The sequence below is a fragment of the uncultured Psychrobacter sp. genome (genome assembly GCF_947500265.1).
GTDB lineage: Bacteria > Pseudomonadota > Gammaproteobacteria > Pseudomonadales > Moraxellaceae > Psychrobacter.
On record NZ_CANMRN010000003.1, the window covers coordinates 115,343 to 173,013 of the forward strand.

45 protein-coding genes (2 of these 45 running past the window's edge) are annotated in these 57,671 nt (G+C 43.0%); 20 read left to right on the forward strand and 25 right to left on the reverse strand.

Annotated features, from left to right (window positions below):
- Together Q0788_RS05410 and Q0788_RS05415 are read right to left on the reverse strand one after the other, a co-directional pair.
- On the reverse strand, positions 1 to 483 hold the 5' portion of the coding sequence (locus tag Q0788_RS05410; RefSeq protein ID WP_057758328.1) for an amino acid ABC transporter permease. It extends 264 nt beyond the left edge of the window; the window shows 483 of its 747 coding nt (coding positions 1–483); the start codon lies at positions 481 to 483; its stop codon lies beyond the left edge, outside the window.
- 97 nt (positions 484 to 580) lie between these two features.
- Entirely contained in the window at positions 581 to 1,555 is a 975-nt protein-coding gene (locus Q0788_RS05415) for a glutamate/aspartate ABC transporter substrate-binding protein (protein ID WP_180958124.1), read from the reverse strand.
- Between the two features lie 376 nt (positions 1,556 to 1,931).
- Here Q0788_RS05415 and Q0788_RS05420 point away from each other — a divergent pair, with 376 nt between their 5' ends.
- Positions 1,932 to 2,912, forward strand: a complete 981-nt coding sequence (locus Q0788_RS05420; RefSeq protein ID WP_201607953.1) for an Hsp33 family molecular chaperone HslO — start codon at positions 1,932 to 1,934, stop codon at positions 2,910 to 2,912.
- 103 nt (positions 2,913 to 3,015) lie between these two features.
- Positions 3,016 to 3,681 (forward strand): hypothetical protein, encoded by a 666-nt coding sequence (locus Q0788_RS05425; protein WP_298808562.1) that lies wholly within the window; start codon positions 3,016 to 3,018, stop codon positions 3,679 to 3,681.
- A 66-nt stretch (positions 3,682 to 3,747) separates the two neighbouring features.
- Here the strand turns inward: Q0788_RS05425 and Q0788_RS05430 are convergent, their stop codons facing one another.
- The 10 genes from Q0788_RS05430 to Q0788_RS05475 form a co-directional block, all read right to left on the reverse strand.
- Positions 3,748 to 5,241, reverse strand: a complete 1,494-nt coding sequence (locus tag Q0788_RS05430) for an alpha/beta fold hydrolase (protein ID WP_298808565.1) — start codon at positions 5,239 to 5,241, stop codon at positions 3,748 to 3,750.
- 236 nt (positions 5,242 to 5,477) lie between these two features.
- The gene (locus Q0788_RS05435; protein WP_298808568.1) at positions 5,478 to 7,694 is read right to left on the reverse strand and encodes a PhoX family phosphatase; all 2,217 of its coding nucleotides are present in this window, start codon (positions 7,692 to 7,694) and stop codon (positions 5,478 to 5,480) included.
- 297 nt (positions 7,695 to 7,991) lie between these two features.
- A complete protein-coding gene (locus tag Q0788_RS05440; protein ID WP_298808570.1) occupies positions 7,992 to 8,708 on the reverse strand; it encodes a fumarylacetoacetate hydrolase family protein in 717 nt (238 codons plus the stop codon).
- Positions 8,709 to 8,802: 94 nt separating this feature from the next.
- Positions 8,803 to 9,528, reverse strand: coding sequence for an ABC transporter permease (locus Q0788_RS05445; protein ID WP_101205569.1), 726 nt, complete (start codon positions 9,526 to 9,528; stop codon positions 8,803 to 8,805).
- Between the two features lie 12 nt (positions 9,529 to 9,540).
- The gene (locus tag Q0788_RS05450) at positions 9,541 to 10,275 is read right to left on the reverse strand and encodes an ABC transporter permease subunit (protein WP_057758316.1); all 735 of its coding nucleotides are present in this window, start codon (positions 10,273 to 10,275) and stop codon (positions 9,541 to 9,543) included.
- 460 nt (positions 10,276 to 10,735) lie between these two features.
- Positions 10,736 to 11,665 carry an ABC transporter substrate-binding protein gene (locus tag Q0788_RS05455; protein ID WP_298808573.1) on the reverse strand — a complete coding sequence of 310 codons (930 nt, stop codon included), beginning with the start codon at positions 11,663 to 11,665 and terminating at the stop codon, positions 10,736 to 10,738.
- Positions 11,666 to 11,737: 72 nt separating this feature from the next.
- Positions 11,738 to 12,634 carry a transporter substrate-binding domain-containing protein gene (locus Q0788_RS05460; RefSeq protein ID WP_201568414.1) on the reverse strand — a complete coding sequence of 299 codons (897 nt, stop codon included), beginning with the start codon at positions 12,632 to 12,634 and terminating at the stop codon, positions 11,738 to 11,740.
- Positions 12,635 to 12,786: 152 nt separating this feature from the next.
- Positions 12,787 to 13,587, reverse strand: coding sequence for a transporter substrate-binding domain-containing protein (locus Q0788_RS05465; protein ID WP_298808577.1), 801 nt, complete (start codon positions 13,585 to 13,587; stop codon positions 12,787 to 12,789).
- A 330-nt stretch (positions 13,588 to 13,917) separates the two neighbouring features.
- Positions 13,918 to 14,715, reverse strand: a complete 798-nt coding sequence (locus tag Q0788_RS05470; RefSeq protein ID WP_057758311.1) for an ABC transporter ATP-binding protein — start codon at positions 14,713 to 14,715, stop codon at positions 13,918 to 13,920.
- 342 nt (positions 14,716 to 15,057) lie between these two features.
- Positions 15,058 to 15,363 carry a hypothetical protein gene (locus Q0788_RS05475; protein ID WP_298808579.1) on the reverse strand — a complete coding sequence of 102 codons (306 nt, stop codon included), beginning with the start codon at positions 15,361 to 15,363 and terminating at the stop codon, positions 15,058 to 15,060.
- A 431-nt stretch (positions 15,364 to 15,794) separates the two neighbouring features.
- On the opposite strand from Q0788_RS05475, the gene Q0788_RS05480 reads away from it, so the two are divergent.
- The 4 genes from Q0788_RS05480 (at position 15,795) to gltS (ending at position 19,804) form a co-directional block, all read left to right on the forward strand.
- Positions 15,795 to 17,096 carry a glutamate-5-semialdehyde dehydrogenase gene (locus Q0788_RS05480; RefSeq protein ID WP_298808581.1) on the forward strand — a complete coding sequence of 434 codons (1,302 nt, stop codon included), beginning with the start codon at positions 15,795 to 15,797 and terminating at the stop codon, positions 17,094 to 17,096.
- Between the two features lie 121 nt (positions 17,097 to 17,217).
- Entirely contained in the window at positions 17,218 to 17,970 is a 753-nt protein-coding gene (locus Q0788_RS05485; RefSeq protein ID WP_298808584.1) for a ribonuclease domain-containing protein, read from the forward strand.
- Between the two features lies 1 nt (position 17,971).
- A complete protein-coding gene (locus tag Q0788_RS05490) occupies positions 17,972 to 18,391 on the forward strand; it encodes a barstar family protein (RefSeq protein ID WP_298808586.1) in 420 nt (139 codons plus the stop codon).
- Between the two features lie 138 nt (positions 18,392 to 18,529).
- A complete protein-coding gene (gene gltS / locus Q0788_RS05495; protein WP_238069241.1) occupies positions 18,530 to 19,804 on the forward strand; it encodes a sodium/glutamate symporter in 1,275 nt (424 codons plus the stop codon).
- Positions 19,805 to 19,939: 135 nt separating this feature from the next.
- Here gltS and Q0788_RS05500 read toward each other — a convergent pair whose 3' ends face one another.
- From Q0788_RS05500 to Q0788_RS05515, 4 genes are all read right to left on the reverse strand, one after another.
- A complete protein-coding gene (locus Q0788_RS05500; RefSeq protein WP_298808592.1) occupies positions 19,940 to 21,475 on the reverse strand; it encodes a sodium:alanine symporter family protein in 1,536 nt (511 codons plus the stop codon).
- 408 nt (positions 21,476 to 21,883) lie between these two features.
- Positions 21,884 to 23,140 (reverse strand): serine hydroxymethyltransferase, encoded by a 1,257-nt coding sequence (gene glyA / locus Q0788_RS05505; RefSeq protein WP_191114682.1) that lies wholly within the window; start codon positions 23,138 to 23,140, stop codon positions 21,884 to 21,886.
- 656 nt (positions 23,141 to 23,796) lie between these two features.
- The gene (locus tag Q0788_RS05510) at positions 23,797 to 24,297 is read right to left on the reverse strand and encodes a chorismate lyase (protein ID WP_298808596.1); all 501 of its coding nucleotides are present in this window, start codon (positions 24,295 to 24,297) and stop codon (positions 23,797 to 23,799) included.
- A 99-nt stretch (positions 24,298 to 24,396) separates the two neighbouring features.
- On the reverse strand, positions 24,397 to 25,770 hold the full coding sequence (locus Q0788_RS05515) for a GNAT family N-acetyltransferase (protein ID WP_298808598.1): 1,374 nt from the start codon (positions 25,768 to 25,770) through the stop codon (positions 24,397 to 24,399).
- Positions 25,771 to 26,377: 607 nt separating this feature from the next.
- On the opposite strand from Q0788_RS05515, the gene Q0788_RS05520 reads away from it, so the two are divergent.
- Positions 26,378 to 28,597, forward strand: coding sequence for an NADP-dependent isocitrate dehydrogenase (locus Q0788_RS05520; protein WP_191114679.1), 2,220 nt, complete (start codon positions 26,378 to 26,380; stop codon positions 28,595 to 28,597).
- Between the two features lie 235 nt (positions 28,598 to 28,832).
- Here the strand turns inward: Q0788_RS05520 and icd are convergent, their stop codons facing one another.
- Positions 28,833 to 30,092, reverse strand: a complete 1,260-nt coding sequence (gene icd, locus Q0788_RS05525; protein ID WP_298808601.1) for an NADP-dependent isocitrate dehydrogenase — start codon at positions 30,090 to 30,092, stop codon at positions 28,833 to 28,835.
- A 438-nt stretch (positions 30,093 to 30,530) separates the two neighbouring features.
- On the opposite strand from icd, the gene Q0788_RS05530 reads away from it, so the two are divergent.
- Together Q0788_RS05530 and Q0788_RS05535 are read left to right on the forward strand one after the other, a co-directional pair.
- The gene (locus Q0788_RS05530) at positions 30,531 to 31,145 is read left to right on the forward strand and encodes a pseudouridine synthase (RefSeq protein WP_298808603.1); all 615 of its coding nucleotides are present in this window, start codon (positions 30,531 to 30,533) and stop codon (positions 31,143 to 31,145) included.
- Positions 31,146 to 31,358: 213 nt separating this feature from the next.
- Positions 31,359 to 32,204, forward strand: a complete 846-nt coding sequence (locus Q0788_RS05535) for a DUF305 domain-containing protein (protein ID WP_298808605.1) — start codon at positions 31,359 to 31,361, stop codon at positions 32,202 to 32,204.
- 168 nt (positions 32,205 to 32,372) lie between these two features.
- On the opposite strand, the gene Q0788_RS05540 is transcribed toward Q0788_RS05535, so the two are convergent.
- On the reverse strand, positions 32,373 to 34,403 hold the full coding sequence (locus Q0788_RS05540; protein WP_298808608.1) for a M61 family metallopeptidase: 2,031 nt from the start codon (positions 34,401 to 34,403) through the stop codon (positions 32,373 to 32,375).
- A gap of 324 nt (positions 34,404 to 34,727) precedes the next feature.
- Here Q0788_RS05540 and Q0788_RS05545 point away from each other — a divergent pair, with 324 nt between their 5' ends.
- The gene (locus Q0788_RS05545; RefSeq protein WP_057758283.1) at positions 34,728 to 35,213 is read left to right on the forward strand and encodes a peptidylprolyl isomerase; all 486 of its coding nucleotides are present in this window, start codon (positions 34,728 to 34,730) and stop codon (positions 35,211 to 35,213) included.
- A 506-nt stretch (positions 35,214 to 35,719) separates the two neighbouring features.
- Here Q0788_RS05545 and Q0788_RS05550 read toward each other — a convergent pair.
- Positions 35,720 to 37,930 carry a carboxy terminal-processing peptidase gene (locus Q0788_RS05550; protein ID WP_298808611.1) on the reverse strand — a complete coding sequence of 737 codons (2,211 nt, stop codon included), beginning with the start codon at positions 37,928 to 37,930 and terminating at the stop codon, positions 35,720 to 35,722.
- 456 nt (positions 37,931 to 38,386) lie between these two features.
- On the opposite strand from Q0788_RS05550, the gene nagZ reads away from it, so the two are divergent.
- The gene (gene nagZ / locus Q0788_RS05555) at positions 38,387 to 39,463 is read left to right on the forward strand and encodes a beta-N-acetylhexosaminidase (protein ID WP_298808613.1); all 1,077 of its coding nucleotides are present in this window, start codon (positions 38,387 to 38,389) and stop codon (positions 39,461 to 39,463) included.
- Between the two features lie 101 nt (positions 39,464 to 39,564).
- Here nagZ and Q0788_RS05560 read toward each other — a convergent pair whose 3' ends face one another.
- Positions 39,565 to 41,160: an OmpA family protein gene (locus tag Q0788_RS05560; RefSeq protein WP_298808615.1), complete on the reverse strand. Its 1,596-nt coding sequence runs from the start codon at positions 41,158 to 41,160 to the stop codon at positions 39,565 to 39,567.
- Between the two features lie 301 nt (positions 41,161 to 41,461).
- Positions 41,462 to 43,105 (reverse strand): hypothetical protein, encoded by a 1,644-nt coding sequence (locus tag Q0788_RS05565; RefSeq protein ID WP_298808617.1) that lies wholly within the window; start codon positions 43,103 to 43,105, stop codon positions 41,462 to 41,464.
- Positions 43,106 to 43,519: 414 nt separating this feature from the next.
- Between Q0788_RS05565 and Q0788_RS05570 the strand changes: the two genes are divergently transcribed.
- The 6 genes from Q0788_RS05570 to Q0788_RS05595 all read left to right on the forward strand — a co-directional run bounded on the left by Q0788_RS05570 (position 43,520) and on the right by Q0788_RS05595 (position 48,746).
- The gene (locus Q0788_RS05570; RefSeq protein ID WP_298808621.1) at positions 43,520 to 44,128 is read left to right on the forward strand and encodes a rhomboid family intramembrane serine protease; all 609 of its coding nucleotides are present in this window, start codon (positions 43,520 to 43,522) and stop codon (positions 44,126 to 44,128) included.
- A gap of 103 nt (positions 44,129 to 44,231) precedes the next feature.
- Positions 44,232 to 45,188 carry a metallophosphoesterase gene (locus Q0788_RS05575; protein ID WP_298808623.1) on the forward strand — a complete coding sequence of 319 codons (957 nt, stop codon included), beginning with the start codon at positions 44,232 to 44,234 and terminating at the stop codon, positions 45,186 to 45,188.
- A 107-nt stretch (positions 45,189 to 45,295) separates the two neighbouring features.
- A complete protein-coding gene (gene purE / locus Q0788_RS05580) occupies positions 45,296 to 45,847 on the forward strand; it encodes a 5-(carboxyamino)imidazole ribonucleotide mutase (protein ID WP_082624535.1) in 552 nt (183 codons plus the stop codon).
- A gap of 197 nt (positions 45,848 to 46,044) precedes the next feature.
- A complete protein-coding gene (locus Q0788_RS05585; protein WP_298808625.1) occupies positions 46,045 to 47,421 on the forward strand; it encodes a 5-(carboxyamino)imidazole ribonucleotide synthase in 1,377 nt (458 codons plus the stop codon).
- A complete protein-coding gene (locus Q0788_RS05590) occupies positions 47,421 to 47,870 on the forward strand; it encodes a DUF188 domain-containing protein (RefSeq protein WP_102090782.1) in 450 nt (149 codons plus the stop codon). The genes Q0788_RS05585 and Q0788_RS05590 overlap by 1 nt, the downstream gene beginning before the upstream one ends.
- Before the next feature lie 234 nt (positions 47,871 to 48,104).
- Positions 48,105 to 48,746: an NAD(P)H-binding protein gene (locus Q0788_RS05595; RefSeq protein WP_298808626.1), complete on the forward strand. Its 642-nt coding sequence runs from the start codon at positions 48,105 to 48,107 to the stop codon at positions 48,744 to 48,746.
- Positions 48,747 to 48,904: 158 nt separating this feature from the next.
- On the opposite strand, the gene epmA is transcribed toward Q0788_RS05595, so the two are convergent.
- From epmA to Q0788_RS05610, 3 genes are all read right to left on the reverse strand, one after another.
- On the reverse strand, positions 48,905 to 49,933 hold the full coding sequence (epmA, locus tag Q0788_RS05600; RefSeq protein WP_298808628.1) for an EF-P lysine aminoacylase EpmA: 1,029 nt from the start codon (positions 49,931 to 49,933) through the stop codon (positions 48,905 to 48,907).
- A gap of 54 nt (positions 49,934 to 49,987) precedes the next feature.
- Positions 49,988 to 51,097 carry a 4-phosphoerythronate dehydrogenase gene (locus Q0788_RS05605; protein WP_298809026.1) on the reverse strand — a complete coding sequence of 370 codons (1,110 nt, stop codon included), beginning with the start codon at positions 51,095 to 51,097 and terminating at the stop codon, positions 49,988 to 49,990.
- Between the two features lie 108 nt (positions 51,098 to 51,205).
- Positions 51,206 to 52,333 (reverse strand): AI-2E family transporter, encoded by a 1,128-nt coding sequence (locus Q0788_RS05610; RefSeq protein WP_201548554.1) that lies wholly within the window; start codon positions 52,331 to 52,333, stop codon positions 51,206 to 51,208.
- Positions 52,334 to 53,208: 875 nt separating this feature from the next.
- Here Q0788_RS05610 and Q0788_RS05615 point away from each other — a divergent pair.
- Both Q0788_RS05615 and Q0788_RS05620 read left to right on the forward strand, forming a co-directional pair.
- Complete coding sequence (locus Q0788_RS05615) at positions 53,209 to 54,900, forward strand: NAD+ synthase (RefSeq protein ID WP_298808632.1); 1,692 nt, start codon at positions 53,209 to 53,211, stop codon at positions 54,898 to 54,900.
- A gap of 212 nt (positions 54,901 to 55,112) precedes the next feature.
- Entirely contained in the window at positions 55,113 to 56,387 is a 1,275-nt protein-coding gene (locus Q0788_RS05620; RefSeq protein ID WP_298808633.1) for a hemolysin family protein, read from the forward strand.
- A 46-nt stretch (positions 56,388 to 56,433) separates the two neighbouring features.
- Here the strand turns inward: Q0788_RS05620 and Q0788_RS05625 are convergent, their stop codons facing one another.
- Positions 56,434 to 57,150, reverse strand: a complete 717-nt coding sequence (locus tag Q0788_RS05625; RefSeq protein WP_298808634.1) for a YggS family pyridoxal phosphate-dependent enzyme — start codon at positions 57,148 to 57,150, stop codon at positions 56,434 to 56,436.
- A 355-nt stretch (positions 57,151 to 57,505) separates the two neighbouring features.
- Between Q0788_RS05625 and Q0788_RS05630 the strand changes: the two genes are divergently transcribed.
- Positions 57,506 to 57,671, forward strand: the 5' end (the start) of a protein-coding gene (locus tag Q0788_RS05630; RefSeq protein WP_057758253.1) for a type IV pilus twitching motility protein PilT. The gene runs 890 nt beyond the window's last position; only the first 166 of its 1,056 coding nucleotides appear in the window; the start codon lies at positions 57,506 to 57,508; its stop codon lies beyond the right edge, outside the window.

Genomic DNA, 57,671 nt, shown 5'->3' on the forward strand with positions numbered 1-57,671 from the left:
TAGCAGTACTTCTTTATAGACCTGTGGAATGCTAAACCCTAATGCATAGGCCGCGTTAATCTGTCCATCTGGTAATGACTCAATACCCGTTCGTACCTGTTCAACGATACGAGCAGCAGTAAATAAGCCAAGACCGATACTAGCTGACAACATGGCTGAAGTATTCGGAGATAAGTCCTTATACCACCATTCTTGTATCGTCGGCGTGAGCCAGCCAGGCGCGATATAAAACCAAAAGAACAGTTGAACAAGCAGTGGAATATTACGAAAAAATGTTACATAAGCCGTACCGATTGCACGAGCGGTCTTGTTAGGCAAGGTACGCATGATACCGAAGATAGTACCGACGACCATTGCAATGGCCCATGCAATACTGCCAATCAATAGCAGCCAGCCAAGACCAGTGATCATCCAATGGATATAGAGCTCGTTGCCAATACCAGTCTGCTCAAAGAGCACACCCCAGTTCCAGCTATAATTCATGGTTGTCTCTCCGAGCAACGATTGATAAGCCTATACGTCAAATAAAATTACTGGCTATCTGAACGTATAGGCAAGCTATGTTGAGGGACAATGAGCGTTACTGCGCTGCTGCTTCTTTAGGCTGAGCGCTGTCATGCGGATTGGCAATCAAGGCCTTTAAGTTGTCTGACATCTCAAAGTTTAGATTGACGTTCTTTGGTGGGATTGGGTTCAAGAACCACTTGTCATAAATGCTATTGATTTCGCCTGAGCTAAACACATTAGCAAGTGCTTCATCGACCACAGCTTTGAATTCAGGATCATCTTTGCGCATCATACAGCCATAGATTTCAAACGATTGCGGCGTACCGACGATGACCCATTCATCAGGATTTTTTGCTTTGGCTTTTTCGCCAGCAAGCAGCACATCATCCATCATAAAGGCATCAGCGCGACCATTTTCTAGCATTAGAAAGCCTTCGCCATGATCTTTTGCTGAGATGATATTGGTATCCATCTTATTATCATCGTTGTACTGACGGATATAACGCTCTGAAGTCGTGCCTGCTGTCGTTACCAGAGTTTTACCTTTTAGGTCTTCAAAATCTTGAATACCAGAGTCTTTTTTGGTCAACAGACGCGTACCGATTTCAAAGAAACCGTTTGAGAAAGCGACTTGCTTTTGACGTTCTTCGTTATTGGTGGTTGAACCGCACTCAAAATCTACCGTGCCGTTTTGTACCAATGGGATACGAGTCTGCGAAGTGATTAGGTTATAGCGAACGTTAAGGTCTGGCATGTTTAGCTTTTGCTTAACTGCTTCAACCACTTTCATTTCCAAGTCGTGAGCATAGCCAATCGGTTGGTTAGGATCATCAGCGATATAAGAAAAAGGAATAGAGGAATCACGGTGACCGACGACAATAGTGCCAGAGTCTTTGATTTTCTGTAGCGTACCGTTGGTGGTGGTTTCTGTCGTCGCTGCATCATCTGCTGGCGCATCAGTGCTGGTCTGGCTGCTATTATTACATCCCGCTAAACCTAATGCCATAACAGCAGCTAAAGTCAACGGTTTGGAAAATGAGTATGTCATGAAATACATCCTTTTATCGCAAGATTGAGTGAGTGCTTGGACGACATAGGTCTGATTGACCAGACTGCCCCGCATCCGTACGGTTGTTGCTGTTGTTTATCACAATGCAACTTAATGTTACTGTACAACAAATTTGCAGTAGAGGGTGAATTTTTTTTGAGAGAGTACATATATATGAATATATTTATATTCTAACTATAAACTGTTGGCTTATAGCGGCTATCTACTCAGAGTTTTGTACAAACAGCTGCTTGGGTGTTTAAGCTAATTATTAACCTTTACTGCTTACAATCGTCAAAACAGTCTACTAAGTGAGATTGATAAATCGGCAGTAATCCCCATAAAGCAAACAACTTCTCTATACTACAAATGACTTATGACTCAAGATATCCAAGTCCCAAATACGGACAGCCAAACTACTGGCAACCATGGCAGCAACGACATTCGCCAACGTTTCTTTGTTGAAGACTCGCCCGTGCGCGGTGATGTGGTACGCCTATCACGCAGCTACGCGAGTACGATTGCGCAAAAGCCCTACCCTGAAGCCATCAAACGCTTATTGGGTGAGATGCTCACCGCAGCGAGTTTGCTAATCAGTACGGTCAAAATCAATGGTCGCCTATCTATTCAGTTGCAGTCGTCAGACAGTGACAGCTTACTAAACTGGGCGATGGCAGAATGCGATCAAGACGGTATCATTCGTGCGCTTGCTAGTTGGAAAGGCGAAACGGATGAGCAAGTACAAGCGTGGGACAATATGATCCATGCCAAAGAAGCATTTGCTGAACTTGGTGCGATGGGACAAGGCGTATTGTTTATCAATATTCAGCCTGATGGCGGTGAGCCATACCAAGGTATCGTTGAGCGTAGCCATGACAATCTAGCAGACTGCTTAGCGCATTATCAAAAGCAATCAGCCCAGATTCCAACGTTGATTAACTTGGCATCTGACGGCCTGCAAGCTGGTGGTATCTTGGTACAAATGCTACCGCGTACTGCTGAAGAAACGTCTGAAGTTGAGCAAAACCAAGACGCTGGTATCGATGATGATTTATGGACGCGCTTGTCTGTATTGACACGCACGGTAAAAGCAGAAGAGCTAACCACACTGGATGCTAACGAAATACTCTATCGCTTGTATCACGAAGAAAACATCGTTGCCCCTGAGCCTGCCCCTCTATCATTTGGGTGTACTTGCTCACGCGAAAAGTGTGAAATGGCAATCGAGCAAATCGGCGAAGCAGAAGCATTAGATATCGTTGAAGAGCAAGGCGGGACGTTTGAGATGGATTGCGGATTCTGCGGTGAAGTCTATAAGTTCAATAAAGATGATGTAGCAGCAATATTTTCTGAGTAAGTTTTTTCTTACTTGCTATAAGTCAATATTTATAAAAAACCCTCAAGCGTCATGCTTGAGGGTTTTTGTTTTATACTGAGTTTTTAAATTACTGGTATTAGTTATGAGTAGCTTTTGGCAAGAGTTAATTATAAATTGGAGTGGCAATGCTGTTTTAGGTGGATTGATAATCTATCTTGGCAAGGTTTACCTCGAAAGAATTGGTCGCAATGAACAAGCAGCTATTGATGAGCGACTAAAAAAACTTGAACAAGATCATGAAAGTATCTTAACTAAAAGGGATCATTTTCACCAAATATCACAGCAAACATATCAGAAACTGTTTGAACATAAAATCGAGGTATACCATCATTTAAATAATCTAGTCTCAAGTTACCAATTGCAAGACTATACCGACTATAGCCAAGGTTTTGACAATAACTCTATAAAATATAAATCAATCAGCTCATTTATAGAGATAAGTGAGTACATTACTTCAAACTCTACTTATATTACCCCAAATCTTTACAGCAAGAACTCTGAGTGGTTTAACTTATATTTGGAAAGCAAAGCAAAAGTAAGTCAAAGAATATCTGTTTTGCATCAGACTAACAGTCATTCCCAGCAAAGAAATGTAATTGATTTACAAGAGAAGGAAATTGAACTACAGGAAAGCATATACGGAGAGTCTTACGAAAAATCATCTAATCTAATTGCAAAAATTATTATTATAATTGAACAAGATATAAAAGAAATTGGACGCTTTATTCATTCAGAATCTTTAAAGTAAACCTATGAGTCTTTATTATATCTAATCAATTCTACTGAAATTATTAGATATAATATCCACTACTCTCTACACCGCCACATCTAAACTTCTGGGATAAGAGTGTATGCGCGGACGTCCAGCATAGTCACTGCGACCATTATCTAGCAGCCATTCAACAACCTGTTCGCGCACTCGCCTACTATGAATTAAGTTCATATGGTTCACACCATAAAATACTGCTTTATGACCATCTGGCACAAACAAGGCATGCTCAGCGTCATCCTCACCTAAGGCTGAAGCAACCGATACCAAGCTATCCCCTAGCAGATCCGTCACCTTAGAATCATAATGCGTCTCAAGCAAAGCACTGGCGACAAAGTAAGTTTTAATACCACTTGGCAATCGTGCAGGATGGCGGAAATCTTGTGGTAGTACGCTACGTCCTTCTAGTGCTTTCCAATCTGCATCTCGAATACTGCCATGACGTAGATCGATAATACCGGCACTGCGCATATCCCCGAGCTTGGCCAGTGAGCCTGCAAAAGGCAGCTTGGCAATGATATCTTGTACATAATTACCAATACGCTCAAGCACTGCCCCATGATGCGGCGAACCTAGCGTGATGAGATTGCCAACGCGCTTGATCCAGTCTAGGCGATCTTGCTCGCCATAAAACAGTGCACTGCGAGAAACCAAGCCACCCATACTATGTCCAACCAGATCTATCTGACTGATATTTGGGTTGTCATCGACCAGCGCTTGTAGCAATTGAGAGAACTTACGGCCGCTACGAGAGATACGGCGACCTGTGTTGTAATCCAAATACAGCACCGTGGTATCAGGCTGGCTGACATGAATGGCCTCGCCTAAATCATTATCCACTTGGGCTTGCCAGCTCAAATGACTCATACATAGACCATGGCACAAAATAGCGATACGGCCTGATAGTACCTCACTTTGTGGTTTGCCGTCTTGAGTGTATAGCATCATCGGAATAGCGAGCGCATTTTGATTATTGACAAGATGGTCACCCATGACACCATTGAGTACATTGACCAGCTTTTTTAGTGAATCTGGTAGTGGCTGCACTGACTTTTGGAGAATCAGATTTTTGTATATGCGTAGTACAGACGCCAGATTATTACCGACCATTTGCATGACATGACGTATCGTGCCATAGATACGTCCAGTAAATCCGCGCGACCATTTATTTAAATGTTTGTCATTGAAGCGGCCTAGCGGACGCAAGATAACTTCACGGTGAATGGCTTCTACGATTTCTGTAATCTCAACCACACCCATGGTGGCAAGCTGAGCCAATCCTTCAAAAAAATCAGCCAAAGATACAGGTGTTTTGTTGATTTCATCACTGTCATCCGAATCTGCTAGTAGCTTGACCAGTTCATCCATATCGATGGCTTCGAGTTGGTCAATTTGTTCATATAGATGACTATGTAGCGGTACACTCGCATCTGGGACAAAATGCGCATCGAGCTCATGATGAGTACGAGTATAGCTGCTATCATTTTGAGCGTCGCTGTCACTAACACCGTCGTTATAAAACACCTTTGGACTGCTCATAATATTTGCACATTCAGCGAGAAAAGTAATGGCCTATATTATCCTGTAACTGCAGCAAATAGAAGTAAATGGTTTGACTTTAGAGCGGGATGACGACTAGCAGAGCCAGATTACTGATAGACGGTCTCTTTAGCCATCAAACCAATATGATAATAAAAAATCCCAAGCCTTAACTTGGGATTTTTATGGTTATGAGCATTTTAGTTGTTTCTATTATCCGCCTATAGCTTATCTATCTATGTCGTGCTATCAGCTGTATCAAATGATTCTGCCAGTATGACATCACCATCCTCGCGAGTAATCATCACAGTCGCTGAGCGAGGAATACTACCGCCAGCGACAGCGCCCCATGTATTGCCGGGATGCTGAATATTGATAAACAGCGTCTTAAAATCTGGCGCCATGGTGATACCTGTTACTTCGCATCCTTCAGGACCGACAAAGAATCGTTTAATATTGTCATTGCTAGCAGATGTGCCAACACGGGTCGACTGCCCTGCCGATGTGGTCGTCATCGATCCATCACTGACCTTACCCGGTAGTGCCGCGAGCAACATACAGCTACTGGTATCAGTATAAGCGCCGTCATCTGTCTGAATCCATAAGACACCGCGCGGGTCAAAATATAGCCCATCAGGTGAAGAAAAGTCATTATTATCATTTAATTGAGAAAGGTTTTCTGCTGATAAGTCACTTGGCGCACCAAACAGATAAATATCCCATTCAAAGCTCGTTGCGGCATGGTCACCGCCTGCTTCTGCCCAGCGAATAATGTGACCATTGTCATTACCAAGTGCTTTTCCGCTTGACTGATAGCTACGCGGATTGGAAGCTGAGACAGGCTGATCGTCACGTACGCCGCGATATTTGTTATTGGTCAATGTCACATAGACATCGCCCGTCATAGGACTGACCGATACCCATTCAGGTCGATCCATCTTAGTAGCACCAGCAGCATCGGCAGCTGCACGGGCAAAGACCAATACTTCATCTTGTCCATTGAATGGCAATACACTATTGAAAGCATCCAGTCCATTTTGACCATGGACGAGAGCTTTCCACTCACCGCTACCATCTTCGTTAAATACCGCCACGTATAGCGTGCCGTCATTCAGATATTTGTCACCTGATTTGAGTCCGCCGCCGATGTCCGAGTTTGACCACATCGCTTTGGAGACAAACTTATAAATGTACTCACCTCGGGCGTCATCACCCATGTAGAACACCACTGGCTTGCCTTGCTCAACAGGAGCATACGCGCAGTTTTCATGAGCGAACCGGCCCAGTGCGGTACGTTTTTGCGGTATAGAATTTTGGTCAAATGGATCAATTTCAGTAATATAACCAAAAGTGTTAAAGCCATAGCGATAATCTTCAGCAGCACTAGCACCGACTGCGGTCATATCCCAACGTGAGAACTCATCTGCTATTTTGGCATCCTTTGCCTCTGGGGTATGCCATAAATACTCCCAACCTGGGAAGTCCTCCACCGCACCGTAGCGCTCGCGAGCGTAGTTATCACCAGCGCTTAATTGACTGGCATCTTGTCCACGGGCAAACACACCTAAGAAGTTCTCTTCGGTCGTCAGATAAGTACCCCAAGGTGACAGACCTGCGCCGCAGTTATTATTGATACCGCGAGTCTGATAGCCTGTCGGGTCAAACTTGGTCTTGACCAGAGCAGAGCCTGCCACAGGGCCAGCCAATTGTGCTGTTGTACTACTGGTGATACGGCGATTGTATTTAGAGTCAGGTACCATCTCATAACCCATACCATCTGCACGGCGAGTTAGCTCAACCACCGAGACGCCATGACAGTTGACTTCACGGCGGACGTCGCTCGCGAGACGACGGTTCTGAAAGATAGGCGCAGCATCGTTATCTTGAGTGACGTAATAGCCAAACGGGCTAAGCTCACTGCTATTAACGTATTCATGGTTCATGACTAGCAAGCTATTTTCTGACGCTTTGGCATCGTAAGCGTTACCGTTTTTGCCAAAGAACCACATCCCATCATGGTTGTCACCCATCCGCCATTCAAATGACTCTGCTGATTGCTCGCGATTGTCCTTCCAATCCTCGATACCAGAGTTCAGCGGTGTACCAAGCGGTAATATCATCTCTGCCTTGTAGCCTGCTGCTACGGTCATCGTATCCGCTGTTGAGTGCGCGACTGCCTCAAACTTTAGGGTATCAGGACGCTTCAAATCACCTTGTGCAGGGATAGCGGCATTATCGTCATCACCAACAATACTGCTATCGTCGTCTTCACTACAACCGACCAAAGGTAATGCGCCAAAAAACGCAGCAGCCGTCAACCCTGTGCCACCTTTTAGGATACTACGGCGGTTCAATCGACGATTGATAATCGTCTGAAAGTCAGTATTATTAGTAGGATTTGAGTCTTCAACCACTTCATGGGCAAGCGTTCGCTCATTGTTCAATAATGTCATTATCAGTCACCTTGCTATTAGGCTAGATTGGCAGAGAGTTGATCGCGGCTTTATCATTACGACCACAAAAATACGAATTCCGCTTAAGTCTACTCAACCTTTATGACAGCACGCTGAACAATAGGTGACAAACTGATGACAATCGACTGTACTGATGGTTATTTAAAAATAGAATAATTAGATAGTTAGCATTGTTTGGCAGTTAGCAAATTTAAAAAATAAATATAAAGGCTTAAAAGCAAAAACCCCAAGCAATTGCTCGGGGTTTTTAATATGCGTCTGTTATGGCAGAAAAGCTTACTGTACTTGTGATACCCACTCATGAGCACCCAGTTTTAGCTTAAGCTGATCGCCTGCTTGCAACACACCAACGCCGCTTGGCGTGCCAGTCATAATCACATCACCTGCTTGTAAGCTAAAGGCGTGGCTAATATTGACCAGCAATTCATAGACAGGAAAGAGCATTAAGGCACTATCGCCATCTTGCATTAATTTATCATTGATAGATAGCTGATACTGTACATTCTGCAGATTGCCAAACGCTTGTGGGTCGAGCCAATCAGCAAGCACGCAAGCTCCGTCAAAACACTTAGCACGCTCCCACGGATGACCTTTTTCTTTTAGCTTGCTTTGCAAATCACGCAAGGTCAAATCCAGTCCCAATGTCACGCCACCAATCGCTTGCTGAGCTTGCTCAATTGTCGCCATAGATAAGTCAGCTGATAGCTGAATACATAGCTCGGCCTCGTAGTGAGTCTCGCCAAATAGCTCTGGACTTGGGCGAACCACATCACCACGGATAGAGACCACTGAAGACGCAGGCTTCATAAACAGTATTGGCGTGGTTGGTACTTCATTGCCCAACTCTGCAGCATGTGCCGCATAGTTGCGACCAACACAGACAACTTTACCAATAGAAGCACGCAATCTTTCATTATGATTGATAGCGCCCTGCTCAGCATTGACACCAGCTGCAATGGCGTTCGCTAATGACTCGTGTGGCGATTGGCTCATACTAAACTCTCCCTGTAAATGATGGCTATTCTATCAGCAGTTCATACTCTATTGTCTACAGTGACTTTGACGATTTTTAGTTGCTAACTGCTAACTATGGAATCGTATTGGTCACCACATCTGGTGGTACATAACTGGCGTGGCGGTTCATACGTTTTTCAAACATTCTAAAGCTAAACAAGATAACCCATGACAGCAATAAATAGACGATACCAGCGGCAAAGAATAGCTCCATCAAGGTATAGGTACGCGCACTAATCGTACGAGCAACACCTGTGATATCCATCAATGCAATAGTTGAAGCGAGCGCACTGCCCTTTAGCATAAAGATAACTTCGTTACTGTACGCTGGAATCACAATACCAAATGCGCGCGGTAGCGTAACCCGTGTTAGCTTTTGCCATTTTGACATGCCAAGCGCATCAGCAGCTTCAAGCTCTCCAATCGGAATCGTCTGAATCGCACCGCGTATAATCTCTGCCAGATAGGCACTGGTATTCAGGGTAAAGGCAATAATGGCACACCAATATGCTTGGCTAAGTACCGGCTCCCATAAGAACGACTCGCGCACGGCCTCGAACTGACCCAAACCGTAATAAATTAGGAATATCTGTACCAGCAGCGGCGTACCACGGAAAAAGAAGATATACAGAAACGGTAGTATCTGTACCACCCAATTCTTAGACAGTCGCAATAACGCCAAAACCAAACCAAACAGCAATCCAATCACACCTGAAAACAAGACCAGCTGTACGGTCAATACCGCGCCGCCTAGTAAATCAGGGATATGGTCAAAAATGACCTGCCAATTCCAATCCATAGTATCTCTCCTCTACCCTATGGTCGATTGACTGTGAGTGGATTGACGGCTTATCTTTTTGGCATAGCGTGCCGCAGGATTAGCGCGCCACTCAAGCCACATCATAAAGCCCGTAATCAACATGGTCAGACCCAAATAAATAATCGCTGCTGCCATATAAAAGGTAAACGGCTGCTGTGTAGACTGTGCCGCACGCGATGACTGATACATGATGTCCTTGAGACCCACGACCGATACCAATGCGGTATCTTTGAGCAGTACCAGAAACAAATTTCCCAAACCTGGTAAAGCAATCTGCCACACTTGCGGCAAGGTGATGCGATAAAAAGTCTGAAAAGGACGCATACCAATTGCTTGCGCAGCCTCTCGCTGCCCTACTGGAATCTCTTGAATGGACATGCGAAAAATCTCAGTCGCATACGCACCAAAGGCAATAGACAGTGCCATGACACCACCCCAAAAAGCGCTAATCTCGACATAGTCGTTATAGCCAAACTTTTTGAGGATGCTCATCAATAAGATAGAGCCGCCATAGTAAATAAAGAGCACCAATAGCAGCTCAGGAATACCGCGCATCGTCGCAGTATAAACAGTCGCAAGTTTACGCAGCAACCAGATATTGGACATCTTTGCGGTTGCGCCGAGCAAGCCTAGAGCCAGACCAATGATCAAACTGGTCACAGCTAGCTGTATGGTGACGGTAGCGCCGCTCAATAAAAGCGCGCCAAATCCTTGTAAGTCAAACACGATTATCCACTCAGTCTCTTTATATTAGCAATTTGCAAAATATGAGTTAAAAGAATCAGCATCAATAGCTGAACGCGGCGAAACACCGTATTTTATACCAAATCAATAGGGATGGTCGGCATCAAAAAATGACGTCAGAAGAATACGATTAACGCTGCGATAATTGACACAGTAGAAATGAGCGCTGATTTTATCATATTCACTCGCCGTGATGTTAATACTGACGCGTAAAAGCTGCGCCTAAACCGTACTTAAACAGACACTTGCCTCTATAAATATACAATCAGCCGACTAAATTTGAGAAAAATTGGTAGGCGGCTATTATGTATATTTGTTGATATAACGACGAATAAAAAAGGACATCACCATGATGGCGATATCCTTTTATTGATTAAAACAATATTTTTTGACTGCTATCTTTGACTACTGTTAGCTATTAACTAGCGTTTTCTGTCGCTGGTTAATAGCTAATGTTTGTATCCGCATCTGTACCCGTATCTGCGTCTTCATCAACTTTGCTCGTTGCAGACGCTGGCACCGCAAAGTACTTTTGATTGATTTTATCGTAAGTACCGTTTGCTTTTATATTAGCAAGAGACTGATTGATCTTTGCTTGTAGCGGATCATCTGGGCGTACTGCTATCGCAAAGTTATCATTGATATCAATTTCATCACCTTTTAGCGCATATTTGCTACCAGCATTTGAGCTTAACCATTCTATGGCAGGCAGCTTATCAGAAATCATCGCATCGACACGGTTTGAACCGAGATCCAAAAACGCATTGCTCAACGTATCATAAAGCTTCATATCGGCTTTTGGATACGTGTCTTCTAGCCACTGCGATGAAATGGTTGAACGCTGTGCAGCAATAGAATGCGAGTCGATATCACTGTTGTTACTAGGGTCAAAGCTGCTGTCTTTTTTGGCCAAAAAAACCAAGGCATTGCTAAAGTACGGATCGGTAAAGCTCACCTGCTGCGAACGCTCTGGAGTAACGGACATCGCGGCCACGATTGCATCGTATTTACCTGCTTTTAGACCAGGGATAATACCGTCCCAGTCCTGCGCCACAATCTCACAAGTAACCTGCATATCCACACAGAGTGCATTTGCTATCTCAACATCAAAACCACCCAGTGTCCCATCGGCATTGGTATAGTTAAAAGGTGCATAGGCCCCTTCTGTACCGATGCGTAATACATCACCTGTAGAGGCTGCCGTTGCTTCGGTAGCCTCTGGATTGGTATCAGCTGTACTCTCCTGGCTATTGCTACAGCCAGCAACAGTAAAGGCCGTCGCTAGTGCAAACAATGACATAGACAGACGACTGGCTACAGTAATGTTAAATTTGCCAGTCGTGGCACAGATTGGGGCACAATGGTTGCTCATGATCATCCTTGGTTTTTTCTTGAGTAAACAACACGTCTTCAAACAACAGCAGTCAAACTGCTAGATATCATATTAGTTAGCTGGTGCTTCTTCTTCAGCGACCACTACTTCTTCGACACTATCAGTTGTTGCCACCGCTTTTTGAGCTGCAGCCGTTGAGCTAGTACCAAAATAGCTACCCGTGATTTGATCATAGGTGCCGTTGTCTTTTAGCTCAGCCAATGCTGCATTGAACTTAGCAACTAACGGATCGCCTTTACGGAAGGCAATACCCATTGCATCATCATTGGTGCTGATTTCTTCACCTTTAACTTCGTAGCCTTTGCCTGCGTCTGTTTTTAACCAGTCGATACCCGTTACTTTGTCAGACATCATACCGCGCACGCGACCTGAGGTTAGATCTAGATAAGCATTGTCCTGCGTATCATATAATTTGATATCAGCATCTGCATGCTCGTCTTGTAGGTATTGCGAGGCAACAGTTGAGCGCTGTGACGCAATTGGCAGACCTGTTAGCGACTCAACGCTTAAGTCATCACCTTTTTTACCGATCAAGATGATACCGCTATGGAAGTAAGGGTCACTGAAATCAACCACTTCTTTACGCTCAGGCGTGATAGACATACCTGCGATAGCTGCATCAAATTTCTGTGCGTTAAGCCCTGGAATCAAACCATCCCAATCTTGAGAGATGACTTCACACTCAGCTTTCATTTGTGCACATAATGCGTCAACCAGCTCAATCTCATAACCAATTAGTTTGCCATCTGCATCGGTATAACTGAAAGGCTTATAGCTTGATTCTGTCGCAATTTTGATATTTAAAGGCGCTTCAGTAGCGGTATCAGCTTCAGCATTTTCTGCTGGTGCTGAGCTATTGTTACAACCTGCCAACATTAGCATTGCTGCGCTAAGCGGTGCTAGCCACAATGCTTTTTTGCTCATTGATGATGTCATTGAAATTGTCATAAGTTTTATTCCTTAATATATTTACCAGCTGTATCGTCCATCACTGCTTGCTGATTTATGCTTATAAACACCGTTTATTTGAAACATGCCCAGTTTTAAACATTACTTGCATAAAACGTTACTTGTTCTAAGCACAAATCTTCAGTGAGTCATTATTGACCAAAGTTCATCTGCTCAAGACGTGCAAGCTCACCGTTACCACGGATTTCGCTCAATGCTTTGTCAAAGTCAGCTTTGAGTGAGTCACCTTTACGTACAGCAATGGCAATATTGTCATCGTTATCAATTTCATCACCAACGATACCGAAGCCCGCTGCGTTTTCTGCTAACCATGATTTGGCAGAAACTTTTTCAGCCAAGACCGCATCGCTACGACCAGATTTTAGATCTAGATAGGCATTGTCATAGTTGTCATACAACTGAACTGTGTTGCCTTCTTTGCCTTCGTAATTATCCTGTAGATAAGCACCTGGCGTAGTAGAACGTTGACCACCAAGCGTTGCGTCTTTAATCGCCATAGGATCAAAACCACCATCCGTATTGGTTAGCCATACCATTGTATTGGCAAAGTACGGCTCGCTGAAATCAACTTTTTCTTGACGCTCAGCGGTGATAGACATACCTGCGATCACAGCATCATATTTCTGTGCCAATAGACCTGGGATAATACCGTCCCAATCTTGTGCAACGATTTCACACTTGGCTTGCATTTGATCACACAAAGCGTTGGCAACATCGATATCAAAACCTGCCAAGCTGCCATCAGCGTTGGTGTAGTTGAATGGAGGGTAAGCACCTTCGGTGGCGATACGAATGGTTTTACCAGTGGTTTCTGCTGCAGGGGCGTCAGCGTTGGTATCGGTAGTTTCATCGGCAGGTTGGCTACAAGCGCTCAACATCAATGCAGCAGTAACGGTCATTGATGACCACAATAGGCGAGAATTCGACATCATACGTTCCTTAAATTCTGATGGGTTTTACATAAGTTTTTGACAGGATTTTCTGACTTAGGGTTCTGATATTTTGTTCTCTGACGTCCCTGCCAGACAAGCAATATAGATAGCAGAATAACAGACAGCCACGAGACGTGACGGCCTATAAACCTTTTGATAATACCTGAGTAAAATATCAAAAACAAACGTTTTGCATACTCATAGTTATCATTGGGCAATAAACAGTCAACAATGGTTACGTTACAGTGATTTTACATTTGGTAGGGTAAATGGTGGCAAGCGTGTTGCCACCATTTGTATTGGACATGATACTAGGCAAAAAACTAATAACTAAGTAGGACGGTGCGATGCCATAAAGTCTTTGACACGCTCAGAGGTAGGGTTATCAAAGACTTGCTCAGGTGTGCCAATTTCTTCAACCACACCTTGATGCAAAAAGACGACTTTGCTTGATACTTCACGGGCAAAGCGCATTTCGTGAGTAACGATAAGCATCGTACGTCCTTCTTCTGCTAGCTCGCGCATTACCGCAAGCACTTCGTTGACCAGTTCAGGATCTAGCGCAGAGGTTGGTTCGTCAAATAATAGAACTTGTGGCTGCATAGCAAGCGCACGAGCAATAGCGACACGCTGACGCTGACCACCAGATAAGTTGGCAGGATAAGCGTCTTTTTTGTCGAGCAGGCCGACTTTATCGAGCAGCTTTTCCGCATCGCTAATCGCTTGGTCTTTTTTAATCTTTAAGACCTGTGTTGGCCCTTCGATGATATTTTGCAGAATTGTCTTGTGTGGCCACAGATTAAAGTTCTGAAAGACAAACCCCACGCGAGCACGCAAGCTTTCTAGCTGCTTCACGTCTGCTGCTTGTAGCTCACCTGATTTGGCAGGTTTTAGCATCAGCTCTTCATTACCGATCAAGATACGACCATGATTTGGGTTTTCTAGAAGATTAATACAACGCAGCAACGTCGACTTACCTGAGCCAGATGAGCCCAAAATAGAGATAACATCGCCATCATAGGCAGTCAGGGATACCCCTTTTAATACCTCTAATGAGCCGTAGCTTTTATGGATGTCTTGTAAGTCTAGGGCGATAGGCCGAGTCGGGTTTTTTGCAGTATCAAGCATGGTTCAGCAGACTTCCAATAAATATGAGTGAAAACACGAATAAAATAAGAGCTATATATAGTACAAGCATCTAGATGCATTATCGTAATATGCCTGATGAGGCAAAGAGAAAAATGCCATATTGTCTCTTATTACGCAGTAAAAAGGCAAATATTGTATTTAACCAACGGGTTAATCAGCTTCTAACAAACCGCGAATACAAAAAAGCCCAGACTGCATTTATCGCTCTGGGCTTTATTTTATCACTTTAGAATACGAGACGTTGTGTTATCTGATAACTGCCTATTTATAGTATGTGCTTAGTACATCTAATATGTAGCTAGTGCATTCTATAATATGCGATTAGTACGTCGATACATGCTCTGAGTCTTCAGTCCCGTCCATCATATCTGCATCTTCTGCTGTTGCTACTGCCACATCATCGTTATTGGTAACGTCCATACCTTCATCATCAGCACTAGCAACGGCCACATCATCATTGTCGCTCGCTGTTGCACTTTCTTCTACAGAGGTTTGAGCGTCTACGGTAGTATCAGCTTCAGTTTCCATCGGTGTGTCGTCTTTTTTGCTACAAGCGCCTAATGCCAAAGCACTTGCTACCAAACCAACCGTTAACCAATTTTTATAAGTCGTATTTTTCGTAGCCATGTTCGTTCTCCATCACTCATCATAATAAGATTAAGTACTATCTACTGATAGCCTTGCTGTTTTAATGCTTACTATACTGAGGATATCTCGCGGCTACCTTAGTATTTACAGCGCAATTCTGTTAAAAACACGTAAAGATATAGTGTAGTACTGATAACGCGATTATCTTAAATAAATACCGCTTAGCATGAACAACATTACTTTGAACAAGCCCTTACAAGAGCGTTGCAAAGCGGATTCTGTTCACAAAATCATCTTTACTATCGTTCCAATCTGCTCTATGTTAAATAGCATAATGACCTATCGCTATCTAAGTAGGCATTCAAAACTTCTTTTTTTGCGACATTTTTCGCCTTTTTAGGTATTTTTACCTATATAAAATTGGGCGCTTTTAGTTATAAAAAACCTGTATCACATAAGGAAAATAATTTATGAGTCAATCGAATACTACGGATATTACGACCTATATGCAGTCTGTCGGTAAGCAAGCACGAGCCGCTTCTCGCGCGCTGGCTGCTGCCAACACTGGCGATAAAAACTCAGCACTCTTGGCCATTCATGATGAGCTGGTCAATGCCAAACAAGACATCTTGGCAGCCAATAAAATCGATATGGACAACGGTCAAAAAAACAATCTTGATAGTGCCCTCCTCGATCGCTTGGAATTAAACGAAGCACGATTTAACGGTATGCTACAAGGTCTTAAAGACGTCGCTGGCCTTCCTGACCCAATTGGTGAAGTCACTGACATGACTTATCAGCCATCGGGTATTCATTTGGGCAAAATGCGGGTGCCACTTGGTGTAGTCGGTATGATTTATGAGTCGCGTCCTAACGTAACATTGGAGGCTGCCTCACTAGCACTCAAGTCAGGCAACGCCATTATTTTGCGCGGTGGTTCTGAAGCCTTTGAGTCTAACCAAGCCATTGCCAAATGTATCATTAAAGGTCTTAGCCATACTGATCTATCAGAACATAGCGTGCAAGTGCTACAGACGACCGATCGTGCAGCCGTTGGTGAGCTGATTACCATGACTGAATATGTCGATGTCATCGTGCCACGTGGTGGTAAAGGTCTGATTGCGCGTATCAGCAACGATGCAAAAGTACCTGTAATTAAGCATTTAGACGGTAACTGCCATACCTTTATCGATAGTGATGCGGACGCTGAGATTGCGATTAAAGTCAGCGTTAATGCCAAAACACATCGCTACGGCACTTGTAATACGATGGAAACGCTACTGGTCGATGAAACAGTCGCAGATGAGCTATTGCCTAAAATAGCAGAGGCCATCGTCGCTGCTGATGACGCAATGCAACTACGCCTTGATGACAAATCACAAGCTATCCTAAATGACAATGCTAAACTTCAAGGTCATCTATCAGCTGCCACTTCCGAGGATTGGGATACTGAATATTTAGCTCCTATCCTAGCGGTAAAAGTGGTGTCAGGTATTGATGAGGCAATTGAGCATATCAATACGCACGGCAGTCATCATACTGATGTCATCATCACTGACAACTACACCAAATCGCAACGCTTCATCCGTGAAGTGGACTCGGCCAGCGTAATGATTAATGCTTCTAGCCGTTTTGCTGATGGTTTTGAATACGGTCTCGGTGCTGAGATTGGTATCTCAACGGACAAAATCCATGCACGTGGCCCTGTCGGTCTCGAAGGTCTGACTTCACAGAAATGGATCGTCTATGGTCATGGCGAAACCCGTGCTTAATCATACCAGTATCGACTATCAAAACGAATAATCAGAAACGTCAGCAATTATGCTGGCGTTTCTTCGTTTAAATCATAAGTATTTTAGTTAAGGCATTTAAATTATAGGGAGCGGTACGACTATGCAAAGTGGCAAGATTAAGCACTGGAACGAAGATAAAGGCTACGGCTTTATCGATGTAGATAATCAAAGTGAAGATGTGTTCTTTCATATAAGCAAAGCAAGACTGGCGAATCCTATAACGGTTGGACAAAGTGTCTACTTTAACAGTGCCCGTAACGACAAAAACCAATTGAGAGCCACTGAAGTGACCTCGTCTTCGTTGAGCCTTGACCAAGATACTGCATCAGATGTTCCAAGCTATACCCCTACTAATGCTAATAGAAATAGCAATCAACGCACTCGTAACTCAAATCGTAGCAGTCACAATAGCAGACCCAATAAAAGAAGCTTAGGCTCTACGCTATTTAGCCTTATCGCTATAATCGCCGTCGCTTTCTATTTCTTTGGCGATTTAAATTCGACATTGTTTGCTGATAGCATCGAGTCGACAACGGTATCGCAAGAAGTCATTGATAATACGAGCCAAACTACTACTGCTGGTATAACGGGTGATGCACAGGTCGACAATACGATTGCGCTCATTCAGCAAGGAGGCCCGTTTCCGTATCCAAATAAAGATGGTACGACGTTTTATAACCGTGAAGGCAGACTACCCGCCCAGTCACAAGGCTACTACCGCGAATATACCGTCCCCACCCCTGGTGTCTCTCATCGCGGCGCACGGCGTATCGTCACAGGTGGTAATCCGCCTACCGTCTATTACTTGACTGTCGACCATTATGATAGCTTCCAAAGACTACAGGTGCCTTAATATGAAAAAAGCTGATATGAATCGAGAAAGTATAAACCAAGCCATTCATTACGTTAATCAAAGCCATGTTAATCAAGGTCACATTAACCAAAACGGTACAGCACTGGGTACTAGCATTCCTGCGCAGGCTGTTACTATAGCCGTAGGTGACACGCTCGAAAAAACTGAGCTATTGACGAGTTTAGCTAAGGCCTGTGACTTCCCTAGTTATTTTTCACACAACTGGGACAGTGCATGGGATTGTCTAACAGACAGTGAGGCAATTCATTTAAGGCTTGATTTGACAGACGTTAAAAGCATAAACACTGAGGACTTCAATGTCTTTAAAAGCATCATTGAGGATGCCTTTAGAGAATTTGGCAAACCACAATTGTGGATCATCGTGCCATCTGAGGATGAAGCTTATGCGTTAGAAACTTAGTCGTTGAAAGCCTATATGTTGCAAGCTTGACCGCCGATAGTCACCGATAATTATTCGTCATCATAGAAACCTGAATTCGAGATAAAGCCATATTTATCCCGAATTCAGGTTAATTTATTTTATAGAAAGGATTAACCTATGGAGATTACCTTAAACGGTTATTACACCCTGATATTGGCCACCTTAGTGCTGCTGCTTGGGCGGTTTTTGGTGAGACGAGTCAAGTTTTTAGAGGACTTTAATATTCCAGAACCGGTTGCTGGTGGTCTGGTCGCGGCGATTGTTGTCTATGCTCTCAATATGGTTTGGGGATATAGTTTTAACTTTCATCAAGGACTACAGACCGCCACCATGTTGATGTTCTTTGCGTCCATCGGTCTGAGCGCTGATTTTAGTCGATTAAAAGCAGGCGGCACACCATTACTGATTTTTACTATCGTTGTTTCAGTGTTTATTGTATTGCAGGACATCGTTGGTGTGGCCATGGCAAGTGCGTTAGGACTTGATCCTTTGCTCGGTCTAGTGACAGGGTCTATCGCTCTAACGGGTGGTCATGGTACAGCAGGCGCTTGGGGTATTACGTTAGAACAAGACTACGGCGTGGTCGGTGCGACGACACTGGGTATCGCGGTTGCTACGTATGGTTTGGTCGCGGGTGGTATCGTTGGTGGTCCTGTTGCCCGTCGCTTGATTAACCGACTTGGACTAAAACCAACGCCAGCCAACCCTGATCCTAGCGATATCGAAAAAGTTGCTGGTGCGCAGTCATTATATAGCACCAAACACGATGAAGAGTCTGCAGGTAGTAATAAAGATATCTTTGAAAGACCTGATAGCATGCGCTTTATCACCGCTTCTTCTACTATCGAAACCTTGGCACTATTCGCAGGTGCTTTGGCTTTTGCCGATGTGATGGCCATCGTTGCTGAAGGTACATGGTTTGAGCTGCCTACTTTCGTATGGGCACTGGCAGGCGGCGTCATCATTCGCAATGTGCTGACGATGGTCTTCAATTTTGATATGTTTGACCGCTCAATTGATGTACTTGGTAATGCGTCTTTAAGCCTATTTCTAGCGATGGCATTATTGTCTTTAAAACTTTGGCAGTTGACCGATTTGGCAGGCCCTGTACTAATTATATTGGTTGTACAGACCATCATTATGATTATCTACGTGTACCTCATTACCTTTAAAATTATGGGTAAAGACTACGACGCAGCTGTATTATCAGCGGGGCATTGTGGTTTTGGTATGGGTGCGACACCGACTGCAATTGCAAATATGCAGGCAGTCACTGACCGCTATCTGCCTTCACCTAAAGCATTCCTAATCGTGCCAATGGTTGGTGCGTTCTTTGTTGATATCGTTAATGCCACGATACTACAGATTTTTACGAAGTTACCGTTTATGTAGGCCGATGCTGTTACAGATTAAAACTTAATAGCCATCTAGCAAATAACAAATACTAGCCATCGAAAAGCCCGCCAGGACTCATCTTGGCGGGCTTTTTTAATTATCAAGTTATAACAGAGTGTTCAATAAAACCTATTATTTATACTTTTTAATTTCACCATTTTTCACACGAGCTATGAAAGAATTAACCTCTCTTTTCACAATTGGCATCAAGAAGTACAGACCGATGATGTTAAAGATAGCCATAGCGAACAGAGCCGCATCTGAGAAGTCGATAACGAAGCTAAACTGTACGATGGTACCGATAACAACGAAGATTAAGAAGATAAGTTTGTATATCATCTCGCCGCCTTTACCTTCACCGAAAAGGTAAGTCCAAGCTTTTAGACCATAATATGACCATGAAATCATCGTTGAGAAAGCAAACAATAATACCGCGACAGCTAGGAAATACTGGAAGATAGGCGCCGTTTCCATAAAGGCCGCACGGGTTAAATCCACACCAGTAAGCGCTTGGGTTTGCAAGTTTGCGGCAGTGTTCACCCCAGAGATAGTAATAACAAGCGCCGTCATCGTACAGATAACAACCGTATCAATGAAAGGCTCTAATAGCGCTACTAGACCTTCAGTAGCAGGCTCTTTGGTTTTTACTGCTGAGTGAGCAATAGCGGCTGAACCAACACCCGCTTCGTTAGAGAAAGTTGCACGTTTCAAACCTTGAATCAACGCGCCAATAAAGCCACCAGCCACGCCAGCACCAGTGAAGGCACCCGAGAAAATCTCACCAAATGCAGTGCCGATATGATTAAAGTTAGCAATCAGTACGATTACCGCCATAGTAATGTATAACAAGGCCATAAAAGGTACGACTTTTTCGGTAACGGTTGCGATGCGCGGCATACCACCAATGATGACCATACCAACTAAAAATGCTAAGCCAATACCAAAGAATACACTGTAATCCGTTGGAATACTAAAAGTAGAGCTCATCACTGCAAAGGCTTGGTTACCTTGGAACATGTTACCAGCACCAAAGGTCGCCAATATACACATAAGTGCAAAACCAACAGCCAGAAACTTACCTAATCCGCCCATACCACGTTCAGCCATACCGCGGCTTAGGTAGTACATAGGGCCACCTGATACGACGCCAGATGGTAGTACCGTACGGTATTTGACACCTAGCGTACATTCTACAAACTTAGTCGCCATACCGAATAGGCCGACCATAATCATCCAAAAAGTAGCACCAGGTCCGCCAATAGCAAGTGCTGCACCAACGCCTGCGATATTACCAAGACCAACGGTACCTGATAAAGCAGTAGCTAAGGCTTGAAAATGACTGACCTCGCCTTCTTCCTTGTTGGCGGGATTAGGATCGGTATATTTGCCTCTGACAATATCTAGAGACAAGCCTATTTGGCGAAACTGAATAAATCCAAAGTAAAAGGTAAATACGAGTGCGGCAACTAATAACCAGCCCACAATGAGTGGGAAGCTGACGTCCCCAAGAGGTACTGAAAAGAAAATAAGGTCGACGAACCAGCCGAATATATTGGCCATAAAGCCATCGAGACCTGCTCCAAATGCTGCTAAACCTGATTGTTCTGCTGCTTGCGCAAGAGTCGTGCTGAGTAATAGCATCGTTGCGACTAAAGATTGTTTTTTCATGTAAATCCCTCTATTGAAAATAATATTTATATAATTATTCAATCAATTACAGCGATACTAATACAAAGTGTAACTATTTATTATAATTTGTATTAGTATTATTACTAAATGTTCAATACTGACTATATACTAATATTTTTGTATAAACAAAGAGATTTACACATTTTTCTTAATTAAACATCAACTTAGCTCCTTAAAATTAATAGCAAAACTCAATCAAGCTCACTACACTTATCGAAAAATGTTGGTAGTAATTTTCAGGTTAAATAACGGACTTAAATATAATTAAAAGAGCTCAATGGCAATATCAATATAGGTTTGCGTTAAATGTTCTAATATTTATGAAGAGCAATAACAAAAAAACCGCTAAGCAAAAGCTTAGCGGTTTTTTTATTACCATTCTAAAGTTTACTGATTTTTAGCATAGACTGGTAATTCTGCACAAATCGCTTCTACTTTAGCGCGTACTTCAGTAGCAACCGCTTCATCACCGCGGCTGTCTAGTACGTCACAGATCCAACCTGCCAACTCGCCCGCTTGTGCTTCGTTGAAACCGCGAGTAGTAATAGCTGGTGTACCGATACGGATACCAGAAGTCACGAATGGTGATTTTGGATCGTTTGGTACAGCGTTTTTGTTGACAGTGATGTGTGCTTCACCAAGCCATTTATCCGCTTCTTTACCCGTCATTTCTTGCTTAACGAGGCTGATCAGCATTAGATGGTTTTCAGTACCACCAGAGATAACTTCATAGCCGCGCTCTTGAACCACTTTTGCCATTGCTTGCGCATTTTTCACTACTTGCTGCTGATACGTTTTGAAGCTATCTTCTAACGCTTCTTTAAAGCAAACCGCTTTTGCAGCGATAACATGCATCAACGGGCCACCTTGGTTGCCTGGGAATACAGCTGAGTTTAGCTTTTTAGCCAGTACTTCATCACGTGCCAAAATCATACCTGAGCGTGGGCCACGTAGGGTTTTGTGCGTCGTCGTCGTGACCACATCAGCGAAAGGTACTGGGTTTGGATAAACACCGCCAGCAACCAAGCCTGCAACGTGTGCCATATCGACCAATAGATACGCGCCTACTTCGTCCGCGATGTCACGGAAACGCTGCCAATCTACTACTTGTGAGTATGCTGAGAAACCCGCAATGATCATTTTTGGCTTATGCTCACGCGCTAGACTCTCTACTTGATCATAATCAATAAGGCCAGTGCCATCTACCAATCCGTATTGTACGGCATTGTAGTTCAAACCTGAGAAGTTGATGTGTGCGCCATGCGTCAAGTGACCACCAGCGTCTAAGCTCATGCCTAGTACAGTGTCATTTGCTTCTAGCAATGCTAAAAATACGGCTGAGTTTGCTTGGCTACCAGAATGTGGCTGAACGTTCACATACTCTGCACCGAACAACTCTTTAGCGCGGTCAATAGCCAATTGCTCAACCACATCCACATGCTCACAACCACCATAATAACGCTTGCCAGGATAGCCTTCTGCGTATTTGTTGGTAAGGTCAGTACCTTGTGCTTCCATCACTGCTTGTGAGCAGTAGTTTTCAGAGGCGATAAGCTCGATGTGGTTTTCTTGACGAACGCTTTCTGCGGCCATCGCTTCAGCAAGTACTGGATCAAAATCTTTGATAGAAATATCTTTAAACATAGTGATGTCCTAAGTAGTGACTGTCATTAAAAAACGTCATTGAAAAGAAGCTTATAGCCTGCCCACAATAAAACAACTACTGCGTCAACGTCGCTGAAGTACGCTTGATACCTCTGCACGCTGTTTTTCTGCAGTCTGTTTTATGGTACGACCATTATTGTGAATGGAGTCTATTAGCAAAGATTGAAATAAGAATAAATACAGGCGACTGACCTGTTATTAACTTGACTGATTCGTCAATAAAATCGATGTACATTTGCATCGATATCATCGCGAAAGATTAAGTGTAACATGAAAATTTGTGCTGTGAGCGCAAAAAAACCTCACCTTAAGATGAGGGAATTAAATGACTATATAACACAGATAAATAGCCAATAAAATAAAGGATTTACCCGTTGAATGTTTTCGCCAATATGCCTTTTTATGCTGATTTAGGCCTAAAATATTTTTAAGCGTGGCTAGATATAGTCAATTTAATATAATTTCGATACAAGGAAACCGAGTGCAAGTTACACATTAGTATGCTTAGCGAGGATGACGATGTAGCGGATTTATATAGACTTGACTATATAGTCGATTCAATTTAAAAGTAGTACAAAGCAGCCGAGTGTAGATGTATATTAAATAACTCAAGCAAGGTTAACCTAGTAATATTTTTATAGGTCGCTAGTTAAAAACGCAGGTAAGAACGTTTCACTGATCATTATCTTACGACCATACCAGTCATAACGCGTTTGTCGTTGCCAACCGTCACTGGTATGACTGATAAAACGCTCATTTGGCAAGGTACGTCGACGCTTAAATAACACGTAGCCAATAGGTGTGTTCTTCAAATGCTGCAGACGACGCGACTGACATTTTAAACTGTTTAAAGGAAAGGTGCTCTGTGCTTGCACCCATGGCATGTCATCATTGCCATATAGCTGCACTTCCCGTACCCATGCCAGCATTGGACGATTTAGCATCATGCCTCGTACACCTAGCTGCTTTTTTTGACCTAAAGTCAGCGAACGATAGCCCTCAAAGCTGCGTTTTACGCGCAGCGGCTGCCCTGCCTTCTCTTCTAATATCGCAGTGAGAGAACCTTCAGCATTGAGCCAAGGTAAGAGTTCAGTAGGAGGTAGGCCGCTGATAGAACTAGAAGAATTGCTGGTCATAGTTTATGGCTAGTATTTTTTATAGGGTGTTTGATAGTTAAAAGGTGCTTGCAAATAGAGGCAGAGTGAGTCACAGCTGATTGCCGTTATAAATTACTGCTATGAGGCACTACCGTCAAATGCAGGCATATTGTCTGCATTAAAAGGCAGAGCTTCAAAGGCCTGCTGACGATACTGCGCCATGTGCATTCGATCTCTGACACAAAAATCGCCAATCGCCGGTACAAAACGCGGATCATATATACGATGGATAGAATGTGTCGTCGTTGGGATAAAACCACGTACCAGCTTATGCTCGCCTTGCGTACCCGGATCAAAAGACATCAGCCCTTGCTCAATAGCAAACTCGATACCTTGGTAATAGCATAGCTCGAAATGTAGGCTGTCATATTCACCGAGCGCACCCCAGTAACGACCATATAAGGTAGCATTATTATCGCCATCAGCCTTGTCACCATCAACATTGTCGCTATCAGGTCTGTCATATAAGAACAAACTACTCGCGATAATCTCACCACTGACATCAAGTGCCTGCGCAAGCATTATATGCTCAGGCATGCTCGCTGCCAACGCCATAAAAAAGTCTAAGGTTAAATAAGGTTGTTGTCCGCGTACTGCATAGGTCATCACATAACAATGATAAAAGGCCTTCCAGTCAGCGTCGCTAATAGCATCACCGCACTTTCGCTGGCAGCTAATGCCTTGCTCGGCAACTTTACGGCGCTCAGCCCGAATGGTTTTGCGCTTTTTGGCTTTTAAGGTCATCAAAAACGCATCAAAATCTGCAAATGGCTTGTGGTCATTAAGTAAGTCTTTGTTTTGCCATAAGAACTGGCAACCTTGACGCTCAAATATCGGTAGCTCAATAACAGCTGACTCTACGCCGCTTTCTTGAGCCACTATAGCATGCTCTACATCAATTTCAGTTGGCATAGATGTAGTGGCAATAGAGGCCAGCTCAGGTGTCACAAATAGTCCATGCCAGCTTGAGGCGCCCACTTGTTGAGCGATATCATCGATACCTGCGATGGCCGTTCTGAGGATATCTTCATTCAAGGTTTCACCTTTTGCCAACCAAACTCTCTGACCAGTAATCGGTGTATATGGTGCGCTAGTGACCAATCGCGGATAATAATCAACACCATAGCGCGCATAAGCTTCAGCCCATGCATGATCAAATACAAACTCACCGCGATGATGACCTTTTATAAATACTGGCATGACGGCCACAGGCTGCAATGTATTTTCTGCTGCGCTATCTACTAAGGTATTGATGCTATCTTCACTATCGGCATAGTCTGTGACACGATGTACCAAAATAAATATCGGTAGCCACCCTGCCTGCTCACCAATTGCTCCGGTGTCTGCCAGTGCTTGCCAAAAAGCAAATGACATAAAAGGGGTATCTGGCGTCTGCCACTCTGTTTGGCTCTGCCAGCTGGTATCATTAATCAGCGCATACTCTAAACTCATATTCACCGTCACTATTATAATCGCGATATATTTATCGATAACCAATCTATTGATGACCTAGACTAGCAAATTTTTACGTCATTGCTGTCACAATTTGCAAAAACTTATCCGCACCTAATAAAAAACCACCAACGATAACGCGGGTGGTTTGTACGACTGCGCTCATGGGCAGTAAGATCAATATAAAACGTCATGAAAAAACAGTAGTTGTATGGAAAAGATGATATCGAAGCCGATGACTGGTAGAATAAGGTTGTTATTAGCTTAGTATAATTCGAAACCATAGGATACGAGCTAAAACAGTATACTTAGTTCATGGTATACGATTGACATCCTATCGGATTTATAGTGGATTGATTATAATGTAGCGTCAGTGATTCACTTTTAGGCAATTTTGCACCGACCGTTAACGTGTTGCCTTTAAATGATTTTTTCATGAATACTATTAAAAGAAAATGTCTGACCTGTCTTAAAAATTTCTAAGAAGCTACATATGAAGTACTTGTTCTAACCATATCATGGATTATTGCATAGTATCATTGACGCATATTCAACACTATATTTGAGCTTTATTATTAACTACAGCCTAAAGGAAGATCTAACTAAAATGTCAAAAATTATTTATACCAAAACTGACGAAGCCCCAGCGCTGGCGACTCTGTCGTTCTTACCTATTGTCGAAGCATTCACTAAAACGGCAGGCGTTGAAGTTGAAACTAGCGACATCTCTGTTGCAGCGCGTATATTGGCCGAATTCCCTGAATACTTGACCGAAGAGCAACGTGTTCCTGACAACTTAGCTGAGCTAGGTCGTCTGACTCAAGATCCAAATACCAACATCATCAAACTGCCAAACATCAGTGCTTCTGTACAGCAGTTAAAAGCTGCTATCAAAGAGCTACAGAGCAAAGGCTATGCCATCCCTAACTTCCCAGAAGACCCACAAACTGACGAAGAAAAAGAGCTGCGCAAGCGCTATGGCAAAAGCTTAGGCAGTTCAGTGAACCCAGTACTGCGTGAAGGTAACTCAGATCGCCGCGCTCCTAAAGCAGTTAAAAACTATGCACGCAAGCATCCACACTCTATGGGTGAGTGGAAGCAATGGTCAAGCACGCACGTATCACACATGCATGGCGGCGACTTCTACGATGGCGAGCAATCTATGACATTAGATAAAGCTCGTACAGTACGTATGGAGTTGTTACTTGATGACGGTACTCAAAAAGTATTAAAGCCTAAAATTGCTTTGCTTGATAAAGAAGTCATCGATCTGATGGTCATGAGCAAAAAGGCATTATTAGAGTTTTATGAGCGTGAAATGGAAGATTGCCGCGAAGCTGGTATCTTGTTCTCATTGCACGTAAAAGCAACCATGATGAAGGTCTCGCATCCTATCGTCTTTGGGCATGCGGTTAGAATCTACTACAAAGAAGCCTTTGAAAAACATGGTGCATTCTTTGACGAGCTAGGTATCAACGTCAACAACGGTATGGCAGATCTATATGACAAGATCTCAACGCTACCAGCTTCAAAGCGTGAAGAGATTGAGCGTGATTTACATGCGTGTCAAGAGCATCGCCCACGTCTGGCGATGGTTGACTCTTCAAAAGGTATCACCAACTTCCATTCACCAAGTGATGTAATCGTTGATGCTTCTATGCCAGCGATGATTCGTTCAGGTGGTAAAATGTGGGGTGCTGATGGCAAAATGTATGACTGTAAAGCCGTCATGCCAGAGTCTACCTTTGCGCGTATTTACCAAGAAATGATTAACTTCTGCAAATGGCATGGTAACTTTGATCCAAAAACAATGGGCACCGTTCCTAACGTTGGCCTAATGGCTCAAAAAGCTGAAGAATATGGCTCGCACGACAAGACTTTTGAGTCTAGCGATGCTGGTATTGCACGTATCGTCGACATTGATACTGATGAAGTATTACTTGAAAAACGTGTTGAGAAAGGTGATATCTGGCGCATGTGTCAGGTTAAAGATGAGCCTATTCAAGACTGGGTAAAACTTGCTGTACGCCGTGCTCGTGAATCAGATACGCCTGTTATCTTCTGGTTAGACCCATACCGTCCACATGAGAACGAGCTAATCAAAAAAGTTAGAACCTATCTAAAAGATCATGATACTACTGGCTTACATATCGAGATTATGTCTCAGGTTCGTGCGATGCGTTATACGCTAGAGCGCGTTGCTCGTGGTCTAGATACTATCTCTGCGACCGGTAACATCCTACGCGATTACCTAACTGACTTGTTCCCTATCCTAGAGCTAGGTACCAGTGCCAAGATGCTATCAGTTGTACCACTAATGAAAGGCGGCGGTTTGTTTGAAACTGGCGCTGGTGGTTCTGCACCGAAGCACGTTGAGCAGCTGACAGAAGAGAACCATCTACGTTGGGATTCACTTGGTGAGTTCTTGGCCTTGACGGTATCTTTGGAGCATCTAGCAAACAACGACAACAATGCTAAAGCTCAAATCTTGGCAGACACGCTAGATACAGCAACAGAAAAACTGCTACTAAACGATAAGTCGCCATCACGTAAAACTGGCGAGCTCGACAACCGTGGTAGCCACTTCTATCTAGCAATGTACTGGGCAGAAGAGCTTGCAGCGCAAGATAAAGATAGCGAGCTAAAAGCGCAATTTACACCATTCGCGCAAAAGCTAAAAGAGAACGAAGAGGCCATCGTTAAAGAGCTTAACCAAGCTCAAGGCAAGCCAGTAGATATCAAAGGCTACTACTATGCTGATGAAGAATTGGCTAAGAAAGCAATGCGTCCAAGCGCTTTGTTTAACGAGACTTTGGCATCGCTATAATTTTAAGCGATTGCTCTTGGACCATTAAGCCTAATCGCTTTTGGTTTTTATACCCAGAAGCGATTAAGCGGGTTTAAGTCTTAGTAAAAGAACACCTCAACCGTCTTCGAACGTTGGGGTGTTTTTTTGTGTTTTCTAAAAGCTTTATAAAAAGTGAAATGAAAAAAGCAACCTATATAATCAGGCAGCTTTTTGTACATAACAATAAAATAGAATGCTTAGAGTTTAAGTAGTCTTAGGCTTCCATATGCTTAATGATTGCCTTACCAAACTCCGAAGTACTCAGTAAGGTAGCATCTGGCATCAGACGCTCAAAATCATATGTGACTGTTTTATTGGCAATCGCACCTTGGATACCACTGATAACAAGATCAGCTGCTTCCGTCCAGCCCATATCACGAAGCATCATCTCAGCAGACAATATCAATGAGCCTGGATTTACTTTATTCTGACCAGCGTACTTGGGCGCAGTACCGTGCGTCGCTTCATAAACAGCGATCGCGCCGCCTTTATTTGCACCAGGTGCGATACCAATACCGCCTACTTCAGCGGCCAATGCATCAGAGATATAGTCACCGTTTAGATTAAGCGTTGCTACTACAGAGTAATCTGCAGGACGCATCAAAATCTGCTGCAAGAAGGCATCAGCGATGACGTCTTTAATAATAATATTGTTACCTGTTTTTGGATTTTTCATGGTCATCCATGGACCGCCATCTAATAACTCTGCACCAAAACGCTCTGCTGCCAGCTCATAACCCCAATCCTTAAACGCGCCTTCAGTAAACTTCATGATATTGCCTTTATGCACTAGCGTCACATTTGGTAAATCATTATCGATGGCATGCTGAATCGCTTTACGTACTAGACGTTGTGAGCCCTCTTTTGAGACAGGCTTGATACCGATGCCGCAGTCTTCAGGGAAGCGAATACTGGTCACCCCCATCTCATCTCTTAAAAAATTGATAACTTTTTTGGCATCATCACTACCCGCTTTCCACTCGATACCCGTGTAGATGTCTTCTGTATTTTCACGGAAGATAACCATATTCGTCAGCTCTGGATGCTGTACTGGGCTTGGTACGCCCTCAAACCAGCGCACGGGGCGCTGACAGACATACAGGTCGAGGTTTTGGCGTACCGCGACGTTTAATGAGCTAAAGCCACCACCCACTGGCGTGGTCAATGGACCCTTGATACTAATGACATAGTCTTTTAGAATCTCTAGCGTCTCGCTTGGCAAATAGTCGCCGTCATATACTTTCGCTGCTTTTTCACCAAGATAAGTCTCCATCCAAATGATAGACTTCTTGCCGTGATACGCTTTATCAACTGCAGCATTGACTACTTTTATCATGACAGGCGTGATATCTACGCCGATCCCATCACCTTCCACAAACGGAATAATCGGATGATTGGGAACATTTAATGTGAGATCTGCGTTTACGGTCACTTTTTCGCCGTCTCTTGGCACGATAACCTTATCATATGACATCGATGATACTCCTTGGTTGTATGTTGGACGTCGCAAGCGAACTAGACACTTTGTTATGCCAACCGTTTTATTATAGTTATAACGCTCTGGGTGTTTATCGGTTAAGCAAAACTTTGATGAGTACGACACTTGCGGCATTGATTTGAACAATATGAAAGATAGCTTTAAGCTAAAAAAATGAACATAAAGACCCAAATAATGATTGTCGCTTGCAGATAGTAGATATCTCTCTATTAGAAATATAAATACCACTATTGGAATACGGATTTAGGATAACAGTAAATCTATACAAGCGCTGTCCTACTTTTGTAGCAGGTCACGTAGCATACAGCACGTTAAATATATCGCCCTTAGTCTTGTCGCTTAATACTAGCTCTACATCACAAAACATACGCTACAATGATTCATTGTCCATCAAAAACTAGGAAACACCTTTTTATGTCTACTTCTAGTCTCATCTTATTCAATAAGCCTTACGGCGTGCAAAGTCAGTTTAGAGATGACAGTAATAACGACCACACCACCCTATCGCAATACTTTACCGATAAGGCCTTGCGAGTTGCTGGTAGGCTAGATGCCACTTCGGAGGGCTTGCTGATTTTGACCGATAATGGTCGCGTTAATAAAGCAATTACTCATCCACCAAAAGCCAATGCAGGGCGCAAGCAAGGTAAAACTTACTTAGTACAAGTAGAAGGAACCCCTACTGCTGAGCAACTCAATAAGCTTAAACGTGGCGTGGTTTTAAAAGATGGTAAAACGCTACCTGCTGAGGTCAAACACGTCAGTGAAGATGAGCTACCGATGGTACTTTGGCAGCGCAATCCGCCAATACGTGAGCGTAAAAGCGTACCGGACTCATGGTTGATGCTGACAATATATGAAGGTAAAAATCGCCAAGTCAGGCGCATGACTGCTCACGTCGGTTTGCCTTGTCTACGTTTGATACGTTGGTCAGTGGCAGGATTTGAGCTAGGTGAGCTAGCTGTTGGGGAGTTTGTACGTGTTCATCTAACTAACGAACACTGTCGTCAGCTAGGTATTTCTAGCTAGTTTAGATGGTTTTAAGCTTAGATACTATTGATTAATTCACACTGTTTGGCTGTTTAGCCCCTAATATAAAGCTCTGACACTAATATATTACGACCTGTTAAACGTAGTGTCTCGAATGGGTAAGGTTTATCTGCTAACATTCAGCACGTAATTGATTATGTATAATAAGTATTATCCATTTATCGTTTGGTTTTTTCACAATAGGGATATGTCATGATTGCTTCTCGTCGTTTTCTTTCGTTGGTCACTAGCCTTTCTGCAGCGCTTGTATTGAGCGCCTGTCAGCCAACGACTGAGGACAACCAATCAAATCCTACAGAAGAAACCTCACCGCCAGTGACTGGTATGCCACATACTGAGCATGACGGTATGGCAGATGATACTCTAACAAATGACAGCGATAACAGCATCAGTGATGAGTCTCAAATGAGTGACATGCTCAGAGACTATACGAGATCAATGACTAGAATGCATGACGAGATGATGATTGGTATGGGGTACAACGATCCTGATACCGCTTTTGCTAAAGGCATGTTGGGACATCATCGCGGCGCGGTAGAGATGGCAAAAATAGAACTCAAATATGGCACTGACGAAGCGATGCGCCAACTTGCTCAAGACGTCATCACGGCACAGCAAGCTGAAATCGATGTCTTAAACAAGTGGCTGGCTAGCCATCCTGATGCTGCCAAACCTAAGCCAAATACTGTGGGGATGCAGCAAGCATATGCTAAGAGCATGGAAAATATGCATGGCGAAATGACTTTGGGTGTGGCTGATCCTGTACCTGATATGGCATTTGCACGCGGCATGCTACCGCATCATATTGCCGCTGTTGATATGGCAAAAGTTCAGCTCGAATATGGGACAGATGAAGAGATGCGTCAGTTGGCGCAAGACATCATTGATAACCAGCAAACTGAAATTGATATGATGAAAAACTGGATTGCTGCGCTTGAGGCTGCAAGTAGCAACGAAGTCGATAGCTCTGTAGATGAAAACATAACGCCTGAAACTACCGATAATAAGAACCTAGACAGTAAAGTTAAAGAGCAGTAATGGTATATTTCGCCAACCTCTGACCTATCGAGCATTTAAGTTGCTTGGATATATCTACAATATTAAAAGTGATTTAAAAAAACCCTCTTCTAAGCAGTATTGCTCGGAAGAGGGTTTTTTATATGGAAGGGTTTTTCATATGGAAAGGTATTTGATGTAGCATTGAGGCTAGCGCTTCATAACATTAAGCCATGTCTCCCAACCTGCCTCACCTTTTAATTGCTCATTATCATCCTCTAGAGTCTTATCTCCTTTAGCTAAGCGTAGGCTTACTTTATGAGGAGGGACTGCTCCAGTCATGCTAGTTGTCTCATCTCGCGGCTTCACTTTAGTTGTCGTTTCGGGTTGAACCTGAACACACATCAGCTCATCACGACGGAATAAATAGCACTCAACAGGATGCGCTGTATTAACCAAAGTGGTAAGTTGTTTCGTATCCGCTTTGATGCCGTCAATCGCGATAATAACGTCATGTGCTGAAATACCAGCTTTAGCCGCAATACTATCTCGCATCACACGATTGACCTTTAGCCCAGCTGGCGTTTCGTTACATCGCATACCCCAAGGCACATGCTTGTCAGCGGTTTCTTTAGTATTCACCTGTATTTTGACACCGTTTGCAATTAGCAACGCTTCAATTGGCAGCTCTTCTACCCCGTTGACATAACGGCGTTCAAAATCTTCCCATTCTGCTAGCGGCATAAACTGCTCAATAACAGAGCCCATGTCAGCACTACTGATACCAATCCGCTTACTGTCGTTCTGCTTGGCTTGAGTATAAAAAGCTTTGACCACATCAAATAAACGATAAAGACCATCACTATTTTTGAGTAAGATTAGATCCAGACATAAAGCTACCAACGCGCCTTTATTATAGTAACTGATACCCGCATTGCCTGTATTTTCATCGGTACGATACAGCTTAATCCAAGCATCAAAACTTGATTCTGCCACGCTTTGATTACCGCGCCCTGGGGTCTGATAGTAGCGATTGATTTGCTCGGCTAGCAGTCGCAGATAATTGGCTTTATCAATCACACCTGACGCTTGCAACATGAAGTCATCGATATAAGACGTAAACCCTTCGAACACCCAAAGTAATGGCGTAAATGCCTCACGGCGCAAATCGACATCGATCATGACATCAGGACGTACCGTCTTCACCCACCATGAGTGAAAATACTCATGACTGCATAAGCCTAAAAACCGCTGATAATCTGTACTTGGTAACTTTGGCTCATTGGTGCTGGGTAAGTCATTGCGCGGGGTGATAAGGCTAGTAGAGTTGATATGCTCAAGCCCACCATAGTCTTGACCGCTTGCAAAGGTCATAAACGTATAATCGTCAAATGGCGCATCGCCTAACCAATCTACGTAGGTCTGACAAATCTGAGTAATATCTTGCTGCAATCGACCTAGATTGGCATTCTGCTTACCCGACAGGTAAAAGCTATGATGTAGCGTCTGGTGCTCATTATCATGCATAATAAAATCAAACTTTTCTTGTTCTGCGATTTCGAATGGATAATCAATCAGCTCGTGATAATTCGCTGCCTGTAACTTATAAATGTGCTGACTGTTCGCTTGCTGAAGGCCTTTTTGCTGCTGACCAACTTGCAGGTGCGTAGCGTCCAAACCACAGGCTAACAGTACTTTGCTACTTTCTTTGTCTGCAAAAAATGTCTCAGGAACGATTAAGCTAACGTGGACAGGCGCTTGCTCTTGCCCTTCGATGGCAAGCGCAAGCGAGGTGAAATTACCGTACAGTCGTTGCTGATCGACATAGGCTGTACGCACGGACAAGTCATAGCAATAGACTTCGTACTCGACTATGACCGTCTGCCCTGCTTGCGCCGCTGGCAGCTGCCATGTATTTTTGTCAATTTTTTGCGCGCGATAAGTTTCTGGTTGCTTGTTACTATCCGCTGTTTGAGCCTCTACTATTTGATAATGTACCGCAGTGATGTTTCGAGCAAACTCGCGCATCAGATAACTGCCTGGTATCCACGCTGGTAACCAAAGCTGCGGAGCGTCGGATACTGCTGTAAAGCTCAGGGATACATCGACCAAATGCTCGTAGAAACGGGCGAAATCAAGTTGATAGCTTATATCAGCTATCGTTTTAGCCTTAGTATCATCATGATTGGTCGAAACATTACTCGTTGGTTGTTTAGTAGTGGTATTGGCAAATGCAGTCATCGTATCTCTCGTCCTTATTTTTATAATTATGCTAGAAGTCCTACTCTAAAAAAGCAACTCCTAAACCATGAATAGCCAATAGCTATGCATTAACTATAGAAAATAGCAGTTATTATTGTAAATTGTGGCATTAATTGGCATTTTTTATGTTTTTTGCCTTGAAAGTTATGTGGGCCATCTCAATTAAAGATGCTAACTGCTAAAGTTACTTTAATAAACTGATGATAATTGACTAATGACGTGGCCTTTTGGCTTGCAGATTGGCTTTTTTAGGTTTATTGCAACCGTATTTAATTTTTTACATAGATATATTTAGGATATTTTATGACTACTATCGCAAAAGACACTGCCGTCAAATTCAATTACACACTAAAAGACGACGAAGGCAATATCCTTGACCAGTCACCAGAAGGTCAGCCACTTGCTTATCTACATGGTCACAGCAACATTATCCCAGGCCTAGAAGCACAATTAGAAGGTAAGTCTGCTGGCGAAAAAGTTAATGCAGTCGTTGAACCTGCTGATGGCTACGGCGAATACCAAGAGCAAGCAGTACAGCACGTACCACGTGACAACTTCCAAGGCGTTGATGACATTCAGCCTGGTATGCAGTTCCAGTCAGAAGCTGGCGGCCAAGTAATGTTGGTTACTGTGACTGCTGTAAACGATCAAGAAGTGACTGTTGATGCAAACCATCCATTGGCTGGCAAGCGTTTGACATTTGATGTTGAAATCCAAGAAGTACGTGCAGCAACTGAAGACGAACTAAACCATGGCCATGTACATGGTGCAGGTGGCGTTGAGCACTAATCTCTTCTAGAGTGTAGTGACAATAGTTAGATAATAAGTTATTAAATTTATCATCTAATCTAAAAGGCCAGTAGCCGATAAGGTTACTGGCCTTTTTTTATGCTTATCTCATGGTAAGTTTTGAATTAATATAAATGTCCTAAACTTGAATACTATCTACTTAAAAAACCTGACATAAAAATTATTAATATCCAGACGTAACAAAGCCGCATAACGACAAGCGTCATGCGGCTTTTATTACCAACCATCCATGTTAGCGTTACGTGATACCTAATCCCGGGGTATCTCATAACTGACAGGCATCCAGCCTTATCATCCTTAATCAGCAAACTACTTATCCCTAGTGCGACCTTTAAGATACCAATCCCTAGTATCAATGAACCGTTTCGTTCAATCGTGCCGTACAGTTATAGTCGCAGATTGACCCTTCGTTGGTAAGAGGTCTAAACGTCAATCTATGTAAGCATATGCTTACATAGATTACGTAACGCTATAATAACTTCACATTATAGCTTCTCTTCAGGGCTAAGCATTGTCTTAGGTTCAGCGCTGAGCATGAGGTAAGCTGCCTCATTGATAAACGCTTCATCCTCTGGTAATTCTGGACGTTCAGTTGCTTTCATACGGCTACGTTCTTCAAACTTTGCGTCCATCGCTGCCTGATAAGTGTTCCAGTTAGAGTACGGACGCTCGCCAGTTGCGATAAGGCGCTTGTTTTCCGCTTCTAGTGAGCGCTTCTCAATCAGTTGCATTTTAGCTCGGCGGCTATTGATATCTAATCGAACAGGTTTCTTTTCATCATCCATGTTACGAATATCATTTAGTGTCGACAGATAAGTAAATTGCGGGTCTTTCTGTTGGCGAATCTTAGACTGCTGATTGAGCGTCGCCAATGTATCACTGGTAAACTTCCCTTCAGGCTTATACGGTGCTGTTCTGATCGTATCCCAAGGCAAGGCCTTTTTCTGAGCACGTTCGCCAAAAGTGGCATCATCATAGATATTGACTAGCTCAACGTCTGGTACGACCCCTTTATTTTGCGTACTACCGCCAGTAACACGATAAAACTTACGCTGAGTTAAGGTAGCAGAGCCTAAAGCTAAGCTATCGAGCTGAATTTGCGCCGAGCCTTTACCAGTTGTCGTACTACCAACCACTAATCCGCGACCATAGTCTTGAATAGCAGCGGCAAAGATTTCACTGGCTGATGCCGATGCTAAGTTGGTAATGACTGCCATTTTGCCATCATACAGCTGCTCGCCGCCATCATTGTCGCGATACACTTGAATATTGCCACGATTATCACGAATCTGTACTAGTGGTCCGCTCTTGATAAAGAAACCTAACATCTTGGCAACTTCATCCAACGAGCCGCCAGGGTTGTTGCGCAAATCAACCACTAGGCCATCGATATTTTGTTTATTCAACTCTTTCAGTGCTTTTTCAGTATCGATACTAACGCTACGGTAGTCTTCACCATTGCGACGTGCACGATAGTTTAAATAAAAGCTTGGTATCTCAAGTACGCCAATACGCTTTGGTGTCTTATCAATATTAGGACGCTGCACTTCTACCACTCGCTGAGTGACGCCTGACTCTTCTTGCTGAATAATGTCTCGTACTACCGTGACTGTACGGGCGCTAGCATCAGGTGTGTTAGGTTGACGTAGTTTCAGTGTGACCGATGTACCGCGCTTTCCGCGAATCAAGCTAACAATTTCACGCGTTGACCAGCCAACCACGTCCGTCATGGTTTCGCCATCTTTTGCGATACCAACGATCAAATCATTGGGCTTAATCTGACCCGACTTGGCGGCTGGACCACCATCGACCAAAGTCACAATACGAGTATAATCCGGATTTTTGCGATCTGGACGAATAGAGACACCTATGCCTTCCAACTGAAGACTAGACTGGATTTGCAATTCAGTCGCTTGAATCGGTGCATAGTAATTACTGTGCGGATCATAAGTGAGCATCGCCGTATTTAAGATGGTTTCCATGATTTCATCATCTTTGAGACGCTTAAACTGCTCTTGTTGACGTGACAAACGATTTTGCAAAATCTCATTTGGCGTACGCTCATCGTTACGTACCAAGTCTTGTCCGCGAGTAATATCTGGGTTGCTTAAAAATACTTTCTCTTTGGCTTTTTCGTCTTCTTGACCCAGCGTAATGCTCATCAACTGAAACTTTAACTGACGTTCCCAGTAATCACGCTGCTCTTTTTTGGTTTTAAAATGACCGAGTTTTTCGCGATCAAGAATGATTGTGTCGTTACCTGTCAAATCAATATCTGTCTTAAGCATCTTGGTGGCCATCGCAAAGTACTCGTTTGAGCGTTTGCGGTAACGATCAAACACCTCTACCCCTGCAGATAGATCACCTTGTTTTAGGCGAGCACCAAAGTCTTCAGCGTGTTTTTTCTTAAGCTCGTCGACATCAGATTGCAAAAACAACGTATGATTTGGGTCAAGGCTATCGATATACATTGATAGGATTTCGCTACCGGTCTTGCTATCTAAAGGCTGATTAAGATAATGACTCCGATCCAGCAAGGCGGCTACTTGACGGGTGGTGACCTTTTGCTCAGGGGTCTGAACGAAACTTCCCGTATTGGTCTCGGCAACTGCAGTACCGTAGCTTTGGGTCAGGATAATACCGGCGATGCCCACTGACGCTGCACTGAGTAACCACTGTGCTGGTTGTTTTTTCATCATATGTACCTAGTTATTTGAAGTTAATAGTATTGGATAATTCATCAGAATTAGAAATGCTCGAATCTGTTATGACCTATAAATGCTGGGTTTTTTATTCTTATACTTTATGCATCATTAAATACTGATATATAGTCAAAAATCAATCAATATTATCATGCACATAAATACTGAACTGTCTCAAACTGTATAAGCAATCTTACACGCTACCTCTGTACATACCAAACTTTCTATCACTTTTATCATACATAGCAATTGAGGGCTATCAACATCGATTTGATGACTGAATCTACTGGTTATTAGCAAATTGATTTGACCCCAATAATCTGCCCCATTATGCTCAATTAATAATAACTGTCATAATAAGATATCTGAACAATGACTGCTAAGTGATAAGACAGGCATAGTCAGTCACATTCATAATATAACCATATATAAAATAATAAGGAACACGCGATGTACGGCGTTTTAATGATAGATATCGATAGTACCGCTTTGACCGCTGAAGATGTCAGTTTGATTAAACAAGCACAGGTCGGCGGAGTAATATTGTTTGGTCGTAACGTCACAGATGCGGCCCAAGTCAGAGCACTGTGCGACGATATACGTTATCACAATCAAGACATACTTATCGGTGTGGACCAAGAAGGTGGACGAGTGGCGAGGCTACGTGAAGGCTTCACGCCCTTGCCTGCTATGGGTCGGCTGGGTGAGCTATTCAATCAAGACCCAAGTCAGGCACTCAGCTGCGCCTACGATTGCGGTTATCTAATGGCGGCTGAAGTGCTGGCTGTAGGAATTGATTTGAGCTTTGCACCCGTACTGGATAGAGATGGTATTAGTCAAGTCATCGGTGATCGCAGCTTTCATCATGAGCCACAAGCCATCACCGCGCTTGCAACACAGTTTATGCGCGGAATGAAAGCGGCTGGTATGGCAACCACTGGTAAACACTTTCCCGGTCATGGTGCCATCGCTCCTGACTCGCACGTATCAGAAGCCATTGATACGCGTAGCTTAAATGAAATCATCAATAGTGATATGCAACCTTTTGCTCAAACGCTACATAGTCTGGACGCTCTTATGCCAGCACATGTGATATTTTCGCAAGTAGACGACAAGCCAGCAGGATTCTCTAAAATTTGGCTACAAGATATCATTCGAGATGAGCTTAAATTTGACGGGGTACTTTTCTCTGATGATTTATCGATGGCAGGTGCAAAGGCGGCTGGTGATGTCAGTGCTCGTGTAAAAGCGGCCATTGATGCTGGTTGTGATATTGCTCTCGTATGCAACGACCGTGTGGCTGCTCATGAGGCAGCTAAAGCTGCGCAAGATCTGCCTTACCCTAACCAGCAACGTATCAAAACCATGCGCGGTAACATCCCAACATGGCAAGGCGATCTTGAATCTACTTGCCAGCAATTTGAATACTGGCAGCAAGCCAAGCAAAATGTTACTCAGACTTTTTTTGATGCGCAAGCTGATGGTCAGACGGCTAAAGAATCAACAGATCCTACTCTGTATAAATAATAGCTTACTTAACTATCATCGAGTAGCATACAAAAAACCGCACCTTTATAAGATGCGGTTTTTGTCATTTGGCTACTATAATCAAAATAAGAACCTGTAGATTAATTGGTTGGGTCTACCGCAGTACCTTGGGTAGCGTCATCACCATCTGGTAACAAATCATCGTTGTTACTATTAAATGGGTTCATATCTGGATCTAGCGAATCACTGTTCATCATCATGCCATCGTTTGCGCTGACCACTTCGTCATTGACCATAAATTCGATACGGCGATTGCGGAAGCGACCTTGTTCGGTTGAATTATCTGCGATTGGTTCTGATTCGCCCATACCTTTGGTCGTTAGTTTACTAGCATCAACTCCCTTAGACACTAGATACGCTTTCACTGACTCAGCACGCTCCTGAGACAGCTCCATATTATAGGTATCAGAGGCTTGACTGTCCGTATGACCGACAATCATCAGCTTCATATCAGGTACGTTATTGATGATTTCTGCAGCACGGTCTAGCAGCGCCTTATTGACTTCAGGTATAACTGCTTCATCTACTTGGAAGTTAATCACCTGAATACTCAAAGCGCGGGCAACATCACGTGGATCTGGGTTTTCACCAAGATTGGTCATCGCCACATCTGCAGCAGCCAGACTATCATCAATCTCACCTTGCAAGTCTAATGGACCTTCAGCTTGCACGGTCATGGCAGGAGCAGCTGCTTGTAAGTCAGCAACCAACTTGTCCAATGCGGCTTTATCAGGAGCATTGACAGTAATGTTATCGCCTTTGATAATCATGCTCGCGTTCGGTACATTTTTGATAATTGGTAATATCGTTGCCAGTTGAGCAGATGCTGGCATATCTACTGCAAAGTTATCATCAACATCAGCACGGCATTTATTGGCTTCATCACCAAATGCACCAGTCAAAGCATTCATAACATTGGTTTGTAATGTCTCATCACCTACGCTCATACGACAAGCATACAGCTCGCTATTTTCACCAGTTGCGATACTCAGTGATGCAGGTTCAATCGCGCCTGCAACCGCTAGTGTCTCATTACCTTGCACCCCTTGCTGCACTGTAGCCGCTGGTGTTGCTACAGGTTCAGGGTTTTCTTGACAGCCTCTGAGTAGAGCCCAAGCCAATGCACCCAAGATAATCAAACCAATAATAGGTAGCAGCGCTTTCATAAAGCTCTCTTTTGGCTCTTCTTCTTTTTGTAGTGGCGCTGTACTGGTCGTATCAGAAATCGGTGCACCAGCCGTAGAGGTGGCAGCGACCGCACTAGCAGGCAAAACAGTACCCGCCCATGCAGGTATATGATGCTGATAACTGTTCAGGTTATCATTCAAAAATTGCGGAACAGGCGTGGTACCAGCTAAGCTTTTTATTTCATGAAAAGCTAGTGGCGCTGCCATCGCAATTAGACCGCGTGAAGCGGTTGCATCGACGTTGTGTTTGCCTGCTAATTCGCGAGAGATTTGGTCGCGGTGTGCTCCTTCTGTCCATACACGATCATAAAAAGCATTGTCATCACGGGCAATGTTCTCGTTAGCAAAGCGACTAAAAGTATCGTTGTCTGCAAGACGAGCAGCAAAAATGGCATAAAACTGCTCTAATAGATTTTTCTTAGCTGGGCTACGGTCATCTTCCAATACGGCTGGGCTGACGGTGCGTGTCAAATGGCTAATAATATCCATAATATGGCTCTCCCCTTAATTTTTATTTATATCATTCGTTCGCTCAAAAAGCAGCTATATCATTGTTTTGTATTCAATCGTTATAGTATTAGGTAATCATGATAGCGATAAATCCATCAAAATACTTTATTTGGTTTTGATTATTATAAAATTCTTAAGCTGCTATTCACAGTCTGTACGTTGTTGTGCAAATGATACAGTAAGTAATGTTTCGGTTGGCACACGTAACTGTAGCCAAATTACATGAAAAGATAAGCCATATAAAAAGACACGCCATATGAAACAGCGTGCCTTATAAAAACTACCTTACTTGAGCTGGTTCAGCAACGATGACTGTGTTTGCCATCTCATCCACTTCTGAAGGAGAAAAAGGACCTGGCGGTCTGGTCGTTTGATTATTTGAAGGAAAGTTGTTGGGAATATTGCTCGCGCCATTAGTAGGCAGATTGTTGGGCGTATTATTAAAGCTATTATTGTTAGGCAAAGGAGTTGGTATCACACGAACTCCAGTATCATCATCTGATGCTTGGTATTCGCCAGAGTTACTATCTAACCCACTATTATTGTATTGATTATTAATCCCCGCCCTATCATCTACAAACTGGTTATTGTCGTTCGCCATGTTGTTCGTAGCATCACCCATATTACTATTATCAGGCAACGGCAATGGCGCTGTACTCTCGACCACCATCGCTGGTACTAAGCTTCGTATTTCTGTGACCAGTTTTTGCAGCAGCATATTGTCTGGCGCTTCCAGTATGAGACGGTCGTTTTGCACATGTAAACGTGCAAATGGTGTTGATCGTAGCATCGTCAAGACATTAGGCAGTGTCTCCGCAGGCATATTAGCGATTGTGGTTGCTACCCCGTCCTGTATGTTTAATTCACAAATACTTGCCTGCTCACCAAAGCTTGTATTAAGCGCCTGTTGCAACGTACTTTGCAGCGCAGCATCGCCAACGGTCGCGCTACAAGTGTACAAGTTGCCGTCGTTGTCTACACCGACAATAATCTCAACAGGAGTCGTTGTTGGTACAGGAGGCACGGGTGCTGGCGGTGGTTCAACAGGTGCTGCGACCACAGGTTCTACTGGTATTTCATTATTGGGTTTCACCAACAATGCCCATGCTGCTAGGGCAAGCGCGGCTAGGACTACTATTAATAAAAACACACGTATTAGTAGATCGTTTCGTTGATTACGAGTACGCACCTGTGCATGCTTTAAGTTACGATTTTCTGCCAAATGGTAGGCTGCTGGATTAGCATGAATAGCATCGCTATTGGCAATCGTATCGTTATCTAACGCTTCAGTGTTTGCGCGCTCAGCAGTTGATATTTGCTCTATACTTTCTGCATCAGTGTTCGTTATTGGTGTGTCTATGTCAGCTATGCCAGTATCTAAAGTAGAATCATCTTGCCTATTCGATATATTGTCACTTACTGGCACATGTACTGGCACATAGTCATCATCTGAACCAAAGCTTCTTTGTACTTGCTGATTTACACCTTGAGTAGCCGTAATCACAGCTGCTGACCAGATAGGTAAATATGGACGTAAAGCAGCCTGTTTGTCTTGTAAAAATGCTGGCAAAAACTGCCCATTGGCCAATACTTTTAACTCACGATATGCCAACGGCGCGGCACTAATTAGTAGTTGCTCAGTTGTCTGTTCATCAATATGATGGGTGGCTGACAACTCTTGGACGATAGTCTCTTGCAGGCTTTTATCTTGCCATATTTGTTCAAATAAGGGGCTTTCATTATTGCTGCTAGTAATTACTTGGTCAGTACGCAGCAATTGTGAGTAAACCTGTGGCACAGCTAAACGCGCGGCCAAAACAGCATAAAACTGCTCAAGTAGACTGACATAGGCGACATTATTGCTGTCATCATTACCCATTACAGCTGGGGTTACCGTTTTTTCTAGCTGGTCAATAATGTTCATATTTCACTGCCTCTATCAGCCTTATTGGAATGTGCAAAATTAAGCACTTATTTTATTTTTATCCATGTCACTTGTGTATTTTGCTTCTTTGTCTAAAAGATTAATCGCAGCGCGGATGAATGAGCACTACTCTCATCTTTAACCTTGCTTTAAAAGTTTCACTTATGTTGCATGGTACACTGCTACATTATTCACTATAACCGCATAAAAAAGCATCGTTTTGTCACACAATAGGTATTCGCGTTATCGCAACTGCTGTTAGTATTAGTCTATTGCTAATGGTTAGTACTTAATACGGATCAGACGTCAAACTTATTTTTTACTCAGCCGTAACGCTTAGGCTTTGAATATTGTCATTTGTAGCTTGTCATTTGTAACATTGTCACATATCAGGCACGGCCTAAGGATTTTCCTTTGTTAAACCATACGACGCTTATTATCATTATTACCGTTATTGTCAGCTTATTGGCTTGGCAAAACAAGACGCTATTTAATCGATTGATTTTTTACCCGCCAGCAGTCAACAATGGGCAATGGGATCGCTTTGTGACCCATGGCTTTATTCATGCTGATAGTATGCATTTGCTCTTTAATATGTTTACTTTGTATTTCTTTGGGCGTGCTATCGAAGGACTATATCAGCCGTTTTTGTTTGGCTATGGTTTTGTGGTTTTTTATGTGTTGGCAATTATCGTTGCCATGATTCCAAGCTACGTGAAAAATAAGAACAACGCCAGTTATTTGAGTTTAGGTGCATCAGGCGGTGTATCAGCTGTGCTATTTGCTTTTATTCTGTTAGCACCATGGGAGAGAATTTATCTCTTTGCCGTAGTTCCTATTCCTGCGATACTATTTGCTGTCGCTTATATATTTTATAGTATCTATGCTGATCGACGTGGTGGCTCAAACATCAATCATATGGCTCATATGTGGGGCGGCGCATTCGGCGTTATCGCTACGATTGTTTTGGAACCAGAAGTACTACCGCACTTTATCAATGCGTTGCTATCACCGGGATTTTAGACATTTTTACGTATAATAAAGCTATCACTTTAAAGACGGCAATATTTTATGAACTCTATTTTGCGCACGTTATATTTCTACATTTGAGATTTAGTAATACATTATGATTATAGATATTATCGGTGATATACATGGTTATGCAGACAAACTGGTCGGTCTGTTGCATCAGTTAGGCTATGAGCATAACGATCAGCATTTCGTGCCACCAACAGGTCATAGGGCTTTATTTATCGGTGATTTGATCGATCGTGGTTCGCAGCAATTAGCCACGCTAGAAATTGTCTTTGCGATGCTAGATGCCGATGTGGCCGATGCAGTAATGGGTAACCATGAATATAACGCATTGGCATATGCCACGCGTGATCCTGATAATACTAGCCAGTATTTACGCTCGCACAATGATATCCATAGACGCCAACATGAGGCGTTTTTAGCAGAGATACCATTTGGCTCAGAGCAACATGAGTACTGGTTGCAGCGTCTATACGAAATTCCATTATGGATTGAGACCGACTACGCCTGTTTTGTACATGCTTGCTGGGATACAGATAGCATGGCAATATTAAAGCCCCTTCTGACTGACGATAACTGTCTGACTCCAGCAGGTTTAATCGCGATGGCTAAAGAAGATACCATCGCCTTTGACGCTTTAGAGCGAGTGTTAAAAGGGGTTGAAACAGGCTTACCTGACGGCATTGTGATGGTAGACAAAGAAGGTACTGAGCGTACGCGAGTACGAGTACGCTGGTGGCTAGATGAGTTAAATACACGCACCCTGCGTGAAGTGTCTCGTGCTCCATCGTCCGCATTGGCACAAATACCGCCTGACGCACTGGCTGAAAATATTGAATTTGCGCTAAAAACTCATAAACCTGTGTTCGTCGGGCACTATTGGCTCACTGGCACCCCTGAGCCACTCAGTCCACAAGTTGCTTGTACCGACTACTCTGCAGCAGTAGATAGCGGCTATCTAACATGCTATCAACTGGAAACCGAAAAACCATTACCATTGACGGTCAATCACTTTGTTCAGCATTATCACGATGAAAAACATATATAAAATCGTGATATCAATGCAATTAGCGCCATACCAGTATTAAAAATCAAACTTGGCTTTACGACCATAGCAAAATTTTTGTATGATGGTCTTTTTGAGGATATCCAATCATGAGCACCACGAATACTGCTGCTAACCAGAACGGTCCAATCACTTCCCCTGCTGGTCAGCCAAAAGTCGGCATTATCATGGGTTCGCAGTCTGACTGGGCGACTATGAGTGCTGCTGCGCAATTGCTTGCAGACTTTGACATTGCTTTTGATTGTGAAGTTGTCTCTGCACACCGTACGCCTGATAGATTATTTGATTATGCTAAGAGCGCAAAAGACAATGGTCTACAAGTGATCATCGCTGGTGCAGGTGGTGCCGCTCATCTGCCAGGCATGTGTGCCAGTCAAACGCCGCTACCTGTCTTTGGTGTCCCCGTAAAGTCATCTATGCTGAGCGGTTGGGATAGTCTACTGTCTATCGTACAAATGCCAAAAGGCGTCGCTGTTGGTACTTTGGCGATTGGTGCTGCTGGTGCTTATAACGCTGCCCTACTTGCAATTCAAGTACTGGCATTGCATGATGATACGATTGCTACTAAGCTCGATCAGATGCGCCAGTCTCAGACTGAGACTATTCTTGCTAGCCCAACACCAGGTATTATCAATCCTTAGGTAGATATAAGTCGACCTACTTTTATAGCAGCGTCTTTTATATTTATAGCTTAACGATTGAAGCTATCACTGTATATTTTTAAGCAATTCCGAGTAGAGATAAGGTGCATACAGTGCACCTTTTCCTATTTTCACCCATTGAGTTTTAGATTTTAATAGCCCAAACACCTTATTCACTTTTATTCAAAGAGCCTGCCATGACTACAGCAAACGCTTATCCTGTTACCCAAACCATTCGTACCATCGGTATTTTAGGCGGTGGTCAGCTTGGTATGATGCTTGCCGAAGCCGCCATGCCATTGGGTTACCAATGCGTATTTTTAGAAGACAATCCAGAATGTCCTGCCAGCCTATACGGTCGTGTCTTTCATAGCGACCAATTAGAAGACTTTATCGCAGCAGCGGATGTCTTTACGTTAGAGTTTGAAAACACGCCAACGTCTACGGTCGAGCAACTGGTTCGCTTGTCAAAATCTGGCAGCAAGCAAGGCATGTTCCCACCGCTGATTGCGCTTGATATCGCTCAAGATCGTCTAAAAGAAAAGCAGATGTTCAACACACTTGATATCGCCACTGTACCCTTTATGGCTGTCAATTCTGAAGCTGAGTTGAAACAAGCTTGTGATGAGCTTGGGCTACCAATCGTGCTGAAGACCAGTCGCGGTGGTTACGACGGTAAGGGACAGTTCGTTATCAAGCAGGACAGTGATATTAAAACAGCTTGGCTAGATTTAAAAGACGCGGTCAGCGGTAAAGGTTCACTTACGCCAACGCCTGCGCCGTTAATTGCTGAAGGTTTTATTAACTTTAGCCGTGAAGTCTCTATCATTGCAGCAAGAGCGCAAAACGGTCAGGTACGCTGTTACGACTTGGTCGAAAATCATCATCACAACGGTATCTTAGCCAAAACTCAAGCACCTGCTGTCGGTACGAGTCACCTGTTTCAACAAGCAACAGACGCCATTACTAAAGTCATGAACCATTTAGATTATGTCGGCGTTATGGCGCTTGAATTATTCGTCACCAAAGATGCTCGCGGTCACAACGCGATACTAGCAAATGAAATCGCGCCACGGGTACACAACTCTGGACACTGGAGTATCGAAGGCGCTATTACCAGTCAGTTTGAGAACCATATCCGTGCCGTAGTCAACTTGCCATTAGGCGATACAGATAATGTGCATCCTGCGATTATGGTGAATGTACTGGGTCAATATCCTGATATCAGTGCAGTGCTAAACATCGATGGCGCTCATTACCATAGCTATCATAAGGCTGAGCGTGACGATCGCAAGATTGCTCATATAACCCTGATGCCTAATGATGTGACAGATTTAGAGCCTGCTATGGCAAAACTGGTCGCTATCTTGCCAAACAAGGTTGGTCTGGACAAAGAGTATGCAAACGTAGATACTCAGCCTAGTAAAGCAGACGTCGATACTAAGAGTAATGCTAAAAACAGTACTCAGAACAGTGTTCAAAATAATGCCACAGCTGATGAACTAGACAATAAAGACAGCCAAGCAGACAGCCTGACTGCTCCCTCAGCAAAACCTGAGAAGGCCAAAAAATAATGCAGATATGGGTGGACGCAGACTCGGTGCCATTGATTGCCAAAGATTTGATTATTAAGACGGCTGAACGTACCAAGACCATGGCTATATTTGTGGCCAATCAGCCGATCAAGCTACGCAAGTCGCCCCTACTTGTTATGACTGTCGTGCCATCAGGGTTCGACAAAGCTGATGATTATATCGTCGAGCAGATACAGGTTGGTGACTTGGCTATCACTAGCGACATTCCTTTGGCCAATGACATTTTGGATAAAGGTGGTATGGTATTGACGACGCGCGGTGTGGTCTACGACAAAAACAACATCAAGCAGAAGCTCAATATGCGCGACTTTATGGATACTATGCGCGGTACTGGTGTCCTAGAGTTGCAGGAAATGAGCGGTCAGAAACCCTACGGTGATCGAGATAAAAAAGCCTTTGCCGATGGTCTCAATCGCTTGGTTCGTTAGTATTTTTATCGTTCTATCTGACGCTTACTCATTCTGCCATCTGTGACACGATGGCATCTAATCAACGTTTGCTTCCTTGCAAACTGTATACACTCTATAACCAAACACTATTCAATCAGCACGCTTTATAACGAAGCGTGCTACCTATCTTTGTTACTCTATATTCGGTTTTTAAGATAAATAAACTTACTGAATAATTCAAACAATAGCATTTAAATAAAAATAGGAATGGTTATGAAAATTTTAGTCGTTGGTGCAAGTGGTCGAGTGGGCGGTGATTTGGTTAAGCAGTTATTGGCTGATGACCATCAAGTTATTGGCACGACTCGTCAGAAAGAAAAGTTATTTGATAATGACAATTATACCCAGCTAGATTTAGACATTACAGCCAGTAAAGACTCTATTGAAAAACAACTAGATCAGGACATTGAGGCTGTTTACTTTGTTGCAGGGTCTGGTGGCAAAAACGTCTTAGAAGTTGATTTGCATGGTGCTGTAAAAACGATGCAGGCTGCACAAGATAAAGGCATTAAACGTTATATTATGCTGAGCTCAGTCTTTTCATTAGAAACTGAAAAATGGGATGAAAACCCTGGTATTGCAGATTTAAAAGAATACTATATCTCTAAACACTACGCCGATCACTGGTTAGTGAACAACAGCTCACTTGATTACACTATCGTACAGCCAGGCGCCCTAAAAGAACGCTCTGGTACAGGCAAAATCACTATTAATGATACAAGTTCTGGTGAGAATGCAATCGAAGATGTAGCGACAACGCTAGCCGCGGTACTAACCGCAGATAACACGATAGGCAAAGTCTTCAATCTACACAATGGTGATATTGATATCAATGAAGCAGTTGCTACGGTATAAATAAATTTAGCAGTAGCAAAATTGATTGTATCTGCTAGATTTTAAAAGCAGCCAATACAAAAGGTCGTTATCGATTCGCCAATATCTAATTGGTAAATCGACAACGACCTTTTTATTATGTATTTAGATTACAGCTAATCTAAAAGAAGCTCATTCAATTATGCTTGCCCACTGGGAAAAGGAATGACTTCTTCCAAGCTGCTTGCACCTGTTACAACCATTAGCAATCTATCCATACCGACTGCGATACCGCTACATGGCATCAAATCATTGGAGGCAGCTAATAGATGTTCATCAATTGGCATTTGAGGTAGATCATGACGCGCACGTAATTGATTGTCTTGTTCAAAACGGTCACGCAATGCTTGGCCATCTGCTAGCTCGTCATAAGCATTAGCGATTTCAATGCCATTGATATACAGCTCAAAACGCTTAGCAATTTTATTACCGTCTTTGTCCATAGATGTCTTCGCTAGTGCAGCGGTCGCAGGTGGATACTCTATAATCAATGTCGGCAAATCATGACCTAGGTTTGGCTCTACGGCATGACTGAATAACAAATCCAACCAGCTCTGACGACGGTTTTCTTCGCTATCATCAGTATTATTAAAATCAAATCCTGTCAAACCCATATCTTCTGCCACGGCTTGCAATGCAGTTAAACTCGCTGTCAACGGATGTATGCCCACAAAGTCCATAAAGGCATCGACATAGCGATAATGACTCATCACAATTGAATGACCATAGAGTGTCTCCAACAATTCATTAAGTTCAGTTGCCATCTCGTCCAGACTATAATTAGGTTGATACCATTCAAGCATCGTAAATTCAATATTATGACGTGTGCCTATTTCGTTATCACGAAAGACAGGACAAATCTGATAGATAGGTACTTGCCAGCTGGCTAATAAACGCTTCATCGCAAACTCAGGCGAGGTATGCAAATAATAAGTGCGTGGACGGTCTTGATAGGTCACGTGAGCTGCTATAGACTGCAAAAAAGTGTCTGTATTACCTGCTTGGGATAATAGCGGTGTCTGCACTTCCAGCACTTGTCGACTGGCAAAAAACTGCCGAATACTACTGATAAATTGCGCGCGCTTTTGTGCCATCGCAAGTGTCATGGTTGGCGCGTAGCTAGGCTTAGAAGTAATAAGCTGCGAAGAAATATTATTTACTTGAGTCATTGGGCTCTACTGCGACTGATAAATGATTAGCTGCTAAAGATTCTATCTGGCCGTTTAAAACTGCCACTCACGACGCAAGTGGTAGTCACGCCTCAGACTGTCGAAGTCAGCACCGTTTACTTGCCCATCAACCGCCTTATTTCGCAATGAGGTATCATCTTGCATGATGTCATAAAACTTTGGCAATCTGTCTGGATACGATTTTAACTCAGACCATAAGAACATATTTAGCGGTAGCAGACTGGACATAGATTGAGCTGGAGGTATTGCTAATTTTTCACACAATGCATCATAAATGATTTGTGTGCCACGTAGCTTACCTTCTAGCGTATAGCCAGCGATATGCGGTGTGGCAATAGCGAGTTTGGATAGTAAGCTTTCTTCAATTTCTGGCTCATGCTCAAACACGTCTAGCACCACTTGACGTCCAGTACGCTCAATGTTGGCTTCAAGCGCGCTTTCCTCGATTACAGGCCCTCGCGCACTATTAATCAGCATCGTATCGGCAGGCATCATTGCCAATGCAGCTGCATTGATAAGGTGACGTGTTGGGTAGTCACTACCTTTAGGATTCGTCGCATTCTTTTCATTGGTCAAAGGCACATGCAGACTAACCACGTCACTCTGGCTAAGTACCTGCTCCAAGCTAGCATTGTTAGTTTTAGAGGCTGGTAACAAGGGATCATAACCTAGCACCTGCCAACCCAAATCATAGGCATATTGAGCAAGTGTACTACCGATATTACCAAGACCAATGACACCTAATGTTAATGACGCCGATTGCTGCCAATACTGCGGACGCAAAGTGAAAACAGCCGTCAATACATATTGAGCCACAGAATGCTTGCTACAACCAGCCGCATTGGCGAAAGTGATATTGCGAGATGCTAGATAATCTTGATCTACATGGTCGGTACCAATAGTCGCAGACCCAACAAACTGTAGACTGTTATTATCAACCAATAGCGCTTCATTTACTTTCGTCACCGAGCGTATCAGCAGTACATCTGGCTGTACTTTGGCAAGTCGCACTGCATCGATATCTCGACCAGCGACAGTAATGATATCAACCGTATGCTCAGTCAGCTGACTAAGCGTAGCGTCATTAAAAAAATCATTTAGACTGGCGATGTTGCTGTCCGCTAAAATAGTGATATTTTTAATTGTACTTAACTTATCGGTCTTATTATTCGTCGGTTCTGTCATATTCTTATTTATCATTTGCCACCATCTCTATCGATAATTTTTTACGTCATATTTGCTAGTGATTCGTTATTCTGGTTCGTGCACAGGATCTATCGCACGAGAGTCAGAAAGCATCACCTCTTGCTGAGCAAATATCTCATTCTTATGCTGCGATATCCACTCGCGCCATACCGCAAGCCCGATAGCCAATACGACAGGCCCGATAAACAAACCAACAAAACCAAACGCTGTTAGACCACCCAGTACACCGATAAAAATAATGATAAAAGGAATTTTGGTCGCGCCGCTAATGACGATAGGACGAATCAAATTATCCACCCAGCTAATTACCAGTACACCCCATAGTGCCAATCCAATACCCTCTGCAGTATGTCCTTGGCTCAACAGCCAAATCGATACACCGCCCCAAACGAATGGCGTGCCAAACGGAATCAAGGCAATAATAAACGTGACAATGGTCAATAAAATAGGACTTGGCGCACCAGCGAAGTAATAGCCGATACCAGCCAATAAAGCCTGAGCCAATGCCGTCAGCCCAATGCCGTATACCACCGCACGCGTAGTTGTACCCACAGAATCGATGTAACCGTCGATGCGATTACCGATAATATTGCGCAGCGCTTGACGAATCTGCCGAACCAGACTGGTGCCATCTCGGTAAAAGAAGAAAAGCGTCATTAACGCCATACCGAGTTTGGCCAAACTACTGAACACCACATCAAATGCTATTTTGCCATAATATAAATGCGACTGAACCCAAATGCGAAAAGCTTCTAGCGTCCCTTCTGGATTTTTGTTGATGCGCCACAGTACGTCCTTGACTTGCTGACCGATGATAGGCAAATCTTTGAGGGAGTCAGGCACATCTAAATAGCCTACCTTGATACGATAAATCAAGTTACTGATTAAACTTAAAGCTTCTTGCTGCAAGATAAACACACCGATGACCAGTGGCACGCCTATTATCAGTGAGATACTCACCGTCATAATAGCGGCACTAAAATCTGGGCTTAGCTTTACCTTTTCATGGAAGAAATTATAAATAGGAAAAGTCACATAGGCCAAAATCGCTGCCCACAGCGCTGGCACAATAAAAAATTGCACCACTTGAAAACACAATACGAACAGTACCACTAGCAACGTAATTGCTAATAAGCGCTGAATAATAAATTCTTTTGTCCAGTTTTCAATCATAGCGTATAAACCAAAAGCGGACAGCAAACGATAATTTTGCTGGCGAGTTTATAAATGTGTGATGAATATCAGCTCTTAGACACTGTCTGTAAGCCGTATCCATTAGCGAGAGTTGCGAATCATACAAAAAAGCATTGCGTCGGACTTATATTGCTACGGACTTATAAATTCACATGAAGATTAAGTAACATGACAATTAAATAGTATGACTATGTCTAGTTCTATACTATAAATTCATAGCCATTTATTATCATAGATAACACAATAAAAATGCAGTTAGCACGCTTTATTATGCAATAAAGCGTGTGAATTATATAACGCGTTGTTGTAATCTTTACTTACAACTTTGTCTATGCAAGCTTACTAGATGACGACGATAATGACTAGCGCATAATGCATGAATTTAGTGTGTAAAAATGATGTATCGAAAACTGCTTTTATGTTCAGCTTTTAAACTGTTATCTTATAAGGGAATCCACTGGTGCGTTCTATTTGTCGCGACAATTGATGTTATACTAAAGCAATTATTTTAAGCTTTTCAGTGTAGTTAAGTTTATTTGCACATATTTATTTACATCGTCGTACAGACATCGAATCCTTTGAGCCAGATTTCAACACCTGCTTATACCGTCTTCTTTTAGACTATCATAAGTTCTAATTTTAGGGTGTCGCTATCACTTAGAGTGAATTACTTGAGCAAAATCATAAGTCTTTTATAAAGGCTTATACGAGATTTAGACTCAGCATATCAGCTCAATATTCGAGCTTGATATGCCAGAGCGCAGTTTTGAGTTAATTTCGGATTTACTTTGATTTTATTTGAAATCAATACAGACACACCAAATTTTAATAATATATCGATAGGAACAATAACAATGTCAAAAGACACTGATAACCCCAACTCTAACACCTCAAACGAAGCCAGTAAGACCAATAAACCACAAGATACTGTCACTTTTGCTTTAGCTCAATCACATTTTTTGGTCGGTGATATCGCAACCAACGTCGAAAAAATGCGTACCCTAGCATTACAAGCACGTGAACAGGGTGCTGACGTAATCGTATTTCCAGAGTTAGCGCTACTAGGCTACCCTCCACAAGATTTATTGCTACGTCCAAGCTTATCAGGCCGTGTTAAAAGCGCTTTGTCTACTTTGAGTGATATCGATGATATCGTCATGATTGTCGGCTATCCGCATGTCGATCATCACGGTACTTTTAACTCTGCTGCCATCCTACATAATGGTCATCAAAAAGGTTTTTACCATAAGCAGATTTTGCCAAATTATGGCGTGTTTGATGAGCGTCGCTACTTCGACAAAGGTCGTAATCAAGTTTTATTTGACTATAAAGGCATTACTATTGGTCTGCTTATCTGTGAAGATTTGTGGGAAAAAGGTCCTATCTCTGAGCTTAAAAAACAAGGTGCTGATCTAATTGTAAGCTTAAACGCCTCGCCTTTTGAGATTGAAAAGCAAGACAATCGCAAAACCATGCTGGCCAAGCGTAGCCGTGAAAGCAAACTACCTATCGTCTATGTCAATGCTGTCGGCGGGCAAGACGATCTAGTGTTTGATGGCGGCTCTATGGCTGTACAAGCTGACGGTAGCGTTGCCCATGAAGCGCCGCGCTTTATGAACCAGTTGCTATTGGCCACGTTAGATGTAAAAACTGCTAAATTTAACGAGCAGACCAAAGCACCTCTAACTTTGAGCCGTGAATCTGAAATGTATCAAGCATTAGTCGTCGGTCTACGCGACTATGTCAACCATTCAGGGTTCTCTGGCATTATTGTTGGATTGTCAGGTGGTATTGACTCGGCATTGACGCTTTGTATTGCTGTTGACGCTCTAGGCGCTGACAAGGTATATGCAGTCATGATGCCATACGAGTACACCTCTCAAATCAGTCTAGAAGATGCTCAAGCACAGGCACGTCGCTTAAATGTTTCTTACACCGTCTGCCCTATTTTTGACGCTGTCGAAGGCATCCGTCATACGCTAGCACCGTTATTCAATAAGTCGCCAGCGGACACGACCGAAGAAAACATCCAAGCGCGTGCTCGTGGTGTTATTTTGATGGCATTGTCTAATAAATTCGGTCATTTAGTTATTACGACTGGTAACAAGTCAGAATTGGCTGTTGGTTACTCAACGCTATATGGCGACATGGCTGGTGGCTTTGACGTACTAAAAGACGTATATAAGTCTCAAGTTTATAAATTGGCGAGCTATCGTAACCGTTTAGAAGATACGCCGGTTATTCCTGAGCGTGTTATTACCCGTCCGCCATCAGCTGAATTACGTCCAGATCAAAAAGATCAAGACAGCTTGCCTGACTACGATGTGTTAGATGGTATCTTGACGTCATATATCGATGAAGACATGGGCTATCAAGAAATCATTGATAAAGGCTTCGATGCTGAGATGGTCGCCAAAGTCATCAAAATGGTAGACAACAGCGAATACAAACGCTTGCAATCTCCTATCGGTACTAAGATTAGCCACAAAGCTTTTGGGCGTGAACGCCGTTACCCATTAGTCAATAAGTGGTCAATCAAAGGCTAATTACTACATACCTCTCAACTTCTACTATCTATAAGTTGAAAGGTACTAGTTAGCCAGTTTTACAAGATATCGAATTTTTTACTATTAGCTGGGTGCTTGCCCAGCTTTTTTGGTTTTTATCCACCAAAAACTTCTACACCTAGCCCGATTCTTTTCCACACAGCTTCAACAACTATTTGCCTCAATTATCTTTATTTTTTTTCGAGTACGTCATGAGTTTGCTAACCGCTAGTGTTTTTCTTCTTTTACTGCTTGCCTTGAGTACCTTTGTCTCTGCTGCTGAGATTGCCATCGCTGCAGGCCGCAAAATCAAGCTCCAAATTATGGCAAAAGAAGGCGATGTTCGTGCACTTGACGTCCTTAATATGCAGGAGCATCCTGGAAGTTTTATTACCGTCGTACAAATAGTGCTAAATGCGGTCGCTATTTCAGCTGGTGCCGTCGGTGAATCAGCCATCAGTCCTTATCTCAAGCAGTTATTAAATAGTGAAACGATAGCATCGGTTATATCATTTGTACTTATCACGAGTTTGTTTTCACTACTTGCTGATCTAATGCCTAGGCGTTTGGCCATGTCAAATGCTGAGACGATAGCGGTACGGCTCGTACGCCCGATGATGCTGCTGATATTTATACTAAAGCCCATTATATGGGTGTTCGATGGGGCTGCAAATATCCTGTTTAAGCTTTTTGGCATCTCAACCATACGTCAAGATGATATGACACCAGAAGATATTTATGCAGTGATGGATGCAGGTGCTGAAGCAGGTGTATTAAAGAAGCAAGAGCATCACTTGATTGAAAACATCTTTGATATACAAGAGCGTACCGTCACCTCAGTAATGAACCCTCGAGAAAATATCGTTTACTTTGATACCAAAACAAGTACCGAAGAAGTCGTGAATATCATGATTGAGCAGCCACACAATAAGTTTTTGGTTTGCCATGATGACGACTTAGAACATATCATTGGTTATGTGGAATCTCGTAGCTTTTTAGCTTTGGTTTTGAACCAACAGGAAGTTAGCCTGACAAACAAGACTCTATTAAAGCCAGCACTTTTCGTGCCTGATACGCTGTCTTTATTTGAAGTATTAGAGATGTTTAAATCTACTGGCGCTGATTTTGCGGTCATCGTGAATGAATATGCCCTAGTCGTTGGTGTTATCACCTTAAAGGACGTGATGAGCATTGTGATGGGCGAGCTGGTAACGTTAGAGGAACAGCCTATCGTCCAGCGCACTGACAACTCTTGGTTAATCGATGGCATGACCCCTATTGAAGATGTGATTCGTGCATTAGATATCGTCGACTTACCACGCAGTCAAAATTACGAAACTATCAGTGGATTTATGATGTATATGCTCCGAAAAATTCCGAAAAAGACCGACACGATTGAGTATGCCAATTATCGATTTGAGATTATTGCGACTGATAATCTTAAAATTACACAGATGCTAGTCACCAAATTAGAAGATGTCATTTAATTTACTGGCTAGTTAAAGAATGCTTAATTAACCTATTCACATTGTTTTAAGCACGCTGACCAAATATAGCAGTACCGACACGTACCATCGTTGTGCCGTTTTCTATCGCTTCTGCCATATCACCACTCATACCCATACTAAGCGTATCCCAGCTATCTAGCTCTGGATGGTCAGCTTTAATCTCTTCAAACAGTTGCTTAGTTCGAGCAAAAGCATCCGTGTTGGCTTTAGCAGGGATAATCATCAGACCTCGCAGCTGTAAACGCTCGTACCCTTTAATCGCTGTTATCAGCTCTGGCAACTGGGCTGGCAGACATCCGGATTTGCTATCTTCGTTATCGATATTTAATTGGATCAACACATTCAACGGTGGCAGGTCAGCTGGTCGTTGCTCATTCAATCGTTTGGCGATGATATCGCGCTCAACCGTTTGCACCCAATCAAAGTGCTCTGCAATGTCACGTGTCTTATTACGTTGAATACTACCGATATAATGCCAAACGATACTCTTGCCTACAGGTTGAGCTTTAAGAGTAGTAATTTTTTCGATGGCTTCTTGTAGATAGTTTTCACCAAAATCACGCTGTCCCTGCTTTGCTAAAATTGCAATCATGTCAGCAGGTTTAGTTTTTGAAACAGCCAATAACATAACATTATCAACCTGTCTGTCAGCATAATCGCATGCTTGCTTCATCTGCTTACTAACTTGTTGCCAGTTATCGATAAGTGTCACTTCATCAATATTGCCATTCATTTCCTTCATATTTTGCCCTTATTGCTTGATTAATTTTTTGAAATTTTTTTCTGAAATTTTTATTATAAAAGAAACACAACTATCCGATTCTTAAAAGTAAATTAGAAATAGTTCCTATAAGAATTATTTTAAAACGATCCAGTTCTATTTTTTCTTAATTTAGTAGATGGTTAAATACGCACAGTCTTGTTATGATATTGTTACATGCTTTAACATATGCTGCTGAATATGTTAGTGATGGTAAAGACCTGTACTAGTGAGTCTCTTATCGTCTCTTATTATACTAAGGCTATCGATAAATAGTTTACCACGTACTTTTATAGTGTTTTGTCTTACCTAGACTAAGTGATAGGAATATCAAATTATGGCTGAAAAAAATAATCTTAATATCGAAGACTTGCTGCGCTTTACGGTTAAACATAAGGCATCAGATTTACATATTTCAGCGGGTATGCCAGCAATGATACGTGTCGATGGTGAAATGACACGTATCAATATGCCAGAGATGACCCATCAAGTCGTGCATCAGC

Coding starts and splice junctions, on each gene's coding strand:
- Q0788_RS05415 (WP_180958124.1), bottom strand. CDS start 1,555: ATGACATACTCATTTTCCAAACCGTTGACTTTAGCTGCTGTTATGGCA.
- Q0788_RS05420 (WP_201607953.1), top strand. CDS start 1,932: ATGACTCAAGATATCCAAGTCCCAAATACGGACAGCCAAACTACTGGC.
- Q0788_RS05425 (WP_298808562.1), top strand. CDS start 3,016: ATGAGTAGCTTTTGGCAAGAGTTAATTATAAATTGGAGTGGCAATGCT.
- Q0788_RS05430 (WP_298808565.1), bottom strand. CDS start 5,241: ATGAGCAGTCCAAAGGTGTTTTATAACGACGGTGTTAGTGACAGCGAC.
- Q0788_RS05435 (WP_298808568.1), bottom strand. CDS start 7,694: ATGACATTATTGAACAATGAGCGAACGCTTGCCCATGAAGTGGTTGAA.
- Q0788_RS05440 (WP_298808570.1), bottom strand. CDS start 8,708: ATGAGCCAATCGCCACACGAGTCATTAGCGAACGCCATTGCAGCTGGT.
- Q0788_RS05445 (WP_101205569.1), bottom strand. CDS start 9,528: ATGGATTGGAATTGGCAGGTCATTTTTGACCATATCCCTGATTTACTA.
- Q0788_RS05455 (WP_298808573.1), bottom strand. CDS start 11,665: ATGAGCAACCATTGTGCCCCAATCTGTGCCACGACTGGCAAATTTAAC.
- Q0788_RS05460 (WP_201568414.1), bottom strand. CDS start 12,634: ATGACAATTTCAATGACATCATCAATGAGCAAAAAAGCATTGTGGCTA.
- Q0788_RS05465 (WP_298808577.1), bottom strand. CDS start 13,587: ATGATGTCGAATTCTCGCCTATTGTGGTCATCAATGACCGTTACTGCT.
- Q0788_RS05470 (WP_057758311.1), bottom strand. CDS start 14,715: ATGCTTGATACTGCAAAAAACCCGACTCGGCCTATCGCCCTAGACTTA.
- Q0788_RS05475 (WP_298808579.1), bottom strand. CDS start 15,363: ATGGCTACGAAAAATACGACTTATAAAAATTGGTTAACGGTTGGTTTG.
- Q0788_RS05480 (WP_298808581.1), top strand. CDS start 15,795: ATGAGTCAATCGAATACTACGGATATTACGACCTATATGCAGTCTGTC.
- Q0788_RS05485 (WP_298808584.1), top strand. CDS start 17,218: ATGCAAAGTGGCAAGATTAAGCACTGGAACGAAGATAAAGGCTACGGC.
- Q0788_RS05490 (WP_298808586.1), top strand. CDS start 17,972: ATGAAAAAAGCTGATATGAATCGAGAAAGTATAAACCAAGCCATTCAT.
- gltS (WP_238069241.1), top strand. CDS start 18,530: ATGGAGATTACCTTAAACGGTTATTACACCCTGATATTGGCCACCTTA.
- Q0788_RS05500 (WP_298808592.1), bottom strand. CDS start 21,475: ATGAAAAAACAATCTTTAGTCGCAACGATGCTATTACTCAGCACGACT.
- glyA (WP_191114682.1), bottom strand. CDS start 23,140: ATGTTTAAAGATATTTCTATCAAAGATTTTGATCCAGTACTTGCTGAA.
- Q0788_RS05510 (WP_298808596.1), bottom strand. CDS start 24,297: ATGACCAGCAATTCTTCTAGTTCTATCAGCGGCCTACCTCCTACTGAA.
- Q0788_RS05515 (WP_298808598.1), bottom strand. CDS start 25,770: ATGAGTTTAGAGTATGCGCTGATTAATGATACCAGCTGGCAGAGCCAA.
- Q0788_RS05520 (WP_191114679.1), top strand. CDS start 26,378: ATGTCAAAAATTATTTATACCAAAACTGACGAAGCCCCAGCGCTGGCG.
- icd (WP_298808601.1), bottom strand. CDS start 30,092: ATGTCATATGATAAGGTTATCGTGCCAAGAGACGGCGAAAAAGTGACC.
- Q0788_RS05530 (WP_298808603.1), top strand. CDS start 30,531: ATGTCTACTTCTAGTCTCATCTTATTCAATAAGCCTTACGGCGTGCAA.
- Q0788_RS05535 (WP_298808605.1), top strand. CDS start 31,359: ATGATTGCTTCTCGTCGTTTTCTTTCGTTGGTCACTAGCCTTTCTGCA.
- Q0788_RS05540 (WP_298808608.1), bottom strand. CDS start 34,403: ATGACTGCATTTGCCAATACCACTACTAAACAACCAACGAGTAATGTT.
- Q0788_RS05545 (WP_057758283.1), top strand. CDS start 34,728: ATGACTACTATCGCAAAAGACACTGCCGTCAAATTCAATTACACACTA.
- Q0788_RS05550 (WP_298808611.1), bottom strand. CDS start 37,930: ATGAAAAAACAACCAGCACAGTGGTTACTCAGTGCAGCGTCAGTGGGC.
- nagZ (WP_298808613.1), top strand. CDS start 38,387: ATGTACGGCGTTTTAATGATAGATATCGATAGTACCGCTTTGACCGCT.
- Q0788_RS05560 (WP_298808615.1), bottom strand. CDS start 41,160: ATGGATATTATTAGCCATTTGACACGCACCGTCAGCCCAGCCGTATTG.
- Q0788_RS05565 (WP_298808617.1), bottom strand. CDS start 43,105: ATGAACATTATTGACCAGCTAGAAAAAACGGTAACCCCAGCTGTAATG.
- Q0788_RS05575 (WP_298808623.1), top strand. CDS start 44,232: ATGATTATAGATATTATCGGTGATATACATGGTTATGCAGACAAACTG.
- purE (WP_082624535.1), top strand. CDS start 45,296: ATGAGCACCACGAATACTGCTGCTAACCAGAACGGTCCAATCACTTCC.
- Q0788_RS05585 (WP_298808625.1), top strand. CDS start 46,045: ATGACTACAGCAAACGCTTATCCTGTTACCCAAACCATTCGTACCATC.
- Q0788_RS05590 (WP_102090782.1), top strand. CDS start 47,421: ATGCAGATATGGGTGGACGCAGACTCGGTGCCATTGATTGCCAAAGAT.
- Q0788_RS05595 (WP_298808626.1), top strand. CDS start 48,105: ATGAAAATTTTAGTCGTTGGTGCAAGTGGTCGAGTGGGCGGTGATTTG.
- epmA (WP_298808628.1), bottom strand. CDS start 49,933: ATGACTCAAGTAAATAATATTTCTTCGCAGCTTATTACTTCTAAGCCT.
- Q0788_RS05610 (WP_201548554.1), bottom strand. CDS start 52,333: ATGATTGAAAACTGGACAAAAGAATTTATTATTCAGCGCTTATTAGCA.
- Q0788_RS05615 (WP_298808632.1), top strand. CDS start 53,209: ATGTCAAAAGACACTGATAACCCCAACTCTAACACCTCAAACGAAGCC.
- Q0788_RS05620 (WP_298808633.1), top strand. CDS start 55,113: ATGAGTTTGCTAACCGCTAGTGTTTTTCTTCTTTTACTGCTTGCCTTG.
- Q0788_RS05625 (WP_298808634.1), bottom strand. CDS start 57,150: ATGAAGGAAATGAATGGCAATATTGATGAAGTGACACTTATCGATAAC.